The 53,732-nt window shown below is 61.8% G+C and carries 66 protein-coding genes (2 of these 66 only partly in view); 52 read left to right on the forward strand and 14 right to left on the reverse strand.

The genetic code is table 11. The features are described from left to right. From QTL96_RS19985 to QTL96_RS20075, 19 genes are all read left to right on the forward strand, one after another. Positions 1-442 carry the 3' portion of a DUF3164 family protein gene (locus QTL96_RS19985; protein ID WP_289728878.1) on the forward strand. The gene continues 197 nt to the left of window position 1, outside the view, so only the last 442 of its 639 coding nucleotides appear in the window; the start codon falls outside the window, past its left edge; the stop codon is at positions 440-442. 14 nt (positions 443-456) lie between these two features. Next, positions 457-897 carry a hypothetical protein gene (locus QTL96_RS19990; RefSeq protein ID WP_289728879.1) on the forward strand — a complete coding sequence of 147 codons (441 nt, stop codon included), beginning with the start codon at positions 457-459 and terminating at the stop codon, positions 895-897. Next, on the forward strand, positions 894-1,094 hold the full coding sequence (locus QTL96_RS19995) for a hypothetical protein (protein ID WP_289728880.1): 201 nt from the start codon (positions 894-896) through the stop codon (positions 1,092-1,094). Before QTL96_RS19990 ends, QTL96_RS19995 begins: the two co-directional genes overlap by 4 nt. After that, positions 1,091-1,744, forward strand: a complete 654-nt coding sequence (locus tag QTL96_RS20000) for a regulatory protein GemA (protein ID WP_289728881.1) — start codon at positions 1,091-1,093, stop codon at positions 1,742-1,744. Before QTL96_RS19995 ends, QTL96_RS20000 begins: the two co-directional genes overlap by 4 nt. Beyond that, positions 1,741-2,010, forward strand: coding sequence for a hypothetical protein (locus QTL96_RS20005; protein ID WP_289728882.1), 270 nt, complete (start codon positions 1,741-1,743; stop codon positions 2,008-2,010). Before QTL96_RS20000 ends, QTL96_RS20005 begins: the two co-directional genes overlap by 4 nt. Positions 2,011-2,013: 3 nt before the next feature. Next, positions 2,014-2,250, forward strand: a complete 237-nt coding sequence (locus tag QTL96_RS20010) for a hypothetical protein (RefSeq protein WP_289728883.1) — start codon at positions 2,014-2,016, stop codon at positions 2,248-2,250. Next, positions 2,243-2,440, forward strand: coding sequence for a hypothetical protein (locus QTL96_RS20015; protein WP_289728884.1), 198 nt, complete (start codon positions 2,243-2,245; stop codon positions 2,438-2,440). Before QTL96_RS20010 ends, QTL96_RS20015 begins: the two co-directional genes overlap by 8 nt. Continuing rightward, on the forward strand, positions 2,437-2,832 hold the full coding sequence (locus tag QTL96_RS20020) for a hypothetical protein (protein ID WP_289728885.1): 396 nt from the start codon (positions 2,437-2,439) through the stop codon (positions 2,830-2,832). The genes QTL96_RS20015 and QTL96_RS20020 overlap by 4 nt, the downstream gene beginning before the upstream one ends. A gap of 109 nt (positions 2,833-2,941) precedes the next feature. Further along, positions 2,942-3,664 (forward strand): TIGR02594 family protein, encoded by a 723-nt coding sequence (locus tag QTL96_RS20025; protein ID WP_289728886.1) that lies wholly within the window; start codon positions 2,942-2,944, stop codon positions 3,662-3,664. A 31-nt stretch (positions 3,665-3,695) separates the two neighbouring features. Then, on the forward strand, positions 3,696-3,962 hold the full coding sequence (locus QTL96_RS20030; RefSeq protein WP_289728887.1) for an NAD(P)+ transhydrogenase beta chain: 267 nt from the start codon (positions 3,696-3,698) through the stop codon (positions 3,960-3,962). Beyond that, the gene (locus QTL96_RS20035) at positions 3,962-4,321 is read left to right on the forward strand and encodes a hypothetical protein (RefSeq protein ID WP_289728888.1); all 360 of its coding nucleotides are present in this window, start codon (positions 3,962-3,964) and stop codon (positions 4,319-4,321) included. Before QTL96_RS20030 ends, QTL96_RS20035 begins: the two co-directional genes overlap by 1 nt. Positions 4,322-4,534: 213 nt before the next feature. After that, complete coding sequence (locus tag QTL96_RS20040) at positions 4,535-4,753, forward strand: TraR/DksA C4-type zinc finger protein (protein ID WP_289728889.1); 219 nt, start codon at positions 4,535-4,537, stop codon at positions 4,751-4,753. Between the two features lie 2 nt (positions 4,754-4,755). Next, the gene (locus QTL96_RS20045) at positions 4,756-5,115 is read left to right on the forward strand and encodes a hypothetical protein (protein WP_289728890.1); all 360 of its coding nucleotides are present in this window, start codon (positions 4,756-4,758) and stop codon (positions 5,113-5,115) included. Next, positions 5,112-5,414, forward strand: coding sequence for a hypothetical protein (locus tag QTL96_RS20050; RefSeq protein WP_289728891.1), 303 nt, complete (start codon positions 5,112-5,114; stop codon positions 5,412-5,414). Before QTL96_RS20045 ends, QTL96_RS20050 begins: the two co-directional genes overlap by 4 nt. Position 5,415: 1 nt before the next feature. After that, the gene (locus QTL96_RS20055; RefSeq protein WP_289728892.1) at positions 5,416-6,006 is read left to right on the forward strand and encodes a DUF3486 family protein; all 591 of its coding nucleotides are present in this window, start codon (positions 5,416-5,418) and stop codon (positions 6,004-6,006) included. Next, positions 6,003-7,616, forward strand: coding sequence for a hypothetical protein (locus tag QTL96_RS20060; RefSeq protein ID WP_289728893.1), 1,614 nt, complete (start codon positions 6,003-6,005; stop codon positions 7,614-7,616). The genes QTL96_RS20055 and QTL96_RS20060 overlap by 4 nt, the downstream gene beginning before the upstream one ends. Continuing rightward, positions 7,610-9,259, forward strand: a complete 1,650-nt coding sequence (locus tag QTL96_RS20065) for a DUF935 domain-containing protein (protein WP_289728894.1) — start codon at positions 7,610-7,612, stop codon at positions 9,257-9,259. Before QTL96_RS20060 ends, QTL96_RS20065 begins: the two co-directional genes overlap by 7 nt. Continuing rightward, entirely contained in the window at positions 9,259-10,482 is a 1,224-nt protein-coding gene (locus QTL96_RS20070) for a phage minor head protein (RefSeq protein ID WP_289728895.1), read from the forward strand. Before QTL96_RS20065 ends, QTL96_RS20070 begins: the two co-directional genes overlap by 1 nt. A gap of 85 nt (positions 10,483-10,567) precedes the next feature. Beyond that, positions 10,568-11,479, forward strand: a complete 912-nt coding sequence (locus QTL96_RS20075) for a hypothetical protein (protein ID WP_289728896.1) — start codon at positions 10,568-10,570, stop codon at positions 11,477-11,479. Positions 11,480-11,625: 146 nt separating this feature from the next. Here the strand turns inward: QTL96_RS20075 and QTL96_RS20080 are convergent, their stop codons facing one another. Beyond that, a complete protein-coding gene (locus QTL96_RS20080; RefSeq protein ID WP_289728897.1) occupies positions 11,626-11,940 on the reverse strand; it encodes a hypothetical protein in 315 nt (104 codons plus the stop codon). Next, positions 11,937-12,365 (reverse strand): hypothetical protein, encoded by a 429-nt coding sequence (locus QTL96_RS20085; protein ID WP_289728898.1) that lies wholly within the window; start codon positions 12,363-12,365, stop codon positions 11,937-11,939. Before QTL96_RS20085 ends, QTL96_RS20080 begins: the two co-directional genes overlap by 4 nt. A 247-nt stretch (positions 12,366-12,612) precedes the next feature. Between QTL96_RS20085 and QTL96_RS20090 the strand changes: the two genes are divergently transcribed. From QTL96_RS20090 to QTL96_RS20210, 25 genes are all read left to right on the forward strand, one after another. Further along, on the forward strand, positions 12,613-13,614 hold the full coding sequence (locus QTL96_RS20090; protein ID WP_289728899.1) for a phage protease: 1,002 nt from the start codon (positions 12,613-12,615) through the stop codon (positions 13,612-13,614). Between the two features lie 28 nt (positions 13,615-13,642). Continuing rightward, the gene (locus QTL96_RS20095; RefSeq protein ID WP_289728900.1) at positions 13,643-14,047 is read left to right on the forward strand and encodes a hypothetical protein; all 405 of its coding nucleotides are present in this window, start codon (positions 13,643-13,645) and stop codon (positions 14,045-14,047) included. A 26-nt stretch (positions 14,048-14,073) separates the two neighbouring features. After that, complete coding sequence (locus tag QTL96_RS20100; RefSeq protein ID WP_289728901.1) at positions 14,074-14,970, forward strand: Mu-like prophage major head subunit gpT family protein; 897 nt, start codon at positions 14,074-14,076, stop codon at positions 14,968-14,970. 76 nt (positions 14,971-15,046) lie between these two features. After that, complete coding sequence (locus QTL96_RS20105; RefSeq protein WP_289728902.1) at positions 15,047-15,298, forward strand: hypothetical protein; 252 nt, start codon at positions 15,047-15,049, stop codon at positions 15,296-15,298. Positions 15,299-15,439: 141 nt separating this feature from the next. After that, positions 15,440-15,703 (forward strand): hypothetical protein, encoded by a 264-nt coding sequence (locus QTL96_RS20110; RefSeq protein ID WP_289728903.1) that lies wholly within the window; start codon positions 15,440-15,442, stop codon positions 15,701-15,703. A 65-nt stretch (positions 15,704-15,768) separates the two neighbouring features. Then, a complete protein-coding gene (locus QTL96_RS20115; RefSeq protein WP_289728904.1) occupies positions 15,769-16,233 on the forward strand; it encodes a phage protein Gp36 family protein in 465 nt (154 codons plus the stop codon). After that, on the forward strand, positions 16,230-16,709 hold the full coding sequence (locus QTL96_RS20120; RefSeq protein WP_289728905.1) for a phage virion morphogenesis protein: 480 nt from the start codon (positions 16,230-16,232) through the stop codon (positions 16,707-16,709). Before QTL96_RS20115 ends, QTL96_RS20120 begins: the two co-directional genes overlap by 4 nt. Then, positions 16,706-16,921: a hypothetical protein gene (locus QTL96_RS20125; RefSeq protein ID WP_289728906.1), complete on the forward strand. Its 216-nt coding sequence runs from the start codon at positions 16,706-16,708 to the stop codon at positions 16,919-16,921. The genes QTL96_RS20120 and QTL96_RS20125 overlap by 4 nt, the downstream gene beginning before the upstream one ends. After that, positions 16,921-17,547 (forward strand): hypothetical protein, encoded by a 627-nt coding sequence (locus QTL96_RS20130; RefSeq protein ID WP_289728907.1) that lies wholly within the window; start codon positions 16,921-16,923, stop codon positions 17,545-17,547. Before QTL96_RS20125 ends, QTL96_RS20130 begins: the two co-directional genes overlap by 1 nt. Beyond that, positions 17,540-18,079 carry a phage baseplate protein gene (locus QTL96_RS20135; RefSeq protein WP_289728908.1) on the forward strand — a complete coding sequence of 180 codons (540 nt, stop codon included), beginning with the start codon at positions 17,540-17,542 and terminating at the stop codon, positions 18,077-18,079. Before QTL96_RS20130 ends, QTL96_RS20135 begins: the two co-directional genes overlap by 8 nt. 15 nt (positions 18,080-18,094) lie before the next feature. Next, the gene (locus QTL96_RS20140) at positions 18,095-18,301 is read left to right on the forward strand and encodes a hypothetical protein (protein WP_289728909.1); all 207 of its coding nucleotides are present in this window, start codon (positions 18,095-18,097) and stop codon (positions 18,299-18,301) included. A 26-nt stretch (positions 18,302-18,327) separates the two neighbouring features. Next, positions 18,328-18,732: a GPW/gp25 family protein gene (locus QTL96_RS20145; RefSeq protein ID WP_289728910.1), complete on the forward strand. Its 405-nt coding sequence runs from the start codon at positions 18,328-18,330 to the stop codon at positions 18,730-18,732. Then, a complete protein-coding gene (locus tag QTL96_RS20150) occupies positions 18,729-19,604 on the forward strand; it encodes a baseplate J/gp47 family protein (RefSeq protein ID WP_289728911.1) in 876 nt (291 codons plus the stop codon). The genes QTL96_RS20145 and QTL96_RS20150 overlap by 4 nt, the downstream gene beginning before the upstream one ends. Then, the gene (locus tag QTL96_RS20155) at positions 19,604-20,725 is read left to right on the forward strand and encodes a phage tail protein (protein ID WP_289728912.1); all 1,122 of its coding nucleotides are present in this window, start codon (positions 19,604-19,606) and stop codon (positions 20,723-20,725) included. Before QTL96_RS20150 ends, QTL96_RS20155 begins: the two co-directional genes overlap by 1 nt. Beyond that, on the forward strand, positions 20,725-23,958 hold the full coding sequence (locus QTL96_RS20160) for a DUF4815 domain-containing protein (RefSeq protein ID WP_289728913.1): 3,234 nt from the start codon (positions 20,725-20,727) through the stop codon (positions 23,956-23,958). Before QTL96_RS20155 ends, QTL96_RS20160 begins: the two co-directional genes overlap by 1 nt. Positions 23,959-23,969: 11 nt before the next feature. Next, positions 23,970-25,406 carry a hypothetical protein gene (locus QTL96_RS20165; protein ID WP_289728914.1) on the forward strand — a complete coding sequence of 479 codons (1,437 nt, stop codon included), beginning with the start codon at positions 23,970-23,972 and terminating at the stop codon, positions 25,404-25,406. Positions 25,407-25,409: 3 nt separating this feature from the next. Then, entirely contained in the window at positions 25,410-25,841 is a 432-nt protein-coding gene (locus tag QTL96_RS20170) for a hypothetical protein (RefSeq protein WP_289728915.1), read from the forward strand. Positions 25,842-25,979: 138 nt separating this feature from the next. Continuing rightward, on the forward strand, positions 25,980-27,236 hold the full coding sequence (locus QTL96_RS20175) for a phage tail sheath family protein (protein WP_289728916.1): 1,257 nt from the start codon (positions 25,980-25,982) through the stop codon (positions 27,234-27,236). 10 nt (positions 27,237-27,246) lie between these two features. Then, a complete protein-coding gene (locus QTL96_RS20180) occupies positions 27,247-27,792 on the forward strand; it encodes a phage major tail tube protein (RefSeq protein WP_289728917.1) in 546 nt (181 codons plus the stop codon). A gap of 91 nt (positions 27,793-27,883) precedes the next feature. Beyond that, complete coding sequence (locus QTL96_RS20185) at positions 27,884-28,369, forward strand: hypothetical protein (protein ID WP_289728918.1); 486 nt, start codon at positions 27,884-27,886, stop codon at positions 28,367-28,369. Between the two features lie 160 nt (positions 28,370-28,529). Continuing rightward, positions 28,530-30,575 carry a phage tail tape measure protein gene (locus QTL96_RS20190; RefSeq protein WP_289728919.1) on the forward strand — a complete coding sequence of 682 codons (2,046 nt, stop codon included), beginning with the start codon at positions 28,530-28,532 and terminating at the stop codon, positions 30,573-30,575. Then, a complete protein-coding gene (locus tag QTL96_RS20195) occupies positions 30,572-31,036 on the forward strand; it encodes a phage tail protein (protein ID WP_289728920.1) in 465 nt (154 codons plus the stop codon). Before QTL96_RS20190 ends, QTL96_RS20195 begins: the two co-directional genes overlap by 4 nt. Then, the gene (locus QTL96_RS20200) at positions 31,033-31,254 is read left to right on the forward strand and encodes a tail protein X (protein ID WP_289728921.1); all 222 of its coding nucleotides are present in this window, start codon (positions 31,033-31,035) and stop codon (positions 31,252-31,254) included. The genes QTL96_RS20195 and QTL96_RS20200 overlap by 4 nt, the downstream gene beginning before the upstream one ends. A 3-nt stretch (positions 31,255-31,257) precedes the next feature. Then, positions 31,258-32,286, forward strand: coding sequence for a contractile injection system protein, VgrG/Pvc8 family (locus tag QTL96_RS20205; RefSeq protein ID WP_289728922.1), 1,029 nt, complete (start codon positions 31,258-31,260; stop codon positions 32,284-32,286). A 141-nt stretch (positions 32,287-32,427) separates the two neighbouring features. Continuing rightward, positions 32,428-33,237: a DNA adenine methylase gene (locus tag QTL96_RS20210; RefSeq protein WP_289728923.1), complete on the forward strand. Its 810-nt coding sequence runs from the start codon at positions 32,428-32,430 to the stop codon at positions 33,235-33,237. Positions 33,238-33,556: 319 nt separating this feature from the next. On the opposite strand, the gene QTL96_RS20215 is transcribed toward QTL96_RS20210, so the two are convergent. Together QTL96_RS20215 and fdhA are read right to left on the reverse strand one after the other, a co-directional pair. Then, positions 33,557-34,009 (reverse strand): DUF6331 family protein, encoded by a 453-nt coding sequence (locus QTL96_RS20215; RefSeq protein ID WP_289728924.1) that lies wholly within the window; start codon positions 34,007-34,009, stop codon positions 33,557-33,559. An 805-nt stretch (positions 34,010-34,814) separates the two neighbouring features. After that, positions 34,815-36,005 carry a formaldehyde dehydrogenase, glutathione-independent gene (gene fdhA, locus QTL96_RS20220; RefSeq protein WP_283195180.1) on the reverse strand — a complete coding sequence of 397 codons (1,191 nt, stop codon included), beginning with the start codon at positions 36,003-36,005 and terminating at the stop codon, positions 34,815-34,817. 245 nt (positions 36,006-36,250) lie between these two features. Here fdhA and QTL96_RS20225 point away from each other — a divergent pair, with 245 nt between their 5' ends. Beyond that, on the forward strand, positions 36,251-36,559 hold the full coding sequence (locus QTL96_RS20225) for a Dabb family protein (RefSeq protein WP_113008693.1): 309 nt from the start codon (positions 36,251-36,253) through the stop codon (positions 36,557-36,559). 31 nt (positions 36,560-36,590) lie between these two features. On the opposite strand, the gene QTL96_RS20230 is transcribed toward QTL96_RS20225, so the two are convergent. The 5 genes from QTL96_RS20230 to QTL96_RS20250 all read right to left on the reverse strand — a co-directional run bounded on the left by QTL96_RS20230 (position 36,591) and on the right by QTL96_RS20250 (position 41,425). Then, entirely contained in the window at positions 36,591-37,490 is a 900-nt protein-coding gene (locus QTL96_RS20230) for a zinc ABC transporter substrate-binding protein (protein WP_289728925.1), read from the reverse strand. Positions 37,491-37,505: 15 nt separating this feature from the next. Beyond that, positions 37,506-38,378, reverse strand: coding sequence for a metal ABC transporter permease (locus QTL96_RS20235; protein WP_112945783.1), 873 nt, complete (start codon positions 38,376-38,378; stop codon positions 37,506-37,508). Continuing rightward, positions 38,375-39,115: an ABC transporter ATP-binding protein gene (locus QTL96_RS20240; protein ID WP_289729152.1), complete on the reverse strand. Its 741-nt coding sequence runs from the start codon at positions 39,113-39,115 to the stop codon at positions 38,375-38,377. Before QTL96_RS20240 ends, QTL96_RS20235 begins: the two co-directional genes overlap by 4 nt. A gap of 905 nt (positions 39,116-40,020) precedes the next feature. After that, entirely contained in the window at positions 40,021-40,506 is a 486-nt protein-coding gene (locus tag QTL96_RS20245) for a peroxiredoxin (protein WP_289728926.1), read from the reverse strand. Positions 40,507-40,588: 82 nt separating this feature from the next. Continuing rightward, positions 40,589-41,425 carry a protein-disulfide reductase DsbD domain-containing protein gene (locus tag QTL96_RS20250; protein WP_289728927.1) on the reverse strand — a complete coding sequence of 279 codons (837 nt, stop codon included), beginning with the start codon at positions 41,423-41,425 and terminating at the stop codon, positions 40,589-40,591. Positions 41,426-41,564: 139 nt separating this feature from the next. Here QTL96_RS20250 and QTL96_RS20255 point away from each other — a divergent pair, with 139 nt between their 5' ends. From QTL96_RS20255 to QTL96_RS20265, 3 genes are all read left to right on the forward strand, one after another. Beyond that, a complete protein-coding gene (locus QTL96_RS20255) occupies positions 41,565-42,170 on the forward strand; it encodes a YqgE/AlgH family protein (RefSeq protein WP_289728928.1) in 606 nt (201 codons plus the stop codon). A gap of 87 nt (positions 42,171-42,257) precedes the next feature. After that, positions 42,258-42,449, forward strand: a complete 192-nt coding sequence (locus QTL96_RS20260) for a CsbD family protein (protein WP_289728929.1) — start codon at positions 42,258-42,260, stop codon at positions 42,447-42,449. Positions 42,450-42,529: 80 nt separating this feature from the next. Continuing rightward, a complete protein-coding gene (locus tag QTL96_RS20265) occupies positions 42,530-43,615 on the forward strand; it encodes a putative zinc-binding metallopeptidase (RefSeq protein ID WP_289728930.1) in 1,086 nt (361 codons plus the stop codon). A 21-nt stretch (positions 43,616-43,636) separates the two neighbouring features. Here QTL96_RS20265 and QTL96_RS20270 read toward each other — a convergent pair whose 3' ends face one another. Genes QTL96_RS20270 through thrC form a run of 4 tightly spaced genes read right to left on the reverse strand, consistent with a single transcriptional unit; the run spans position 43,637 to position 49,916 of the window. Further along, positions 43,637-46,549 carry an EAL domain-containing protein gene (locus tag QTL96_RS20270; protein WP_289728931.1) on the reverse strand — a complete coding sequence of 971 codons (2,913 nt, stop codon included), beginning with the start codon at positions 46,547-46,549 and terminating at the stop codon, positions 43,637-43,639. Continuing rightward, positions 46,546-47,160 carry a GNAT family protein gene (locus QTL96_RS20275; RefSeq protein WP_018899059.1) on the reverse strand — a complete coding sequence of 205 codons (615 nt, stop codon included), beginning with the start codon at positions 47,158-47,160 and terminating at the stop codon, positions 46,546-46,548. The genes QTL96_RS20270 and QTL96_RS20275 overlap by 4 nt, the downstream gene beginning before the upstream one ends. Before the next feature lie 29 nt (positions 47,161-47,189). Next, entirely contained in the window at positions 47,190-48,488 is a 1,299-nt protein-coding gene (locus QTL96_RS20280; protein WP_026283105.1) for a pitrilysin family protein, read from the reverse strand. 27 nt (positions 48,489-48,515) lie between these two features. Then, positions 48,516-49,916 carry a threonine synthase gene (thrC, locus tag QTL96_RS20285; protein WP_289728932.1) on the reverse strand — a complete coding sequence of 467 codons (1,401 nt, stop codon included), beginning with the start codon at positions 49,914-49,916 and terminating at the stop codon, positions 48,516-48,518. A 232-nt stretch (positions 49,917-50,148) separates the two neighbouring features. Between thrC and QTL96_RS20290 the strand changes: the two genes are divergently transcribed. After that, complete coding sequence (locus QTL96_RS20290; protein WP_289729153.1) at positions 50,149-50,808, forward strand: hypothetical protein; 660 nt, start codon at positions 50,149-50,151, stop codon at positions 50,806-50,808. Between the two features lie 243 nt (positions 50,809-51,051). Here QTL96_RS20290 and QTL96_RS20295 read toward each other — a convergent pair whose 3' ends face one another. Then, a complete protein-coding gene (locus tag QTL96_RS20295) occupies positions 51,052-51,741 on the reverse strand; it encodes an HAD family hydrolase (protein WP_018899055.1) in 690 nt (229 codons plus the stop codon). A gap of 183 nt (positions 51,742-51,924) precedes the next feature. On the opposite strand from QTL96_RS20295, the gene QTL96_RS20300 reads away from it, so the two are divergent. From QTL96_RS20300 to QTL96_RS20310, 3 genes are all read left to right on the forward strand, one after another. Further along, entirely contained in the window at positions 51,925-52,596 is a 672-nt protein-coding gene (locus tag QTL96_RS20300; protein WP_112982180.1) for a GntR family transcriptional regulator, read from the forward strand. 200 nt (positions 52,597-52,796) lie between these two features. Then, the gene (locus QTL96_RS20305) at positions 52,797-53,375 is read left to right on the forward strand and encodes a biotin transporter BioY (protein WP_289728933.1); all 579 of its coding nucleotides are present in this window, start codon (positions 52,797-52,799) and stop codon (positions 53,373-53,375) included. 1 nt (position 53,376) lies between these two features. Further along, positions 53,377-53,732 carry the 5' portion of a DUF1284 domain-containing protein gene (locus QTL96_RS20310; protein WP_289728934.1) on the forward strand. Its footprint extends 70 nt past the window's final position, so the window shows 356 of its 426 coding nt (coding positions 1-356); the start codon lies at positions 53,377-53,379; its stop codon lies off the right edge, out of view.

The raw sequence follows: 53,732 nt of genomic DNA on the forward strand, positions 1-53,732 counted from the left end.
CCTCGCTGCTCTCGATGCGGTCCTCGCACAACAGTACGACACGAAGATCGGTGGGCAGAAGGGAAACCGGACCTATACGTCATATGATGGCCTGTTGAAAATCCAGGTGCAGGTTGCGGACAACATCACGTTCGGGCCGGAGCTTCAAATCGCGAAGAGCCTTATCGACACTTGCCTGGTTGAGTGGAGCGCCGATAGCCGCGAGGAAATTCAGTCTATCATCATGCGGGCCTTCAACACGGATAAGGAAGGCAAAGTGAACCGCTCGGACATCTTCATGTTGCTGAAGCTGGAAATCAAAGATCCGCGTTGGATCAACGCTATGAAAGCGATCCGCGACGCGATCAGGGTCACCGGCTCTAAGGAGTATGTTCGGTTCTACCGCCGCCGCACCCAACAAGAGGACTGGACCAGCGTCACCATCGACATGGCGAAGGCGTGAGGGAGACCGTAGCCATGACCCTTTACAAAAACCTGTTCGATGCCGAGGCCCGCGTCGCCGGGATCTATCCCATTGCGCTGATAGGCGACCCCGAGAACCCACCGGAATGGGTCAAGCAGTTTGCCGAGGACGTGGATTGCAACGACGTCGTCACGATCTTTCGCGGCATGCCTGAGATCGCGGGCCTTTGTGATCTCGACGCTTTCGCCAGCGCTGGGGAACATGCCGCAGCGATTGCCGAAGCTTGGGTTCACACGGGCCGCGAAGGCTTCATCGTGCGTACCGAGATCTGCCATCGTCGGTACGTCGGAAATGGGTCGAACGCGTATTACTCCGGCTGGGGAATTGTGAAGCTTGGCTGGATTTATGTCGAAACGATCGACGGTGTGGAGCCTGCCGTACTGGCAAAGGCTACCGCGATACATGACGTGGCGAAAGCGGAGACGGCATTATGAGCAGCCTCAACTCGAAAACAGCGGTCCAATACGAGGAGATGCTTGCCGACGTGGCTCGGCAAGAAGGTTTCAAGGTCAGGAACGTCGATGGTGCGTTGTACTTCGAGTTCTCGACCTGGACACCGGACGGTCAGGAGGTTGCTGCCCACGTCAACCTTTCGCGCTTTGCAAACGCAATGGCGAGGAGTCAGTCATGAGCAGCACCTCAATCGCAGCGATCCACGTCGCCAAGAAGCAGCTCGGACTCGATGACGACACCTACCGCGCTAAGCTTGCCCGGATCACGGGCAAGCATTCCGTCAAGGACATGGACGAGCCTGAGCGCCAGAAAGTCCTTTCCGTATTTCGCAATGAAGGCTTCACGCCAGCGCCGACGGCTCGTCGGTCGAGTGGCCGCCAGCAGCTTACAGGCAAGTTTGCCAAGAAGCTGCAGGCGCTCTGGATCGCCGCCTGGAACCTCGGCATTGTTCGCAATCGCGACGACGCTGCGCTGGTGGCGTTTGTCAAGCGCCAGACGGGCATCGATCACACGCGCTTCCTGGTCTACGCCGATGACGCCAACCGCGCGATCGAGGCGCTGAAAGGCTGGATGCGCCGCGAGGCCGGCGTCTCCTACGGCAGCAGCAACGGTTACGACTGGCTCGGCACCGATGGCGCCAAGGTAGCCTGGGCGCAGTGGCGTATGTTGGAGCCGAGCGCCGACCTGATGGTTCGCCGGGGCTTTGATGCGGAAGTCACCAAGCTAGCAGGCAAGCCGATGCTCCAGCAGCTCGAGCCAGGTGATTGGCAGAAGGTGATGAACGCGCTCGGCGATCGTATCCGAGCGCGGAAAGCCGACCGCCAATGAACACGGTCGTTTCCTTCCGCGACCCGAAGATGCCGCCCAAGCCTGTCGTCCTCGACAGCTTGGGCGAACCCATGTCGCTGTTCACCTTCAGCTTCGACCACGATGGCCGCGAGTTCTGTTTCGATCTCGCGGCTTACTCTTGGGGGGACGCCGAGCAGCGCCTCTCCTCTCTGTTGCAGTCGATCCGCCTGGACGGCGAGATCCACGCAACGGGAACCGTCGACTTCCTTCCGCCGAACATCTCGGTCAATTTCACAAGGGCATAATTGATGACTGAGCCCCTCCGCGTTTCCGATCATGCAGTGTTGCGTTACCTTGAGCATTCGCACGGCCTCGATGTCGAAGCCGTACGTCTTCACATCGCTGACCGCTGCGCGACCGGCGCGGAGCTGCGGGCGCTGGCCGTTGTCGTCGAGCGTGTGAAGTTCGTCCTTCAGCAGGGCGTCGTCGTCACCACGCTTCGACGCAATGGCATCGCTTTTCCGCGAGGTAGCCGCGATGGCTGACAATCTTCCCCTGTTCGAAAACAGCGAACTGACGCGCGTTCAAACTCGGTGTGAAGAGCTTGAAAAGAAGCTTCGAGCCGGTGGAAGGGACGCGCATTCGCGTATCCGCATGGAGCGCAAGCTGATCCTGGCGCGGGCCGAGCAGATCCGCATCGAGCTGAACCTCGGTTTCGGAAGGAGGCGCTCGTGAACAGCTCGCTTCCCGGTCTCCTTGGCGATATCGCCGCGATCACCGACGCCGAGACGGCACTCCTGATTGCGCAGAGCCACGGCGGCGTTCGGGTGTCGATCCCGCCGCGCGCCGAGGATGGCCATTGGCTCACCGAGCTGCTCGGCTTCGAGTTAGCCGATCGGATCTGCAGAGGACTATCCGTCCTTGATGGCGACGGCAAGCTCAAGGGCGTCCAGCGAGAGGTTATCCCGCTAGGCCCGGCCGCAGTCCTGAAGGCGGCCAGGCGCCGCGCCGCAGAAGCGCTCAGCGAAGGCAAGAGCGTGCGCGACACCGCACAAATATCGGGCTTGCATGAGCGCACGATATTTCGGATGAAGGCATCCGACAGCGACCAAGGCGAGCTTTTCTAGCCCTTGGTGAAAAGGGCTGACATCTGTCAGCCCGCCCGACTACACCTCCCGTTGCATAGTCCCAGCATCGAAGCGGCCATTCGGCCCGCTTGGTTTGGGGCACTTACAAATGACTTCTTTCGAGCTTTGGCTGAACACCCGGCTGCGCGTCCACGGCGCTTATGACGGTGTCGTCGACGGCGTCTACGGTCGCGCATCGATGGAGGCCTTGATCCGCTTCCAGAAAGCGGAAGGGCTTCCGGCGACAGGCCGAGCTGATACGGCCACTGTCGCAGCATTGCGGGTCGAGCCACGTGGTAGCGTCGTGAAGGTCGTGCCAGCGCCGGTCATCCCGGCCGAGCCTGTATGGATGCGGGAAGCTCGACGCTTTGTCGGCCTCCTCGAAATTCCAGGCCCCAAGTCGAACTCGACGATCATCGGTTGGGCGAAGGCGCTCGGCGGTTGGATCGCAACGTTCTTCACTAATGACGACACGCCCTGGTGCGGCCTCTTCATGGCGCATTGCTTCGGCTTCACGCTTCCCCAGGAGAAGCTTCCCGCCAACCCGCTCGGCGCTTTGGAGTGGAACAAGTTTGGCGCGCAGCTCACCAGTCCGGTCCTCGGCGCGGTCCTCGTCTTCAAGCGCCCTGGCGGCGGCCATGTCGGTCTCTACGTGGGCGAGGACGATCAGAACTACATCGTCCTTGGCGGCAATCAGTCCAACAGCGTGAAGCTCTCACTGGTCGAAAAGGCTCGCTGTGTCGGCATCCGTTGGCCGAAGACCGGCAGCTCGCCTATCGGCGGCATCATCCGTAGCACCCTGGAGGATGAGGTTTCGCGCAATGAAGCCTAATCGTCGGTCGCCAGGAAAGCCGTCTTATACAATGACGCGGCGATGGAACTGGATCAGCTTCGTACTGTCATGGTGCATCCTGATCGGGCTTGCCGTTGCTGCTTGCCGGGGTTCGACAGAGGCCGTCGCGCTGGCGCCATTCTACGTTCCGAGCCTCTGCGCAATGATTGCCGTGCTGATCGGCGTCCATCGAAGCTACGGATCGAAGGACTTCGAGGTGGCGAATTCTCCATACGGCATGACCCCTCCGTATGATGCGCGCGCCGAGCCTGGCGCGGGAAACGGCGAGGTGCGCTGATGGAGATGATCACCAAGCCAATCACCCTTGTGCTCATCGCCGGCGCGCTGCTCGTTGCAGCCGCCGGCCTCGGCTACCTCGGCCTGCGCGAGTTCCACTCTATGCTCGATGAGGCGGCTGAAAATGCAACGGCACTTGCCGACGCTAAGTGGATTGCCAAGCTCGAGGCCGCCGACGCGGATACCAACCGCAAGATCGCTGAGCAGATGAAAGCCACCCTCCAGATCCAGGCCAGCGCAAGCGAACAGGTGCGCCAGGCCGAACAACAGTTAGCCGACAGCGAGAAGCAGAATGAAGCACTACCAGGTGGGAACAGTTGTGGCCTTAGCGCTGCTCGCGTCCGGCTGCTCCCTGACTAACCCAGACCCGAAGCCTGATCCGATCGTCGTCACTCGTGTCGTGACGAGGGATCTGCCACCAGAGGTGAAGAAGCCCGTGCCCCCACTTTCAGAGAAGCCTGATCGCGACTTGCCCGAGCTGGAGGTCGGCAAGCTGTGGGCACACGACCGGACGTCCCGCAACATCGCGGTGACGCGTCTAAACGCATGCATCGCTTCCTCGGAGGCGACACCGTGAACGGCAACGCCCTTTTCGACCTTGCCGAGATCCGCGCCGAGGAAGAGCGCGAAGCGGAGATTAAGCGTGCCGGCGCCGCCTTGAAGCGAACAGGCAACACCGAGTGCGATGACTGCGGCGGAGAGATCGCCGAGACCCGGCGCCGTGCGCTGCCATCCGCTCGCCGTTGCATCCACTGCCAGGAGCACTTCGAGCTCCACGCGAAAGGCCGCTGACCATGGATTTCGAAACACTCAAGTCGTGGACCGGCTTTCTCGCGCTGCTGATCTCGGTCGCGACCTCCGTATGGCACATCATCTCGTCTGGCTCGAAGAAGACGGCGAGCGATCTCAACAAGTTCAAAGAACAGGACAGCGCGGAAAAGACACAGCTCATGGTGACCCTGCAAGCGCTGGAAAGGCGCACGCAGTCGCTGGAGAGCGACATCAAACACCTTCCGGACGCGGAGGCGGTCATGTCGATGCGGATCGCCATAGAGCGACTGGAGGGAAAGCTGGGGCGAGTGGAAGAGAGCCAGATGGGAATGGCGCGCACCGTGGCGCGCGTTGAAGATTTTCTGATGAAGGGTGCGGCATGACCGACTTCAATGATTTTGTCACGATCGATGCGCGCCTGGTCATCCTGCGCGCTCTGGCCGAGCAGCCGGACGGTCGGTTGAACGATAGCCTGGTCGCCGACGTTCTCGACAGCTATGGCCACCATCGGTCGCGCGACTGGATACGCCAGCAGCTCCGCTACCTGGCCGATATCGGCGCCGTTAAAAACACCGACGTCGGGAACGGGATCGTGGTCGCGATGATCACGCGCCTCGGTGTTGATCACGTCGAGCGCCGCACTCAGCTCGAGGGCGTCAAGCGCCCGTCGATCGGAGCCTGATATGGCGCAGGGTCGTGGTCGTCTCAACATCATCGAGCAGCTACCGGCGGAATGCGGTGAGATCGTTGCCTGGGCCGCCGAGGAACTGCAGAAGCGTGAGCGAACGCAGACCGAGATTTATTCGGAGTTTGTCAGCAAGCTCGACGGTCTGAAAGCGGAGTATCGTGGCGAGCTGGAGTTCGACATTCCGTCCTTTTCCTCCTTCAACCGATACAGCATCAAGCTGGCAACGTTGACTAAGCGCATGCAGGAAACCCGCGAGATCGCTTCGACGCTCGCCAAGAGCTGGGACATCGAGGCATCCGACAACCTCACGCTTATCGCGGCCGAGGCGGTCAAGACGTTGGTGTTCGAACTGCTCACTGGTGCCGGTGAAGCGGGCATCGACCCGAAGGGCGCCTTCGCGCTTGCGAACGCACTTCGATCTGCCGCCCAGGCGCAAGGTATCTCGACCGCCCGCCGTCAGAAGATCGAGGCCGACTTCGCGGATAACGCAAAGCAGGCAGTCGCCCAGGTGCAGAAGAGCAAGGGGCTTTCGGCCGACGCGGCCGAGGAGATCCTCTCGAAGATCCTCGGGGTTAAGGCAACATGACCGCGCCTATTACTGAGGAACAGTGGGCAGAGGCCCGGCGAACCGCCACTGAGGTTCTGCCGGGCCTTGTCAAAGAGCTGGGCCTTCCGAAGGCTCTGCTGTCGTATCAGTCGCGCGCGATCTCCATGCTGGAGAGCACCGCCTGCCGCGTCCTCTTCATCGAGAAGAGCCGCCGTATCGGCTTGACCTTTGGCTTCGCTGCCTATGCCGCCCTGCGAGCCGGCCGCGCCAAGAGCGCCGGCGGCATGGACGTGATGTATATCTCCTACTCGCAGGAGATGACCCGCGAGTTCATCGACGCCTGCGCCATGTGGGCTCGCGCCTATTCCGACGCGGCGATCGAGGTCGGGGAATTCCTGTTCGACGACAGCGACAAGGAAGGCGAGCGGTCCATCCAGGCGTTCCGCATTCGCTTCGCGTCCGGTTTCGAAATCCTGGCCTTGTCGTCGGCGCCGCGTACGCTTCGCGGTAAACAGGGCGTCGTCATGATCGACGAGGCAGCCTTCGTTGACAGCCTGCCCGAGCTGTTGAAGGCGGCACTGGCGTTCCTGATGTGGGGCGGCCAGGTCGTCGTCTGCTCGACCCATGACGGTACCGAGAACGAGTTCAACAAACAGATCCAGGCCATACTAGCGGGGCGGTCGAAGTACGACCATCTCCGGATCGATTTCGACCAGGCGCTGAAGGAAGGCCTCTACGAACGCATCTGCCTGGTGAACGGCCGAGAGTGGTCGCCGGAAGGCGAAGCGGCATGGCGCCAGGAGATCATCGATTTCTACGGCGATGGCGCCGACGAAGAGTTGTTCTGCATTCCGACGGCGGGCTCTGGCGCCTGGCTCGCGGGTCCTCTCGTCGAGGCGCGCATGTCGCTCGAAAAGCCGATCATCCGTCTTGAGCTGCCCGGCGACTTCCTGCACCGGAACCGCATCGAACGCGCGATCCTGATGGCGCCGGCGCTGCAGCAACTGAAAGAAGCACTGCAGCGTCTCGACAAGACCAGGCTTCATGCCCTCGGTTTCGACTTTGCCCGCGTCGCCGACTTGTCGGTCGCTACCCTCCTCTCGACCACACGCCTTTTGAAGCGCGAGGAGGAGCTGACGCTCGAGATGCGCAACGTACCTGGCGATGAGCAGAAGATGCTCATCCGTCTTATCCTTGAGAACGCACCTCGTCTGGTCGGCGCCGCCTTTGACGCCACCGGGATGGGCTGGACTGTCGCGGAAGACATGGGCCGCCTGTTCGGCTTCCGCACACCAGACAGCCCGGCTGGTCTGATCGACGCCATCAAGTTTTCGACCGACTGGTATCGCTTCAACATGCCACCGCTGAAGACGGCATTTGAGGACGACCAGATCGCGCTCTCGAAAGACGATGAACACCTGACCGACCTTCGCATCGTCAAGGTTATCGCAGGCGTCCCGAAGGTTCCGGATGTTCGCACGGGTGAAGGGGCAAAGAAGCGGCACGGCGACTTTGCCATCGCACTTGCCCTGGCGCACTTCGCCAGCCGTCACCAGTGGACCGAGTACGATTATCAATCCGTCGCCGCTCTCGCCGAAGGCATGGGCGATGAAGACGATGACAACGCATATGGGAGACGGCATTGGTAAGCAGCCGCACATCATCCATCCTCGGTCCCGACGGCCGGCCGATCGTCGTCCAGGTACTGGCCGAGGAGATTGCAACACCGACCGTCGCCGGCGTTCGCCGCACCCACGAGGAGCGCGTCGCAACCGGCATCACACCCGAGCGCCTCGGCACGATCCTTCGCGAAGCCGCCCAGGGCGACGCCCGAAGCTACCTCACACTCGCCGAGGAAATGGAGGAGCGATATCTGCATTATGCATCACAGCTTCAGACACGGCGCCTGGCCCTTGAAGGCATCGACGCGACGATCGAGGCGAACGACGCCGACGCCAAGATCGTCGACGCTGTTACCGAGTTGGTGCAGGATGATGGCTTCAAGAACGCGCTCGGCAATCTGACGGACGGGATCTCGAAAGGCTACGCCGTTGTCGAGATGATGTGGGAGTATAAGCGCAAGGCGCTGCGGCCGGTCGAGTACATCGAGCGAGATCCGCGGTTCTTTCAGCTCGACCGATTGACCCTGCGCGAGTTGCGCCTGGCGGTTGACGGCTCGATCGAGGGTGAGGAGCTGCCCGAGGCAAAGTTCCTTCGCCACATGCCACGCACCAAGATGGGCCTGCCGCTGCGACGCGGAATGGCACGTCCGGCGGCCTGGGCTTATCTAATACAGCAGTTCACGCTTCAGGATTGGGCGGCCTTCTCCGAGGTCTACGGCATGCCGCTGCGCGTCGGCAAGTACAACGCCAACGCCAGCGCCGGCGACAAGCGCACCTTGCTGAAGGCCGTCGCCTCGATCGCCAATGATGCGGCCGCCATCATTCCCCAGGGGATGGAGATCGAGTTCCACGAAGTCAGTGGCAATAACGGCGCCGCAGTTTTCGGCGGCCTCCTTGAGTATATCGACAAGCAGATCTCGAAGCTGGTCGTCGGCCAGACCATGACATCGGACGACGGTTCTTCGCTCGGCCAGGCTAAGATCCACAACGAGGTCCGTCTCGATATCTTGCGGGCCGATGCCAAGCAGCTTGCGTTCACGGCCAATCGTGACCTGATCAAGCCGTTCGTTGATCTCAACTTCGGGCCGCAAGAGAAGTATCCGGCCCTTCAGCTCCTGGTGCCCGATCCAGAGGACGTCGTGGCGCTGACCGACGCCGTTGCCAAGATGGTGCCCTTCGGCTTGCGCGTGAAGCAGTCCGAGATCCGCGAGAAGATCGGGCTATCCGATCCTGTCGATGGCGATGAATTGCTTATGCCGATCAATACAGCGCCGGCGGCTGAGCCTGCGGCGGTTATCGAGCCCAAGCCGATCGCGAAACCAGCACCGGCGAACGACGATCGCAGGTCGAAGACCGCTGCGCTATCTGCCATCGTCTTCGACCATCGCCGTGCTTGTCGCTGTGGAGCCTGCACGTCCTTGCTCGCGGCCGAAGCCGGCGAGCCCGACGCGCTTGACCAGGTGGATGCATTATTCACCTCGGCCGCCAACGACTGGGAGGCCATGTCTCGTCCGATCGTGCAGCCGATCGCCGAGATCCTGTCGACGGCATCGAGCTTCGAAGAGGCTTTGAAGCTCATTGAAACTGCAGGGCCGGACGCCTCGAAAATGGCGGAGCGCCTCGCTCGGTTGACGGCGATCGCGCGTGGCATCGGTGATGTAGTCGACTGATGGCCAGGATCCAGAAGACGTTCGCTGCGCCGCTCGAGGTCACCAGCTATTTTGAGGGCAAGACCCTGCGACCGGCCTTCTCATGGCAGGATGTGTGGGGCGAAGAACACGCCTATGCATTCACGGTCGCCAAGGCGACCGAGGCCGAGCTGCTGACCGGCTTTCGCGACAGCATCGCGGAGGCGATCAGGAGCGGCAAAGGTTTCGACACCTGGAAGCTCGACATCGAAGCGGAGTTGACACGGCAAGGATGGTGGGGCCCTCGCATGGTCGCGGACCCGGCCGGCGACCAGCCCGATCGGATGGTGGACTTCTCCAGCACCAGGCGACTGAAGACCATCTTCTGGTCAAATATGAACTCGGCCCGCGCGGCCGGCCAGTGGGAGCGAGCCCAGCGAAGCAAGCGCGCGCTGCCTTACATCCTCTATGTTCGCACCTCGTCGGCCGATCCTCGCGCCGAGCATCTCGGGTGGGTCGGCATCATCCTGCCTGTCGATCATCCTTTCTGGCGAACCCACTGGCCGCCGAACGGCTGGGGCTGCAAATGCCAGGTGCGGCAAATATCAGCCCGCGAGGCCGCTGCCTTGCTCGGCCGCGAGCCGACGGAAGGAGGCATCGTTTATCGCGACAGTCTTCCGGACTTTGGCCCGGACATAGAGCATCGCAATCGCCGCACCGGCGAGGTCACCATGGTTCCCCCTGGTATTGATCCAGGCTGGCAGACAAACCCTGGCCTGGCGCGCGCCTCGACCCTGATCCAGAACCTTGAAGCGAAGCTGGCGGCGGCGCCGGCGGCCGATGCGACAGCGATGCTAACCGGCCTCTGGAGCGATCCCTATTTGCAGCTGGCGCCGCGCCTTGAGCCGAAGGTGTGGTTGCCCGCCGGCGTTTCACGGGAGCTTGCCGAACAGCTCGGCGCCAAGTCTCCCGTTGTTTCGATTACCGGCGAGGCCATCGCCGATCGGATCGAACGTCACAAAATGTCGATCGACGATTTCACCGCGCTGCCGAAGATCATTGCCGGCTCCGAGATCGCTGCCGATCGCAAGGGCAACGAGCACGGCCGGACCCTATATCGAAAGATCGGGAAGATTTTCTGGCGCGCGTTCGTGAGTGTCTCATCGAACGGCTATCTACGGCTAAACTCGCTGCACCAAAAGAATGCAAAAGAAGTCAAAGCGGAGTTCAAACGGATCGGACGAGATTGGCCCTTTCACGATTAACCGTCTTCAGATCGATTTTCTCTTGCCGAGTTGCAAGCCTGAGTTTCCTTGCTAGACATAATCCACCGGTGAAAAGGGGGACTGCATGGCAAAGAAGACTGAAAGCAAAAAGCTCTGCTTCATTGTTGGGCCGATCGGTGACGATAGCAGTGAGGATCGCATGCATGCAGACTGGTTACTGGAGGAAATTATCGAACCGGTTTTTGCCAAAGATTTTCCAGACTTCGAAATCAAGCGGGCAGACAAAATCTCAGATCCAGGCCGCATCGACTCTCAAGTGATCACAGCGCTTTTGGACGCTGACCTTGTGATCGCAGACCTTACGACGTTGAACCCGAATGCGTTCTATGAGATCGGCATCCGTCATACAGTGCAGAAACCGATCATTCATATGCACTTGGAAGGTCAGAGGATCCCGTTCGACATTGCGTCGTTTCGCTCGATCAAATTCGATCGAAAGTGGCCGCGCGATTTAAAGAATGCTCGGATCGCGTTGCATTCATCCATTACAGCGGTTCTCGCTGATGGCTATGAGGTGGACAATCCTGTCACCTTCAGTCGCGGGAAGGTCGAGTTCGACCGAAAAGCGACGCCGACGGAGAAGGTCCTGCAAGATCAAGTCTATAAACTGAGTGAACGCCTAAGGCAGATAGAAAGTCTGCCGCCCAATCAAACCCAATCGGAGCGAGTGCGGGCTCTAGCTGATGCAAATTTCAGATTTCCTTCGAAACTGACTGAAGACATTGCAAAGGCGCTGGTCGCAAGGCCGGCCACCAAAACTTTGATGATCCACGCTGCCGCAGACGCACCAGTTCAATTGTTTTGGGAATTTGTGAATGGCGTTGTTGAACGCATGGAGAATGCTCAAGCAACCTTGGTGGGGGCCAACACGGTTGAGGTGCGCTTTAAAGACACCTTTGAGAATGCCAACGTAATTCATGAGCTTGGAGAACTCGTGAAAACGTCAAAAATCGCACTGACTTACTATCTTCCATAATGGAGAACTCGCGCGACAGGGAGGGACCGCTTCCCGGCCTGTCCGGGCTCCCTCCAGTGGGCATCGAGGCCACCGGACTTCACTGTCGCGCTGACATAATTATAGCGCGACCGGGCCGCGACGGCAACGGTAGTCACGGAGAACGTCTAGCCGCCGCTATCCTTGCTGCCGCGAAGACCGTTGTGACGCATGAGGCGATGATAGTAGTCCTCGACCTTTCTGGCGGCTTCGCGGGCGGTGGCACAGTAACCCTGGTGAGGAAGAAGCCGCTGCCTGACATGGGGCCCTTGCCCGTTCCACTGCCATTGGCCATTCAGCTTTCCGCCCTCCTCGAGGCGGATGACGCCGATGTTCACATCGCCATCCAAACCAACGAAATTCTGTAGCGGTTTTCCGTCCAGGCCAGTCTCGCCGGGGTAGGTTGGCCGCCAGGGATAGAGCGGCGTGTATTCCTCACTCACCGACCGAGTAGCTTCAGCAGTTGCTTTGACTGTGCGGCGGCAGCCTGGCGGCCCGCATCATCGAGTAGCTCCGGGCCGCAGAAATGCTTCTGGTTCGACGTGTCGGTAATGTCGGTCTCAAGATGTCCGGACTGGATGATCACGATGCGCCAGGCGCAGCCGAGAACCGGGTTGATCCTGATGGCTTCGTTGCAGCCAGTGCTGAGGCAGAACGAAACATTGCGCTGGCCCTGATATTCGCCCTTCACCGCTTTCTGATAATTCTTCGACCAGGTCGCCTTCGCATACTCGCAACCAGCCTTGTCGCTCGCGGCCTGGCAGTCGTTGATGCTGTTGAGGTAATCGTCGGCTGGTGGCCAGCCTGCAGCTTGGGCCAGACCGGCCGCCAAGATGGCGATGATTGCGACGCTACCCAACTTCAACATTCTTCCCTCCGAGCCAAGTTTTCAGGCGACCATAGAAATCGCCACAGACGCGCGCAAGGGGGCTTGGAGGGGCGGATACTCGCACCTGACCCCAAAAGCGCGCGTACGGGCTTTGAAAATGGTTTGATTTTGACGCGCTTCGAGTATGATGGGGGAAGTTGCCGGCGGTTGCCCGATCTGGGCTTTGATCTGATGGCTGACACATGTCAGCCCCGCCTTCGCTGTTTGATCTGGCAGATATTGCCTCATGATCAAGCACGCAGCAACCACCCTCCTGATTTCCTGCCTTTCGGCTTCCATCGAGGCTGACGCCCTGGCCATGACCAGCGTCACCGCGATCGACGTGTTTGCCGCCGAACCCAACGCTACGACCCAAGCCGGCCCGGCTTGGATCAAGTTGACGCCGCGTGGTGCCTTCACCAGCCGTGACGGCCGCGATTTCATCGTCGAGCCGGAAGTCCTCGTCGAGCGTTTCAACGCCGACAAGGTGTCGGTCCCGCTCGATCTCGATCATGCCACGGTCAAGAAGGCGATGTTCGGCGAGGCTGCGCCGGCGGTCGCTTGGATCGAGGAGCTGCAGGCGCGCGCCGATGGCCTCTACGGTCGGGTGGCCTGGCTCGCGACAGGTCTCGAAGTCCTGACCGCAAAGTCCCATCGCTACATCTCGCCGTCGCTCAAGACCGACGACAAGGGTCGCGCCACCTGGCTGCATTCCGCCGCCCTGGTCGCGGCCCCCGGAATTTCCATGCCGGCCGTCGCGTCGGCATCCGCCACAACCTCAAAGGAGACTTCCATGCTGAAGGCAATCGCCATGGCCCTCAATCTCGCACCTGAAGCCAACGAGGCGTCTTGCCTCTCGGCGATCGGCGATCTGTTCAAGCGGATCGATCCCGCCATTCATCAGCAGACGCTCGCCTCTCTAGCCGCCGCAAACACCGAACTCGTGGCGATCAAGGACGCGGGCCGCAAGGCTGAGGTCGATACGCTGCTCGAAGGCGCTCTGACCGCCAAGAAGATCACGCCGGCACAGCGCCCGCAGTTCGAAGCGCTGTGCGCCACCGACGACGGCCTGGCGCAGGTCAAGACGTTGATCGAGACGCTCGGCGCCGGCCTTCAGAACAGCAACCTCGACAAGCGAGACGCGGTCACCGTGGTGCAGACACTGTCGGCCGAAGACCGCGACATCATGAAGATGATGGGCCTGTCCGAGGAAGACTACCGCAAGGCCAATGGCCTGACGGCCTCTTAACCCACACCAACCGCCGGAGACCCACCACATGACGGCAATGTCGCAGGCCCGTCCCGTCGTTCAGACGGAAGGCAAGTTTTCCATCGCTCCCGTCAAGGGCGCAACCACCATTCTCCAGGGCGCGATCGTCGTCATGGATGCCGGCCTGGCTGTTCCTGGCAAGACCGCAGTCGGCCTCGTCGTCCTCGGCGTGGCCGATCAGGGCGTCAACAACGCCGGCGCAGACGGTGCCAAGAAGGTCACGACCGAGCGCGGCGTCTTCAAAGTCTTCAACTTGCCCGCCGACCCGATCCTCGCCGGCGACGTGGGTAAGGACGCCTACCTGGTCGACGATCAGACCGTCGCCAAGACCAACGGCGGCAACACCCGCTCGGTCGCCGGCAAAATCATCAACGTTGATGCGGACGGCGTCTTCGTGCGCCTCGGCTACTGACGTCAGTTTCAACCAAGGGAATTTCAATGACCCGAGTTATCACACCTGAACTGCTGGCCGCCGCGCAGCGTGGCTTTAGGACGTCCTTCCAGGCGGGCTTCGCCGGCGTCAAGGCGATGTACGAAAGCGTCGCCACCGTCGTCCAGTCGAACTCCTCCGAGGAGATCTACGGCTGGCTCGGTGATATTCCGAAGCTTCGCGAATGGATCGGCGACCGCCATGTCAAGGCGCTTGAGTCCAAGGGCTACTCAATCTCCAACCGCAAGTTCGAAGCGACGATCGGAGTCAAGCGCGACGACATCGAGGACGACAAGCTCGGCCTTTATGCCAAGCGTTTCGAGATGCTGGGCAACTCCGCCGCCTCGCACCCGGACGAGATCACCTTCGAGCTGGTGAACGGCGCGTTCTCCATGACTTGCTACGATGGCCAGAACTTCTTCGACACGGATCATCCGGTCGGCAAGCCGGGAAGCACTCAGTCGGTTTCCAACTCGCAGGGTGGCTCGGGTACTCCTTGGATCCTGGCCGACCTGTCTCGGCCTCTGAAGCCGTTCATCTTCCAGAAGCGCCGCGACTACAGCTTCGTCGCAAAGGAAGATGGCAAGACCTCCGATCACGTCTTCATGCGTGACGAGTATCTCTACGGCACCGACGCCCGTGTCGCCGCCGGCTTCGGCTTCTGGCAGATGGCGTTTGGCTCGAAGGAAGATCTCGACAAGCAGAGCTTGAAGGACGCCTATACGGCCCTGGCCAGCTTCACCGATGATGAAGGTCGCAAGCTCGGCATCAAGCCGACGCACCTGATCGTGCCCACGACCTACCTGTTTGCGGCCCGCGAGCTTCTCCTCGCCGCCCAGATCGACGGCACGACGAACACGATGGCCAACCTCGTCCAGATCATCGAAGCCCCGCTTCTTCAGTAACCGGAAGGCGGCCGGCGACGGCCGCTTCCACCACCCGCAGTGCATGCCCTTCCGTCAACAACCGAAAGATGGCCCGATGTCTCGTTCCTCCCTATTTTTCTCCCGCGCCGTTCTGTTCCTCGGCGGCCTGTTTCGCTCGATCGAGTACGCGGGCGTCGCGGTGCTGCTGTTTGTCGTCGAGACAGTCCCGGCTGCGGGCGCGTTCGCCTGGCGCCTGGTCGTATCGATCGGCCTCGCGGCATTCCGCGTCATTGGCCAGCTCAAGCCGGTCTACCGGGAAAGCTATGACACGCACGGCCTTAGCCTGTTTCGCCTTCGTCCTTCCTGACGCGGCAGCTTAATTGCACCGGTGCTCATCTCCTCCCGAGCGCTGGTGACTACGCCGGCGGCGTCCTCTCCTCCCAGCCGCCGGCGGTTTTCCGACAAGGAGCACGGCGCTCCTTTTCCGAGAACCGCCAAGGAGACAAACATGGCAACTGCAAAAACCACCAAGGCCGCGACCGAGGGCAAAACCAAGACGGTCATCAAGGTCGTTGTCACCGCACCTGCTGGGCCGCGCCGACGTGCCGGCTACAGCTTCGGGCCGATCGAAACCGCGCTAACGAAAGAAGAGCTCGGGGAGAAGGCCGAGCAGCTGATCGAGGCCTGGCGCGCTGATCCGATGTTGAAGGTTGACGCCCGCGAGTTTGAAGAGCCCGACACCGACCCGGACGCCGAACAGGCAGCAGAATAACCCGCAGCGAAGACCAACCGGCGGGGCGGCAATAGGGCCGCCCCGCTCTGTGCCTCGGAGATCCCATGGCCGCGTTTGCTACCATTCTCGATGTCGAACGTCGGTTCCCGAACGAGCTAGCGCTGGTCGCGGCCGACGAACAGACCGGCGAGCGCGACGACATCCGCATCCAGCTCGGCCTCGACGACGCGACGACGGAAGTGCGCGGCATCCTCGCAGCTCGTTACAGCGCTGCGGATCTCGCCGCCCTCGACCAGTCGTCACTCGATGTCGTCAAGGTCTACACGATCGACATCGCCTTCTACCGGATCGCATTGGCATTCACGCGTTCCACCGACAACATCAAGGAGCGTTACGAGAAGGCGATCAAGCGGCTTGAGGCGATCGCGACCGGCAAGGGCGCGCTTACGACCACCAACACGGGCGGCGGCACGGCGCCGGTCGAAGAGGTCGGTGACATCGGCCAGAACGAAGTTGTCCTGGTCGCGCCCGAGCGCGTCTTCACCCGCGAACGTCTGGGTCGGATATGAGCGGCATCAGCATCATCGTCGATGCAGACGACTTCGATGTCGCCTTCAAGGTGCTGAAGCCGTTTTTCGAATTTGATGCTGGCGAGCTGATGACCACGATCGGCGCGCTGGGCGAAAGCCAGACACGCCGGCGGATTTCGGAAGAGAAAACATCGCCTGATGGCGAGGCATGGAAGCCGAACACGGAAGGCACGTCGATCCTGGTTGATACCGGCCAACATCTGCTGGCGTCGATCGCCTGGACGGCGTCGGCGGAAGAAGCGAGCTGGGGCTCGACCTGGGAGTTCGCCCACGTTCACCAGGACGGGCTGGTCATCAAGCCGCGCAATGGCCAGGCGCTCGTCTTTACGCTCGGCGGAAAGACAGTTCGCGCCAAGCAAGTCACCATTCCCGCGCGCCCTTTCGTCGGCATTTCAGAAGACAATCGCTCGGAGATCATCGACGTGGTCACCGATCATTTCGGAGGACTTCAGTGAGCCGCATCGTGATCTACTTCGTTTGCCTTTTGGTCCTCTCCGTTACCGGGCTGGTCACCGCGTTCTTCCTCGCTGCGCTGATGCTCAATGGCAGCGCCATCGCCATGGGCGTCTCTCCGTTCACGGTTTGCGTCTTCGTCGCTGTTGCCCTGGCACTTGTGTTCGCCTGCTTCGCCACCGTTGAATTTGCCCACCGTAGGAAACGCGCCTGATGCAGCCCGCTACCCTCGCACAGATCATCGCGGCGGATCCGATCGCCGATATGCAGGCCGCGATCGTCGCGACTCTTTCACGCTTGCTTCCTGGCGTCACCATCGTCGGTCATCCTGGCAAGGCTGACGTCTCCGAGCTGGTCAGCAAGTCGATCGTCAAGTCGCCTGGCGTTGGCGTCGGCTGGTCGCGCATCCGCGAGACCGCGATCGCTGACGGCTCTTACAATGCACTCGTCGAGTGGGTTGCCTACATTGTGGCCGAGCCGACGATCGTCGCCAACAAGCGCGTCGAGATGGAGCGCATCGGCTACGCGATTGGCGGCCAGCTTCTGAAGATCCTTTCGGACATCACCGTCTCGACCTGGGGACGTCCTGGTGTGGGCCCGGTCGAGACAGTTTCTCCGTCGCCGGAGCTGAAGCCGCTCTTCACCGTGAAGGACCAGGACAAGGGCACGGTCTATTACACTGTGAGCTGGTTGCAGCCGATCTTCGATATCGGTCGCAGTGAGTTTCCGGCGCCGATCGGCCGCGCCGATCCTGAGGCCGGCACAATCGAGTATGCGGAGGGCGCATCAATCCAGGATATGGCGCCTTGGTTGCCGGGCGAGATCACCAACGATGCGTGACCTGGCCGCCACCGAATTTCGCCGGCAACTGATCCGGCAAGATCGCGCCGAGCGCCGCATCGCTCTCAGCCACCTTACAGGGAAGGTAAAGGAGGTCGATCCGCAGACTCGTCGCCTGCGCCTGATCATTGGCACGAGCAGCTCTGGCGCCGAAGTCTTGAGCCCGTGGGTCCGCTGGCAGGAAGCCGGCGCCGGCGGTCTCTTCATCCACTCGGAGCCGGCGATCGGCGCGCAGATGACGCTGATGAGCAGCTCTGGTTCGGTCGGCGACGTCTCGATCGCGGTGTCCGCCACCTATGACCGCGATCACAAGGCGCCCTCGCAATCGTCCGACACGGCAGTGTTTGAGCGAGAGGCTGCACGGCTCGAACTCGGTCCCGACGGCTTCCTGCTGCAGGGGCCAGTCAAGATCAAGGGCGACGTCGATATCACAGGCTTCAGGCTCACCCACAACGAGCGGAACGTCGGCAGCGACCACAAGCACACGGAAGTGCTGAAGGGCGGCGACATTTCCGGGCCGCCGCAAGAGTAACCAAAGGAGACCAACATGGCGAAGAAAACAACCACCCTCCCGATCGCGATCGATCCCAGCGCCGTCGCCCTCTACACGATCACCGAAACCGCGCCGCCGCGCATTGCCGGCCGCCGCCTCGAGGTGGACCAGAAGACGATCGAGCTGACCGAGAGCCAGGCGCGCGCCGAGCTGCTTGCAGGCCACATCGTGCCGGCCGCCCCGGCTTCGAACGACGCTTAAGGCTGGCTCGAAGGACATTTGAAAGCATGACGGGCGCTGTTCGATACAGAAACGGTTTCAACCCAATGACAGGTGGGCGGCTTCGCGGCGCGGCTCACCTGGCGCAGTCCCTAGGCAAAATCTGGGGCACCCGGTTGGAAGAGCGCGTCATGCTGCTCGCCTTCGGTTCCGACCTCCGGAGCCTGCTCTCCGAGGATCTGACGCCGTCGATCGCTCTCCTGATCTACAACGAGCTGGTCGCCTCGGCCGCTCGCTGGGAGCCGGAATACGCGATCACCGAGCTGCAGCTCGTTTCGCTCAGCGAGGGTGGCGTCCTCGGCCTGCGGCATGGCGGCATCTATTATCCCGAAGGCCGGTTCGGAAACTACGACATCGCGGCGGCACTCACCTTGCCGCCCGTTCCCCTTCAGACGACGGGAGCATCGTCATGATCGACCTTTCATCCTTGCCGCCGCCAGCCATCATCGAGACGCTGGACCACTCCGCGATCGCCGCCACCTACAAGGCGAAGTTCGTCTCGGTGTGGGAAGCCGTTCGGGCAGCGAACCCGGCGCTGAACTTGCCGGCATATGACGTAGAGATGCTGGAAACGGATCTTGCGATGATCGCTGGCGAGACCGAGAGCTTCCGCGATGTCGTCATCCGGGCCCGCATTAACGATGCGATCAAGGCAAACCTGCTCGCCTTCGCGCGTGGCAGCGACCTCGATCACCTGGCTGCCTTTTATGATGTCTCCCGATTGGCCGGCGAGGACGACGATCGCCTGGTCGAACGCGTGGTGCTTGCCATCCAGGGACGGTCAACCGGCGGAACGGAGCCACGCTACAAGTTCATCGCCATGTCGGCCTCGATCGAAGTCGCGGATGCAAAGCCCTACCGCGTCGGCAAGAGCCCGGTAATCTACGTCGCAATCTTTTCGACCGCGCCTGATGGCGTCGCGAGCGCGCAACTGCTCGCGACCGTCAACGCGGCACTGCAGGCTTCAGACGTGCGGATGATGAACGACACGATCGTCGTTAGCTCGGCTGTTCGCACGGTCAACGACATCGTTGCCGACGTGTGGCTTTTGCCTGATGCCGACGATGCCACGCTCGCCCGCGCCGAGGCGGCGTTGCGCTCGGCCTGGTCGGCGGCGCAATCCCTCGGTCGCGATTTCGTTCAGTCCTGGTGGGTTTCCAAGCTGATGATCGACGGCCTCCAGCGCGTCGAGCCAATTGCGCCGAGCCGCTCGATCACGGTGCCGCCGACCGAGGCCTTCTCGATCGGGACGGTCACGCTGAACGCGAGAGGCCGCGATTACTAATGGCATCGCTCCTCCCGAACAGCTCAGGTCTTTTCGAGCGCGCGTTGGAAAAGTCCTACGCCGATCGGTGGGACGCATACGCGGGCGCGGTCGCGGCGATCAGGACGGCGAAGCTGGTTTCTCCGCCGCCGTCCTTTCTTCCGTATCTCGTCTTCGAATACGGCTTGGGCGAGCTGACACCTTACGTCCCCAACCTCTATACCCTGATCACAGACAAGGAAGGTGTGCGCTGGCAGCGTGTTCGCGGGACACCCGCTGCGGTCAGTAGAGGCCTCGCGTGGCTGGACTATACCGCCACTCTTGAGGAGGCTTGGCATGGCCGCGCTTACTGGAACTCTTTCCAGCTGCGCTTTCCATCTCTTCCTCTCGCCGATCATCCCGATCTCGAGCGGATCGAAGGTGTCACAACTCTGTCGGTTCCGATGCGTTCGCAGCTTCGTCGCGGCGTGTTTCAGTACGACGCCACCGCCCTGGTTGGTGATAACTCGCGCCTCGACGACAGCATGCTCGAGCGCGAGAGCGGCGTCGCCGTCACCCAACAGGGAACGCTCTGGTCTTTCGGCCGCACAACCGAGATCGACCACGTCCTCACCGAGGCCGAGGGCACAGCGATCGGCAATTGGATCGAGGTTCCGGAGGACGCCGGCCTGAAATGGGCAGACATGAAGTACCCATGGACGACGGCGACGTTCCCCTGGGGCGCCAACGCAGCCACCCAGCGCCGCGCCCTTATGGCGGCGTGGTTCGCAACCAGGACCTTCTACGCGACGCTTCGAGACGACGCCGGCAATGCAATCGGCCACCGTCGTTGCCGTGCGATCCATCCAGTCGTCCAGCAGTTCGGCGGCAACTATTCGGTCGGCGGTACCGGCTACCAGGCAATCACCGGCGGCACCCGCGTCTACATCGAGGCGATGACCGACTTCGAGAATGCCGACGCCGTCACGGCCACCTCGGTGGAGCTGACCGTTGGCGCGGCGCGCGTCGGGGGCATCAAGCCGGGCAAGCTCTGGCTTCAGCCAGGCGAGCTCCTCGGCGGCCAAGCGATCGCGGTCACCCCTGTTTCCCTTCCGCTGCGCGCTACCGTCCGCGAGCAGCTCAAATTCCTCATGAGGTTTTAATGGCCAACGAACACAAGAGCGGTCTCGCCTTTGCCATCGATCGCGCTACCGGCAAGCGTGAGCAACAGTCCGTCGTCTTCTATGGCGAGCGTCCCTTCATACAGTCAGCCGAGTTGATCGAGCTGCAGACGATCATGCGCGAACGTGCGGCGCGTGGCATGAAGCTGGTCGCCAACGACGGGAACCGCGTCTCACGCGCCGACGCGGTCGTGAACATCGAGGCGGCCACCGTCACCTTGACCGACGGCGAGATCTTCGTCGCCGGTGATGTCTTCCCGGTCGAGGCTGCGGTTCTCTCAGCGGTACCGATGACTGGCCGCACCGAGATCGGCGTCCGTCTCACCACCACCTGGTTGACAAGCGAAGATGATCCGACGCTGCTCGGCCAAGTGCCCGGCCTGGCTGAAGGCGAGCCTGGCGCGGCTCGTGAAGTGGCAGCGATCGCCTGGGCGCACATCGACGACGGCGGGGCCGGTGATTTTTACACCGTCTACACTCTTCAGGACGGCACGATCCTCGATCAGACCGGCCCTTCGATCCTTGAGCCCGCTATGCAGGCGCTTGCCGCGTATGATCGCCCGAACGGCAACTATATTGTGTCTGGATGCCGCGTGACCGCACTCGGTGCTGACGCCGGCGCGCAGCAGTTCTCGATCGAGCAGGGCGAGGCCAACATAAACGGCTACAAACGAACCCGCCTGGCCGCTCTCCGATATGCTGAACCCGAGGCCTGGGACGAACTGGCGATCCCAGGCGAGACGCACATCTACGCCGGCGGCGCGTCCTTCACCTTTGCCGTGGATCAGGCGCCGATCGCCGACATCAACTCGATCCTGCTCACGAAGGAGCGCACATACACCTTGACGCGCGGCGCGATCGCCAACGGCGCGGACCAGCTTCCGGACACGAGCATCCTCTCAGTATCCCTGGTCAAGAAGGGCTCGACGACTTACGCTTCCCCTGCCGACTTCAAGCTTGAAGGCCGCACGATCGACTGGTCGGCCGCCGGCAGTGAACCTGCCGCTGGCGAGACCTACCAGGTCACCTATCGCTATCGCGCCAGCGTGTCGGCCGATGCATCCACCGCGACGACGATCACGGTCTCCGGAGGCGTCGCCGGCGGCGAGATTATCGTGGCGTATACGCAGAAGCTGCCGCGCGTTGATCGGCTTTGCCTTCTGCAGGACGGCTCGCCTCTTTATATCAAGGGCCTCCCAGCCAGGCAGAACCCTTTGCCGCCAGGCGCGCCGTCCGACGCTCTGAAACTCTGCCAGATCTCCTACGACTGGATGTCAACGCCCGTCATCACCTCCGACGGCATCAACGACGGCGTGCGCTTCGTATCGGCCGCCGAGCAGGCCAGGTTCAACAACATGCTTCTCGACCTCGGCCGCCTGGTCCAGCTCGAGCGACTTAAGAGCGGCATCGATGCCCGCGAGCCTGTCGCCAAGAAGAACATGTTCGTCGATCCGTTTGCCGATGACACCTACCGCGACGGCGGCACACCTCAGAGCGGCGCGATCTCGGACGGCATGCTGATGCTGGCGATCACGCCGACGTTCTACTCGGCGCCGATCGACAAGGCCGTCACGCTCGATTTCGTCGAGGAGGTCATCATCAGCCAAGAGCTGAAGACGTTCTGCGAGCTGATCAACCCGTACCAGAATTTCACCCTTCTGCCCGGATCGCTGAAGCTCACCCCGGCGGTGGACTTCTGGACCGAGAGCCGGGAGGAATGGCTCTCCGCGCAAACCGTGCAGTTCAACCAGGGCACCCGATCGGATGGCGGCCCGCTGCAGACGACATCGACGACAACTCAGCTTGTCGATCAACGCATCGAGCAGCTGGAGTTTCTGCGGCAGATCCAGGTGGCCTTCGAGATTTCCGGCTTTGGCCCTGGCGAGATATTGAAGACGCTTACCTTCGACGACATCGATGTGAAGCCGGCCGGCGTTCAGACCGCCAACGCCCAGGGCAAGATCAGCGGCACCTTTATCATTCCCGCCAACGTGACGGCCGGCAGCAAGGTCATGGCGGCCGAGGGCATGGGCGGCATCGAGGCCACGACGATCTTCACGGGCCAGGGCACGATCGAGATCGACGTCATGCGCCGTGTCACCACCGTCAACAATTGGACGCGGGCGCAGGTCACGAGATCGATTTCGACGAACTGGAACAGTGGCAACAACTCCAACGGCGGTCGGGGCGGTGCGTCCTCGAGCGATCCGCAGGCGCAACTGTTCGCCGTCTCCGAGCCGCGCCAAATCCTCGGTGTCGATTTCCATCTCTGCAAGATCGGCGACACGGCCAAGCACCTGCTTGTCGATCAGGTGTCGATCGACAACGGTTATCCGACGGCCGACATCGCGGCCGAGGCGGTCGTGTCAATGATCGGCGCCGGTATCGGCTGGAAGTCGGCGCGCTACAATTTGCCGCTCACCACGCTCGCCGATCGGAGCCACGCCTTCGTCATCAAGACTGACGACAATCTGCATTCGGTCTCCGGCGCCAAGCTCGGGGGTTTCGACGCGGAGCTGCAGAAGTACGTCACCGTGCATCCCTATGTCACCGGGCCGCGCTTCTCGTCGGTCAACGCCCAGACTTGGACAGCGCACCAGGACGAGGCACTGTCCTTCCGTGTCGTGGCGGCCAAGTATCCGGTGAAGACAAAGACCGTGGATCTTGGCACCTACAATCTGGTCGCCTGCTCTGACCTTCAGGTGCGCGCCGCTGTCGAGCTGCCATCGGCCGGCTGCACTGTGATCTTTGAGGTCGAGCGCCCGAACGGTACGATCTATAAGCTTCTCCCATTCCAGGTGCTGAGCCTCACTGAGTTCATCACCGAGACTGTTCATCTGCGCGCTGTTCTCACCGGTACCGAAAAGCTTTCGCCAATTCTCTACGCGCCGATCGAGCTTATAGCCGGCAAGATTGCGACCGAGCTGACTTATGTGACGCGTGCGTTCACGCTCGGCGAGGCCGTCCGTGTCGCCAACTACTTCAAGGCCTACCTGCCGGGCGGCGCCACGATCGCCATGAGCTATTCGGTCGACGGCGGCGCCTTCGTCAACGTCCCGGTGACCTCGATTGAAGCGCTGGCCTATCCACTCTGGAGCGAGCGCAAGCACGAAAAGACCGGACTGAACGGCACCAACATCCGGCTGAAGCTCACAGGCACCGGCGGGCCGGACGCACGTCTCATCATCGGCGACTTCGGCGCCGGCATTCTCTAAGGGGCATCATAATGACGACCACGCAGAACTATGGCCTAGAACTTCCAGATCCCGCTAACGACGTGGATGAAGAGTTCTATCGGCTTCAGCAGACGCTGGCTCAGCTCGACGCCATCATCTTCGCGTTGAAGCAGCTTGTCGACCAGAAGGCGGCTTCTCAGCACGGCCATGCCCAGGCCGATATCATCGGTCTCGTCGATGCGCTGGCCGCTAAAATGAACGCAGACAAGACGTTCAGTTTAGACGACCTCACGGATGTCGATGGAGCCGCCGCCGCTGCGGTCAATTACCTGCTTGTCAGGGGTGCGGATGGACAGTGGCGCCCGTCGTCGGCAGCCGCTGCGATCGGCGCGCATCAGCACCAGACCGGTGACATCGTCGGTCTTTCCACGTTGATCACGAACACGATCGTCGCAGCCTTCGGCGGCGACCCCGATTTCGCGGTGCACGTACTCGCAGACCTATCCGCGCGGCTCCCTAAAGCCGGCGGCTCGATGACCGGCGACATCGACATGGCAGGGAAGAAGCTTCTCAATCTTTCCAGCATTAACGGCGGAGCAACGTCTCCATATCGCAACAAGCTGCGTAACGGTGGCTTCGATATTTGGCAGCGCGGGTTCAACTTTGCAAACCCCGGCAACGGGGCATACACGGCTGATGGCTGGAAGGTGCTTTATGACGTGGCAGGTACCTTCACGGTGTCGGCGGTCGGTGCTTCGAACGAAGCCATAAATCCGCAAACCTGGCGTTACCTTCGTTGGCAGCAGACCGTTGCCGCTGTTGCGACGACACGCAACCTGATTTCGCCTATGGAGAATGTTCGCACGCTTGCTGGCCAAACGGTTACCGTCACCTTCGAGGCGTGGGCCGCCGCTGCGGCAAATCTAGGTGTATGGCTCCGGCAGAACTTTGGTACAGGCGGAAGCCCAAGCCCATCGGTAGCCACGGCTGTCACCACGTTGGCCCTTACCACAGTCCCGCAGAAGTTTTCTGTGACCTTCTCGCTCGCCGATGTGAAAAACAAAACCGTTGGCACCAACGTGAACGATTGTCTGGAGTTGATCTTCAATATGCCTCTGACGGGCACATTTGATATCAAGATTTCCCGCGTTTCCGTCGTGGCCGGCGACGCCACCCAAGAGGCGGACCCCTTTTCACCAAGGTCCATTCAACAGGATTTATCGTTCTGCCAACGGTACTACGAGAAGACGTTCCGCTTCACCGGACAACAGGTGAAAAATGCAGGGAACAACTGGTACCTGGGCCATCCATGGATTGTGCAGAAACGAGTGACCCCAGGCATCGGGCTAATTTTCACTTCAAACGTCAATACAAGCGTGCCCAGTTTTGCTGCCAATGAGTTTGGTTATCAGGTTTCTTCGACAAAAGACGGGGCTAACGGCGAAGCCTCGATTTCATGGGAAATATATGGCGAAGCGGAGTTGTAGGATATGAACGTTTTTGGTTTCACCGATGAGCAGAGGTCCACCATCAAAATCGAGCTTGATGGCCAAGTGATCTTTGTCCCGGACGACATGAGAAATCGACACCGCCAAACGGTCGCTGACTGGGAGGAGGAAGGGAATGTCATTCCTCCATATGTAAATACGACGTCACCGTACGGGCCGCTTCTCCCCGTCGATTTCAAGCTCGGGATGCTGACCCTCAACGTTACTCCGGACATGGTCGATGCCGCGATTGCGCAGCTCGATGAACCGGACCGCACACGCGCATCTATCTACTGGACTTCGGCAAACATGTTCTACCGGGACGACGCTTGGTTGGCCCTCATCGCTGCCTTCTTCGGCAAGACTGACGACCAGATCAATGAGGCGTGGGACTACGCAATGTCCCTCTCGCCGACCGTGGTTGCCAACGCTTAATTTCTGTGCCTTTTATGAGGCCTCAAACGCGATTTGAAGGTGGCTGACAGGTGTCAGCCCCTCCAGCCCAGGGACCGAAGGTAGGTTCAGCTGCAGACAAAAGCAGCTGAATTCTCGCCCTTTAGGAGATCCCATGTAATGGCTGGCACTACCGATTTCGTCGGCGTTCGCGTCTTCTCCGACCTCACCTCCACCGTTGCCAAAATCGACACCCGCGACAGCACCGTTCTCGGCGTTGCGCTTCCCGCGCCGGCCGCCGACGATGCCGCTTTTCCGATCGGCGAACTGACGCGGCTTTCCACCGACGATCCTGTCCAGGTCGCCAAGTTGGGCGCCGGCCTCGCGCTCGATACTGTCAATCAGATCGCGGCCGAGGGCATCGTTACCGATATCGCCTTTTACCGCGCGCAGCACTCGGTTCTCACGGACCCGACGGCAAAGCTGGAGGCAGAGCTGAACTCCATCGTCGGCTCGGCGGGCACTAAGACTGGCGTCTACGCCTTCCTCAATGCCAAGGCGGAGCTCGGCCTGGAACCTGGCGCTCTCATCGCGCCTGGTTACACCTCGCAGCGCGTCGGCAACGCCAAGAACGCTGTCGTCGCCGCCATGTCCACCGTTGCCGGCAAGATCATCGACTGCATGGTGTTCGCCGACACGCCCAGCAACACGCGCGAAGCGGCGATCGCGTATGCCGAGGACTTTGCCACGGCGCTGAACGTCGTCGCCTGCTATCCGATGGGCATCATGAACCTTGGTAGCGGGAACGTCACCCGGCCGCTCTCCCCAAATGTCGCCGGTGCCATGATCCGTCGCGACAAGCAGACGGGCGGCCCTTACAAGGCGTTCTGGAACCGGCCGCTGCAGGGCGTCCTCGCGCCTTCGGTTCCCGTCGGCTACACCGATGGCGAGATCAGCTCCGACGCCAACATCCTCAACCAGGCCGGCGTCGGCACCATCATCGAAGGCAACCTGCTCTGGGCCCCTTTCACCACGGCCAGCGATCCGACCGTTTCGAGCTGGCGCTCGATTAAGCGCATCCGCACGCGTCGCGCTGTCGAGAAGGCTGTTCTTCGGCCGCTCCGCCAGTACGTCTCCGAAGACATGACGCCGCACATGGTGTCGCTGATCTACCGTTCGCTCGATCAGTTCCTCGGCGACCTGAAGACGCTCGGGGCGATCATCGATTACGAGCTGCTCTGGTCTTCGTCGATGAACCCTGCATCCATCCTCGAAGCCGGTGCGCTGCGCGTGAAGATGCGCTTTGCCGAAACCCCCGACCTGGTCGACCTACAGGTTTACAGCGAACCGCAGCCCGAGGCGTTCGACGTTCTCCAGGCGGCGATCGCGGCCTCCCTTTCGCAGCTCGGCCTCAACAACGTCCGCGTGACGGCATAAGGAGACAATCATGGACCGCATCATTCACGGTTCGAACTGGTACTGCGGCGAGATCAATCAGCGCCTTCGCGTTGATGAAACCACCTTGCCGGCCTTGAGCCGCGACATGCAGTCGTTTGTTCTCGGCGGCGGTTACTTCGCGATGGAGCTGCCCGGCGAGATCCAGGCGCTCTCGGCCGAGATGACTGTCAACGGTGCGCACGAAGATCTGCGCACCCGCTTCGGCCGCGAGCCTGGCGACTGGACGACGGTGACCTATTACGAGAGCTTGCTCGATGTCTTCCCGGCCAGCTCGGATGGCAGCGTCGAAACCGCCGGCGCTCCAAAGTTGAACGGCCGCGTTGTCTTTCTGAAGGGGCTGCTCAACGAATACACGCCGCCGGGCGTAAAGGGGCTCAAGGCTTCGGGCGCTACCCGTCTGCGCTTCTCGTCGATCGTCCTCTACCACGACATCTTCAACGGCAAGACGATCCACAAGTTCGACGTTCAGAACAACATTCTGATTATCGACGGGGTCAACTACACGGCCGAGCACAACAGGCTGATCGCGGCCTGATGAATACCAGGAGCGCGCCAGCGAGAGGCGCGCGAGGCGAAGGCCGGCCGTCGTAATGGGCGGCCGGTCATCTCTTTGAGTGAGGGGAACCATGAACGACCAGCCAATCAGGGCGAAAATCGAGACGCCCATGTCCATCAATAATCCGCTCGAGGTAAAGCAGGAAAGCATTCCGCTGCCGCCGAGGGAGATGTGGGCCGACCTGGACAACACCGGCGGCTCGAAGGATGAAGCGCCTGCCGCGGAGACCGGCGTTGTGGCGGTGCCGTCGGTTCCGGTTCGCTACTTCGGCAACATCTCGCGGACGGAAGTTCCCCTGGAGCACTCCTACGTCATGCCGGATGGCAGCTTGCTCACCAGCGTCACCGTGCGCCGCTTGACGCTCGGCGAGGTGCAGGACCTCCTGCACCGCACGGCCGGCCAGACGCTGCCGCTCATCGAAATCTACGCCGAGATGACGGGCTTGCCAGCCGACGCCATACGCGGCCTGGACGATGACGATGGCATCACGGTGACAGGGGCGGCCTACGATTTTTTGCCCCGCAGGTTCAAGGACGACGCCTCGTCGGAGACTTGAACCAATGGCGGAGCTATTCCGCCCGCATCAGTGCCTACCTGCACAAACCAGTGGAGACAGACATGTTCTGGGATGAGCTTCTACTTTGGCACGATGAGGCGAAGCAGGTGCATGCTGAAACCTTCGGGCTGTTCGGTATGATATTTGCCGGGGCCAGCTCATGAGCGATATCAACGTCGCGCTTCGACTGCGGCTGAAGAACGATCTCTCGAAGGAAGCCCCTCGAGCGGAGCGCGATCTCAAGAAGGTAAAGCAGGCGGCCGATGCGCTCGGCCGAGCAGGCGGATCCAACAAGCTCGGCAAGGAACTCGGCGATGTCCGGCGCGAAGCCGGTCGCAGCGAGAAAGCCGTGCGCAATCTCGATCGAGAGGCGCGCAAACTTAACAATGTGAATACCAACGCGGCCGAGCGAGAGATGAAGGCTCTCGGCACGGCGGCGAAGACGGCCCAGCGCGATGTCCGCAACTTGGAGAGAGATGCACGTCGGATGCGCGGTGTCGATCCCGCCAAGATGGAGCGCCTTCAGAAGCCGGCAGGCGCCCTCAACACAACGATGGGCAAGCTCACCAGCAGCGCGGGCAACGCCTTCGGTGCTCTCTTGGCGTTTGCGTCCGTCGACAGCATTGTGCGCGGAATGGAGCGTCTCAGCGACCAGGCTCGCAAGCTGGATCGCGACGTTGCGTCCGTCGCCGTCACGGCGGAGATGCGGACGCCCGAGGCGATCGAACGCATTGGTAAATCGAATAGCAAGCTTTCAGTGCGGTACGGTATTGAGCAGCCTCAGGTCAACGAGGCGCGCAAGACCTTCGCTGCGGCCGGCTTCGGTCTTGATCAGCAGGAGGCCATCCTCGACCCCACGCTGAAATCCGTCAAGGCCGGTGACAGTACCGGCTCGACGATGGCCGCAGCCGTCATTGCGTCGCAGCAGGCCCTTGGCGTTAAGAATGAGGAGGTTCCGGCCGCCCTCGACATGATGGCCAAAGGCGCGAAGCTCGGAAGCTTCGAAGTCGATGCCATGGCGAAGAACTTTCCCGCGCTCGCAACCATGTACGGCGGCACCGGCCGCAGCGGTTTGGATGGATGGGCGGAGCTGATCGCGGCGGCCCAGGTTGTCCGCATGGGCGCCGGAAGCCAGGACACGGCCGCGACCAACCTCGAAAACATTATCGCTAAGCTTTCGTCGCCGGACACCGTCAAGAATTTCAAGGAAAAGGGCGTCGATCTCGAAAGGCTGAAGAAGAAGTCGATCAAGAACGGCACGCCCTACATGATGGACGTCGTCGATAAGGTCATGCAGATCTCGAAGGGCAACGAGTTCGTCATCGGCGAACTTTTCGGAGACATGCAGGCCAAGCAAGCTCTGTCGCCGCTGATCAACAATCGCGACACCTATAACAGCTTCCTGAAGCAGATTAAGGACGACAGCCGGGGCACGGTCGATAGTGACTATGACTTTCTGCAGGACACCTCGCAGGAGCGGGCCGACCGTCGTGGCGCCGCGCTATCAGACACCGGGGACAAAGCCGGCCGTACTTGGGACAAGCTATCGTCGCCTTTGAAGGAGTTCGTGGTTCGAAACTATTTGAACCGCGATTACGGCGCCCAGGAATACTCCAGGGAGGAGCGCCAAAGGTTGAAGGGGGTCGACCTCAACGATATCCGTTCGCAGATCGGCGACAGGGAAAAGCAGCTCTCCAACATCCCGCAATCGAAATTCGATGTCGATCTATTCGCTGCGCAGCGCCAGACAATCACGCAAGAAATCGATCGCCTTCGAGGAGAGCTGAAGGCCGCATCGAGCGTCCAGGGCGTTGGCGGCGGTGTTGAACAGAACCTCGGGAAGGATATGTCCGGCGCGGCGCAAAGCTCGATGGAGGGGTACAATAGCACCTTGAGCGCCGAAGGCGACAAGGCGGTCGGCATTGCCCGCGATAAGGCTGCGGCAATCCGCGACAGCCTCAATTTCACCGCGACACCGACGATCGCGCCGAATTTCATTCCACCGACCCCAGCCGCTCGCCCGCAGGCGCTGCCCAAGGATGAGCATTCGTCACTGATGATGCCGAGCAGTAGCGTGAAGGTCGCCAACTACTTCCCAGGCGGCAATGCGAGGCTTGCCGCGATGCGCGCGCAGAGAGAGCAGAACCGCTCAATCCGTATGGCGACCGCCCGTTCACTGTCTGACACCGGAGGGAAACTCGCATGAGCGTGTTCAAGCCCGTGGACGCGCTTATCTCGATCGGTGGCGCGATCCTTTACACGGTCGGCGGTCTCAATCCGCAGCGCCTGGCGTTCTCCAGTGAAGCTCGCTTTCCGTCCCACGCAACACCGCGCGGGCTGCACTATCAGGCGACCGGCCTTGGTGAGCGCAGCCTCTCGATAGAGGCCAAAACCTTTCCGCATGTCATGGGCGGCCTGGACGCTTACGCGCTTCTGACTGCCATTCACCAAAGCCAGGCTGTTGTTCCGCTTGTCCGGCTGAAGGGCAACTACCTCGGCTTGGTCTCCGGTCTTTGCGTCATCCAATCGCTGGAGGCTGACGAGGAGCGCCTGCACCCGTTCGACGGTGTTGGTCGCCAGGTCGATGTCACGATTGGCATCTTGATGATGCCGGCGGGCATCACCAATGGCAGCGACGTGTTCAGCCTTGGAGGGTTACTCGGTTGACGACTTACACCGTGGCATTCGGCGGCGAGCGCCTGGACCGCATCGCAAAGAAAACGCTGCAGACCGAACTCTCTGGCGCGGTCGAAGCCTTGTTGAGTGCCAATCCAGACTTGGGCGATGCGGCGGCCTCTGGCTTCGTGCCGGGCGGTACCATCATCGTGATCCCATCGGCCTTTTCCATCGCGCCCAAAGCCGCGCGAACCCTCGCCTGGGAGTAGGACATGCGCAAGCCCTTCGTCCAGGTCATTGGCCAGAGCGGTGCGGACCTCGTGCCCGGTTGGGCAGGTGCTTTCGTGTCGGCCGAATATACCGACAACGATGGCGGCGAAGCGGACGAGGTCAGCTTCACCTTCGCCGTCAAGCCACCATTTCCGGACAGTCCAGCAGAGGGCACCAAGTACCGTTTCCTTTATGGCTGGGCGGATGGCGACATGCGGGATGCCGGGCTGTTCACCTACCAGTCTGACAGCCTCGGAGGCGATGCCGAGAGCGGCTACATGATGACCATCACGGCCCGCTCAAGCGACTATATCGACGCCGACAAGGCGGCCGATAGTGAGCACTTCGAAGACACGACGGTGGGAGAAATCCTCGACAAACTCGCGGCCCGTGCCGGCAAGACTGCAGTTGTTGACGCATCGATTGCCTCGATCAAGATCCCATACAGGCTTCGCTATAACCAGTCGCTAACTGGCTTCGCGAACGAGTTGGCCGAGGAGTTTGGCGGGACGTTGAAATACGCCGGCGGAAAGATGCTGGTGCCGGCTAGATCGTCAGGCATGACGGCAAGTGGAAAGACCATGCCGACGATCTTGGCGCCCTTTGTCGAGGGCACCGGCTTCGAAATCTCTACCGAGGGAAAGACGCGCTACGCCGAGGTCGGCAACAGCTACTTCGATCCCGACGAGGGCATCCAGAAACTGGCCGAGGCCGCGTCGATTGGAACGTCCTCACGATACCTGTCTATGCACCCGGCGCGAAGCAAGTCCGAGGCGGAGCATTCGGCCAAAGCGCAGGGCGCGGAACACGCGCGAAATAGCGTCACGGGAAGCGTCGAAGCCGAGGGCGATATCGACGCGATGGCCGGCGCCCGAGTGAAGCTTTCGGGCTACGGCAGAAGTCGCGACGCGGCCGACCTTGTGGCTGCATCAATCCATCACAGCTTCACCTTCGACGAGGGCGGCGGCTGGCTGATGTCGATCGAACTCGGCAACCGAAAAACCAGCAAGGAGACCACCGGGACTGAGTAGCGAATGCCGGGCGTTAATTCGCCCGAGGATGGGATCAAGTTTGCCGACCGAACCCATCCGACAGCCTGATTGCACAACCGTCGCACTCGGCGCCCAAAGAGAGGCGCGGGAGATGCCTGACTGAGTCGTGAGATATTTGAAATGGTGAATTTTGATGCGTGGCGGGATGTCCCCAACACACAGCCGCCGGCGGCTTGGATCGGAGGTAAACGCGCGCTTGCCGCGCGTTTGGTCGCGATGATCCAGGCGACAAACCACACTCTCTATGCCGAGCCATTCGTTGGCATGGGCGGTGTCTTTTTCCGCCGGGTGCGGGTGCCGCGAGGCGAGGTCGTGAATGATCGAAATGGGGACGTCGTGAACCTATTTCGCATCCTTCAGCGGCACTATCCGCAGTTCATGGATACCCTCAAATTCCAGATCACCAGCCGGCGCGAATTCGATCGTCTGAAGGCCTGTGATCCCGCCACGCTGACCGATCTAGAGCGGGCCGCGCGCTTCATCTATCTTCAGAAGCTGTCGTTCGGCGGAAAGGTCTCCGGGCAGAACTTCGGCGTCCAGCGCGAGGGCTCCGCTCGGTTCAATCTCACCCGCCTGGCGCCGCTCCTCGAGGACGTCCATGAGCGCCTGGCCGGCGTCATCATCGAGAACCTGGATTGGTCGGATTTCATCGATCGCTATGACCGGCCGGGCACGCTGTTCTACCTCGACCCGCCTTACTTCGGCAGCGAGGGCGACTACGGCAAGGCGTTGTTTGGGCGGGAGCAATTCGGCCTAATGGCGGAGCGCCTGGCGAAGCTGAAGGGGCGCTTCATCCTGTCGATCAACGACGTGCCGGACATCCGCTCAATCTTTTCACGCTTCACCTTCGACGAGGCGGAGCTGAACTACACCATATCGTCCAACACACAGACGAAGGCCAGGGAGTTGATCATCACCGGCGGGGCTTGAGCATCCGCCAAGGCCGGGCCAGTAGCGGCGGATCAGGACGCCACCGTGAAAGCCCGGCCGTTGAATTTGAAGCTTCTTCGAAGAGGCTTTGAGATGGGGGCTGGCGGCCGGGTTCTAAAACTGCACAGCTGCAAAACCCGCTGTCAAAAATGCAAATTTTCGCGTCCGGCTACATCGGGAGAAGGGACTCGTGGCGCGCGCCTCTTGCTCCCCCTCTCCCCTCGGGGAGAGGGTAGGGTGAGGGGGCCACACGTTAGAACCGACGATCAGTGGACTGGGCCGATGTCGAAAGAGTTTGATCGCTTCGCGCGAGAAGCGGTCACTTAGGTGTTTCGATGATCCGTAGGAAATTCTGATATCTCTCGTCGACACGATCCTCTTGACTGGCATAGATGGCACAGCCTTCCGAGAGGGCGGAATCAATCTCACCAACCAGAGCAATCATCTGCTCTGCAGTCATGATCGCGTTGAACTCCGATATAACCACCTTTTCGACGCGGCGAACCGCCCCCCGAAGATTCGTTAGGAGTTCAGCTAGTCCAGAACGGATTTCGGCAACATCGCTATCCATGATGCATGCGTCCACCTTGGTAAGATGGTAGATTACGTTGAACGGAGAAAAGCTGAATGCGCTGATGCCGCAGCATTCCTTCTCACAGATAGTTTCGCAACTTTTACAAAGAGCCGCAACGGATGGTGGCAACGTAATATCGATAATGCCCTGCACATTGCACAGACCTTCGAAAGTCCGCAATGGGCCGAGTGCGGTCATCAACGCCGATCACGCGACGCCTTTAGCGGCGCTTCTCACCCTCCACACCCCGCAATATCAACCGCTTACACCACACATTTTCCCCGCGCTCACCGCCTGCGCCAAACTCACCCCGTCCCGTCTTCGGATACACCGGTTGCGTTACCGGCGAGGCGGGACCGGCGCTTTCGGGAAGCCCCTGACGCAGGGTGAAACGAGGGGCGTCGCGGAATGGTCCCGCCAGTGAAGAGCTGGTGTGCGGGTGCATAGGTCGGTTCGCCGATACCACGCGCCTATGCACATAAGGGACGGCGACTGGCCGACCGTGAAGTCCGGAAGGGTTTTGCGGAACGGCGCCGGGGTGCTGCGGGCGACAGGTCCGTGGAGGCCCACCCGGCGTCGATCAAGACGGCCCTTCGGGATGCCCGGGGAGCGAAAGCCTCAAGAATAAGAACAACCCCGCGAGCATATCTCTGAAAAGATGCCGATCACCCGGTAAAGGAACCAGGACACGATTGCAGACCGCCGAACGGGGCGCCGGAAGGTGTCAATAAAACTAAACTATTTACGAGGCAGCTTTTGGCGCCCCGTCCGATCAGATGCCGTATCAGCCGGGGGTGAAACCTGCCGGGGTAGAGGCATGTGTGTGGTGTAAAAGATGGCTAACGTCAGCGCCCGCGGCCCCCTCATCCGACCCTTCGGGCCACCTTCTCCCCGCGGGGGAGAAGGGAAAAGCGGCACCCTCTGTGCCATCTTCTCCTCTCCCCAGCGGGGAGAGGGTAGGGTGAGGGGGCCACACGCTAAAACGCTGGCCACCCCATATCCCTCAAGCCGCCTTCGCCACATCCCCATGCGGGTCGAGCACGAATTTCGTCGCGGCCCCGTGGTCGAAGCTCTCATAGCCCTGAACGGCCTCTTCGAGCGGGATCACCTTGGCGTTGACGATATCGGCGATCGGCAGGCGGTCGTGCAGGATCGCCTGCATCAGCTGCCGGTTATACTTCAGCACCGGCGTCTGGCCGGTGTGGAAGGATTGGGCCTTGGCCCAGCCAAGGCCGAAGCGCAGCGACAGGTTGCCTGATTTGGCGGCGCTGTCGACGGCGCCGGGGTCCTCGGTCACGTAGAGGCCGGGAATGCCGATCGAGCCGGCGGCGCGGGTGATGTCCATCATCTGGTTCAAGACGATCGCCGGCTGCTCACCGCCCGAATGGCCGCGCGCTTCGAAGCCGACGGCGTCGATCGCGCTGTCCACTTCGTTACTCCCGGTCACCTGCGCGATCATGTCGCCGAGACGGTCGCTCTTGGAAAGATCGATCGGCTCGAAGCCGACTTTGGCGGCATGCGCCAGGCGATCCTTGTTGAAGTCGCCGATCATCACCACAGCGGCACCGAGGATGCGGGCGGAAGCGGCAGCCGCAAGCCCGACCGGGCCGGCGCCTGCGACATAGACGGTCGAGCCGACGCCGACGCCGGCGCGCACCGCGCCATGGAAGCCGGTCGGAAGGATGTCTGAGAGCATGGTGAGATCGCGGATCTTCTCCATCGCCCGGTCGCGATCCGGAATTTTCAGGAGGTTGAAGTCGGCATAGGGGATAGTGACGTAGCGGGCCTGGCCGCCGATCCAGCCGCCCATGTCGACATAGCCATAGGCGCCGCCGGCGCGCGACGGGTTGACGGTGAGGCAGACGCCGGTGTCCTGCGACTTGCAGCAGCGGCAGCGGCCGCAGGCGACGTTGAACGGCACGGAGACGATGTCGCCGACCTCGAGCATCTCGACGTCGATGCCCTTTTCGATGATCTGGCCGGTGATTTCATGGCCGAGAACCAGCCCCGGCATCGCCGTGGTGCGGCCGCGCACCATATGCTGGTCCGATCCGCAGATATTGGTCGAGATCACCTTCAGGATCACGCCATGCTCGATGCGCCGCCCATCGGGTGCCTCGAGCTTCGGATCATCGATGTCATGGATTTCGACAACGCCGGGCCGCATGTAGACGACGCCACGGTTCTTGCTCATTTTCATCTCCTCCGTTGAAAATGCTGCGGTCCGCGCGGGCTCCTCTCCCTCGCGGTTATCGTCGCAGCTTAGAGGAGAATGTCGCCCACGTCGTCCCGTTTACGACGGTTTATCCGCCGGAAACGGTCGCTGACGAAGAAGTGAGGAGAGGAGCGCGCGCATCGGGGAGGGCTAATCTTTGCATCTTGCCCACGGCCGCATTCCCACTATGCTCTAGCGATAACAACATGTCGGGAGGCGACCATATGATCCTGCACTCAGTGCTGATGCGGCTGAAATCGGCCATCACGGGCGAAGAGAAGCAGTCCCTGTTTGAATCTATCGTCGCGCTGAAGCAGGTCATTCCGGGTATTCTGGATATCAAATACGGCCCGAACGTCTCGCCCGAGGGCCTGCATGCCGGCTTCGTCGATGGCTTTGCCGTCACCTTCGAAAGCCCGGAGGCGCGCGACGCCTATCTCGTCCATCCCGAGCATGTCGCCGTCGGCGAGCGCATCGTCTCATCGCTGGATGGCGGCCTCGGCGGCCTGATCGTCTTCGACCTGCAGGTCTGATCCCGCAGGTCGAAAGTCTCGGTTGCTATCGTCAGCTGCCCTTGCGCATCGCGGCGGAGATCTGGTCGACATTGTAGCGGAACATCTTCTCGTAGGTGGATGCCGGGCCCTTGGCATCCGACAGCGATTCCACATAGAGCTCGCCGCCAGGCTCTGCCCCCGTTGCCTTGGCGATCTGCTTGACGAGGCGCGGATCGTTGGAGTTCTCGAAGAAATAGGTCTTCACGTGCTCGGCCTTGATCTGCTCGATCAGCTTGGCAACTTCAGCCGCCGACGCCTCGCTTTCGGTCGAAACGCCGAGCGGCGCCAGGAAGCTCACATGATACTCCCGGCCGAAATAGCCGAAGGCGTCGTGGCTGGTCAGCACCTTGCGATGGTCCTCGGGGATATCCTTGAACTTCGCCTTGGCATAGGCATCCATCTCGTCGAGTTTCTTCGAATAGGCCTCGGCATTGGCCTTGAACGCCGCCGCATCGGCAGGATCGGCCGATGACAGCGCCTTCTCGATGTTGGCGACCCAGACCTTGACACTGACCGGGCTGTTCCACACATGCGGATCGGTCACGGTCTTGCCGTCCTCTTCCATGGTGCGCGTCTTCACGCCCTCGGAAACGGTCACCGGCGTGCCCTTGTAGCCCGATGCCGCAATCAGCCGATCCATCCAGCCTTCCAGCCCTTCGCCGCTGACGAAGGTGACCTTCGCGGCCTTCAGGTTCTTGGCGTCGGTGGGCGAGGGCTCGAATTCGTGGGGGTCGCCGTTCGGCCCGACAAGGCTCTTCACCTCGACATGGTCGCCGCCGACTTGGCTGACGACATCTGCCAGCACGGTGAAGGAGGCCACGACATGAAGCGTTTCGGCCGAAGCCGGCATGGCCGAGACGGCCATCAGCGCGGGAAGCGAGGCGGCAAGAAGCAATCTTCTATGGGGCATAGAAGGATCCTTTGGTTAGCCCTTGAGATGGGCGCGGGGGAAAAGACGCCGGGCAAGGCCCGACGGTGCGAAGAAGATGGAAAAGCCGTAGATCGCCGCCGCCGTCATGATGATCGTCGGCCCGGAGGCGAGCTCGAAATGGTAGGAGGCGATCAGCCCGAAATAGCCGGATGCCGCGGCACTCGCCGCCGCCACCAGCATCATCGACGGCAGGCTGCGTGACCAGAGCTGCGCGATCGCGGCCGGAAGCATCATCAGCCCCACCGCCATCAGCGTGCCGAGCGCCTGGAAGCTGGCGACGAGGTTGAGCACGACGAGCAGCAGGAACAGGAAGTGGTAGACCGGACCACGCCCGCCGATCGCCCTCAAGAAACTCGGGTCGAAGCATTCGGCGATCAGCGGCCGGTAGATCGCGGCGAGCACGATCAGCGTCAGCGTCGTGATCGCGCCGATCTGGTAAAGCGCCGGGGGATCGATAGCGAGGATGGTGCCGAACAGCACATGCAGCAGGTCGATATTCGAGCCCCTCAGCGAGACGATCAGCACGCCGAGCGCCAGCGACGCCAGATAGAAGCTGGCAAAGCTCGCATCCTCCTGCAGCACCGTCACCCGGCTGACCGCACCTGATAAAAGCGCCACCGCGAGCCCCGCCACCAGTCCACCGATCCCCATCGCCGTCAGCGACAGCGATCCGGCGACGAGATAGCCGATCGCCGCCCCTGGCAGGATCGCATGGCTCATCGCATCGCCCATCAGGCTCATGCGCCGCAGCATCAAGAACACGCCGATCGGCCCGGAGCCGAGCCCGAGGCACAGGCACGCGACCAGCGCCCGACGCATGAAGCCGTAATCGACGAAGGGCGCGAAGAACAGATCGTAGATGGTCATGCGGCGGGCGCGCAGGCGTCTGCGTCCTCATCCCAGCGCTCGGCCATCGCCCGCGCCTTCAACAGGTTCTCGGCCGACATCGCGGTCGCCGTCGGCCCCCAATCGATCATCTCGCGGGCGAGAAGCAGCGTCTGCGGGAAATGCGCACGGATCTGCTCGAAGTCGTGCAGCACCGCCAAGATGGTGCGCCCGTCGCCATGCCATCGCCGGATCATCTCGATCAGGTCGCGGGTGGTGCGGGCATCGATCGCGGTAAACGGCTCGTCGAGCAGGATCACCTTGGCGTCCTGCAACAACAGCCGCGCGAACAGCACGCGCTGCAATTGGCCCGACGACAACGACCCGATCTGCCGCCGCTCGAAGCCCTCCAGCCCGACCGCCGAAATCGCCTCGCGTGCTTTCACCATCTCCGCACCCGACACACGTGAGAACGCCCCGGCCTGCCGCCATGCGCCAAGCAGCACGGTATCGAGCACCGAAATCGGAAACCGCCTGTTGATATCCGCCGCCTGCGGCAGGTAGCCGAAATCGGTGCGCTGCAGCCGATGCTCGACGCGCCCTTCGCTCGGCCTGAGCTCGCCCATGATCGCCTTCAACAGCGTCGACTTCCCCGCCCCATTCGGCCCGGCAATCGCAGTCAGGCTGCCGGCCGTAATCGCGCCGGAGACATGGTGCACGGCCGGATGCCGGTTATAGGCGACGGTGAGATTGGAAAGCCGGATCAGCTCTTCGCTCATGGCAGCACGACCGCCCATGCTATGGCGGTCCAGAGCAGGGCGGCCAGGATGACGACCGCAATCACCCGGTGGATGGCGGATGCTCCGATCAGACCGGTATGCTTCATCGTGGCCTCAAATGTAATAACGTAACGGTTATGTTATGTTGTAACAATTGCGGCAAAAATGTGACGATTGCGCGTGGGGCGTTGCTCCGTGGTGCCGAATGGTTCCGATAATCGTCTTGAAAGTGTTCCCGATGATGACCAACGGATGAAGCGGTTGCCCGGAATTGGGAGGCCACCACAGGTCGGGAAACTAAATATTAGTCATGGGAAAGAAAATCAGGGCGTGCATTAATCTTAGAAAAAAATCGCAGGAACAACGTCTAGGTTGTGGATTTTTCCTAAAACGAGGTACGAAAACCCGAAAGGAAAAATCATGAAGATGTGTTTTTCGTTCTGCGTCATACCTTTCGTGATCATCGCAAGTGGTTGCGTGGCAACGGATGAGTATACGTCTAGCGTGTGTGAAAACACGCCTCGCACCATGTCCAAAATGCCCCATGATTGGCAGCAGCGGCATCGTGAGCGGTGCGGCAGCGACACGGCTCGCAGCAATGCGGATGGCGACCATTGGGGCTCTTCGTCGGTCTATCGCAGGACGGCGATTTCGGGGCCTGATCCCCGGCCGACAAGCGCACCGGCGGCCGCGGCTCCGGTGGCGCCGACGCCTCCAACCCCGCCCGCTCCACCAGCTCCACCGGCTCCGCCGACACCCCCGGATATAGAGGTGTTCTGACGGCTTGGGATCGGAGCGGCTGCAATCGCTTGCGATACGGCCGATGCAAAAACGCAAGCGGCCGTCCTCGGCCGCTTGCGTCCGTTTTCACGCTCGACGGTGATACTTGCCGAGCAGGCAAATCTTCAAAGCTGCTCGATCATCGTCGCGGCGCTCGAAACCGTCGCCTGACCCGGATTGTCCTCGACGTTGAGCGACTTCACGACGCCGTCCTCGACCAGCATCGAGTACCGCTTGGAGCGCACGCCGAGGCCGCCGCCGGAGAGGTCGGCGTCGAGGCCGATGGCCTTGGTGAAGGAGGCGTCCCAGTCGGGGAGGAAATGGATCTTGCCCATGCCGCCCGAGGATTGCGCCCAGGCGCCCATGACGTGCCAGTCGTTGACGGCGATGACCGCAATGTCGTCGACGCCCTTGCCGAGAATGGTGTCGCGGTTTTCGAGATAGCCGGGCAGGTGGTTGAGCGAGCAGGTCGGCGTGAAGGCGCCGGGGACGGCGAAGAGCACCACGCGCTTGCCCTTGAACAATGCGTCGGTCGTGGTCTCGACCGGACCGTCAGCCGTCTTTTCCTTGAAGGTCGCCGAAGGCAGTGTCTCGCCGATTGCAATGGTCATGACTATCTCCTGGTTGTTGTTTGGCAGGCGCCGTGGGGCGCAGACGTTGGGATCAAGGGCAGGTGTGAATGATAGGATCGGCCTATTTGAAAGCAAGCGGGCTTTCGATTGCGCGCGCCCCATCGATCACAAGCGCGCTCCAGCTTTTGCCCGATATGTCGTAATTCTTGGGCAGCTTGCCGATCGCAACTGTCGTCGTCAGCGAAGCGCCATCGCGCTTGCTCATCAGCTGCTTGGTGAACACATAGCCGCTCGGGCCGGCAATGACCACGTCGGGCGTCGTGTCGCCGATGTCGGGGAGCGTGATATTGAGCGTCAGCTCCTTCTGGTCGGCCGACAGCGTGTGCTTGGTTACCTTGAACTTCGAGGAGGGCGCCTCCGGCAGCCGCGCGTCGGCCGTGTCAAGAATGGCCTTTTCCTCCGGCTGCGATTGCCCCGCGGACGAAAGCGCGAGCGTGAAGTCGGCCTGGAAGGGCACGCAGATATCCTTGCAGATGCCGATGAAAGCCTGGGCTCTGATCTCCGTTGCGTCGCGCTTTGCCGACAGGGTCAGCGGCAGCGTCACCGGCGCGTCGTAGCCGATGTCGTCGAGCCTGTCGTCCTTGATGTGCTTTGGAATGGGGTAGCCGATCTTGTCGAGCGTCACCCCCGTCTCGGGTGCGATCGTGATCTGCGGGGGGATGCCGCTATTGCCCGGTTCGCGCCAATAGGTGATCCATCCGGCGTTCGGTTCGATCTGCAGCCCGGCGCGGATCTTGCCGTGTTCATCGGGTGAAAGCGCCACCAGCCGCATCCGCCCGCCGGCATTGTCGACCCAGGCGCTGGTCCCGGCGTTCACCGAGGACAGGGTCGGCAGGGAGAGGCCAGCGGCCGTGGCGAGGATCAGGACGAGGCGTCGTGTGTATGGGGCAAAGGTCATGCGGCAATGGTTATTCAAATCCGCTGCCCTTCGCCAGCAGCCGCATCCGATTTAATTTTCATTTTCAGTTGATTGAAACAGGACATTGGCCCATGTTTCTCTTGTCGGCGCCTCGAGCGGTCTGGCATCAGGAGGTATTATGTCCCTGTCGACCCTGAAAAACAGACGTGAACGCGGCTTCTTCGACGGCCAGTTCCTGATCGCCATGCCCGGCGTATCGGACAGCAATTTCGCCCGCACGGTGATTTACATCTGCGCCCATTCCGATGCCGGCGCCATGGGTTTCATCATCAATCGCTCTCAGGAGCTTTCGTTCACCGACGTGCTGATGCATCTCGACATGATCAAGAGTGACGAGGCGATCCTCATGCCGCCGCCATCTGGCGACCTGTCGATCCAGACCGGCGGGCCGGTCGAAAGCGGCCGCGGCTTCGTCTTGCATTCCGATGATTATCTCTGCGATTCAAGCATTCCTGTTAGCGATGATATCTGCATGACGGCGACGCTCGACATCATCCGCGCCATTGCCAAGGGCGAGGGGCCGAAGCGCGCCACCATGCTGCTCGGCTATGCCGGCTGGGGCGCCGGCCAGCTTGAGGCGGAGATCGCGAGCAATGGCTGGCTGAATTGCCCGGCCAACGACGCCCTCATTTTCGATCCCAATCTCGACGACAAATACGAGCGTGCACTGGCCGGCATGGGCATTTCGGCGGCCATGCTCTCCACCGAAGCCGGCCACGCCTGAAGCTGAAAAAATTCGCGGAACGAATAGCTGCGAACCACGTTCTCTTTTCGCACCGGGCACGAGGCCCGTTCCAAAAGGAGACATCAGATGGGTAGCACCAGCGACAAGATTTCCGGCAAGGCCAACGAAATCGCCGGCAAGGCGAAGCAGGCTGTCGGCAAGGCGACCGGCGACAATTCGACCCGCGCCAAGGGCGCCGTCCAGGAAGCCAAGGGCAAGGCCCAGACCGCCAAGGGCGATGCCAAAGGCAAGATTAAGGATGTCGTCGATCGCATGTGATCGAAAGCATCCCCGCAATGGCCCGTCGCGCATCCGCGCTGCGGGTCGTTTTGTATCAACACCACGCTATGGGGCGTTCCATGCGGCTTTTCGCCTGCGATAACTGCGATCAGGTCGTGCACTTCGACAACCGGCAATGCGTCCGCTGCAACCATCGCCTCGGCTTCTTAGCTGACGATCTCTCGATGCGAGCGCTCGAGCCGCGCGACGAGACGCTGTGGCAGTTGACGTCGGACCCTCAGCGCGGGGTGCGCTTCTGCGCCAATGCCGGTCTCGACATCTGCAACTGGCTGGTCAATGCGGATGACGAAAATCCGTTCTGCATGGCCTGCCGCTACAATCGCCTGGTGCCGAACACCCATACGCAGGAGGGGATCGATCGCTGGCGCCGCATCAGCCAGGCGCAGCGCCATCTCTTCTATTCGCTGCTGCGCTGGCGCCTGCCGCCGCCTGACCGTATCGAGGATCCGCAAGGCGGCTTGGTATTCGATTTCCTCGAGGATGAAGTGCAGGTCGACGGCAACATCATCCCGGCCATGACGGGCCACGACGAAGGCGTCATCGCCATCCGCGCCGCCGAGGCCGACGACATCACCCGCGAACTAGCCCGCGCCTCGATGAACGAACCCTATAGAACGCTTCTCGGCCATTTCCGCCACGAGATCGGACACTTCGTCTGGAACCGCCTGGTCCGCGACCGCGATGCCTTCGACGGCTTCCGCGCCGTTTTCGGCGATGAGCGCCAGGATTATGGCCAGGCGCTGCAGAACCATTACCAGAACGGCGCGCCTCTCGGCTGGCAGCAGAGCTTCATCAGCGCTTATGCGGCGGCCCATCCCTGGGAGGATTTTGCCGAGTGTTTCGCGCATTATCTGCACATCGTCGATACGCTGGAGACGGCGCGCGGCTTCGGCATCGCGATCGATCCGCGCGGTCATGAGGAAATGGCGTCCGAGGTGGATTTCAACCCTTATCGGGCGGCGAGCGCCGAGCAACTGGTCAGCGCCTGGGTGCCGCTATCAGTGGCGATCAATGCCATCCAGCGCAGCATGGGCCAGCCGGATTCCTACCCCTTCGTGCTGTCGAACGCTGTCGTCGAAAAGCTCGAATATCTACACCGGCTGATCCAGGATCGCGTCGCCGAGCCACGGCAAGTCGCGGCCTGAACTTCAGCGGCCTGAGAGACCTCAGGCGCGCTTGGTCAGCGGAAAGCGTTCCTTCAGCAGCCGCAGCACAGATTCCGACGCCATCGGCGGACCGAAGAGGTAGCTCTGGCCGTAGGTGCAGCCCATCTTCGCCAGCTCGATCGCATCCTCGTTGGACTCGATCCCCTCGGCGACGACCTTCATTTCGAGCTCCCGCGCCATGGAGATCACCGAGCGCAGCACGGTCGACTTCCGGTCGCTGGTGTCGCAGACCAGCGTCTTGTCGAGCTTGATCGTGTCGAACGGGAAGCGGGTGAGGTAGGAGAGCGAGGAATAGCCGGTGCCGAAATCGTCGAGCGCCAGCCCAAGGCCGATCTCGCGCAGCTTGCCCAGCACTAGGCGCGCCTGTTCCGGGTTTTCCATCACCATCGTCTCGGTCAGCTCCAGCTTCAGCCGGGTCGGATCGCAATGGGTCTTGGCGAGAACCGAGCGCACGTCGTCATAGAGATCGTTGTTGAGGAGCTGGGCGCTGGAGAGATTGATCGACACGAAGATCGGCAGCTCGCCGGTCTGGCTCTCCCAGGCCATCAGGTCGTTGGTCGCCTGTTCGAGCGCGAAGACGCCGAGCATATTGATGATGTCGGAAGCTTCCGCAATCGGGATGAATTCGGACGGCGGGATGTTGCCGCGCTTCGGATGCTCCCAGCGCATAAGTGCCTCGAAACCGGCGATCTCGACATCTTCCAGGCCGGCGATCGGCTGGTAGACCATCGACAGTTCCTTGCGCTCCAGCGCACGGCGGAGATCCGATTCCAGTTGCAGCCGATCGGCGCCGAAGTCGCGGAAGGCGGGTTGGAACGGCTCGACGCGATTGCCGCCGGCGCGTTTGGCCCGGTACATGGCAAGCTCGGAATCGCTCAGCATGCCCGTCGCGTTTTCCTGCTGGTCGACGAAGGAGGCAAGCCCGATCGACGCCGTCAGAATGATCTCGCGGTTGGCGAAGTTGATCGGCACCATGATCGCCTTGCTGATCGCATCGGCGAAGTCGGCGATCTTGGCGGGATCGCGTTCGGAAACGAGGATAAGGCCGAACTGATCGCCGGAGAGACGCGCCAGCGTGTCCTGCGGCTTCAAGAGCCGGCGAAGACGGCGGGTAAGCGCGATCAGGATGTTGTCGCCGGCGGCTACGCCAAGTGCGTCGTTGACCAGCTTGTAGCGGTCGATATCGATCACCATCACGGTCGGCCTGAGCGTATCGCCACCCGGCGCCAGCGCCAGCACGCCCTGCAGGCGGTCGAGGAACAGCTGGCGGTTGGGAAGGCCGGTCAGGTTGTCGTGCAGCGCGTCCTGCAGCAGCCGGTCGATCGAGTTCTTCTGCTCGGTCACGTCGATTACGGTGCCGACGCAGCGGATCACTTCGCCGTTGGAATCGAGCACCGGCCGGGCGCGGATCAGCAGCCAGTGGAAATGCCCGTCCTCGGCGCGAATGCGGAACTCGTGGTTCAGCCGGCCGCGGCGATGTTCGAGCAGCACGTCGAGCGTAGCGCGGAAACGGTCGCGATCGTCGGGGTGCAGGCGCGGCAGCCAGTTGCGGGCGGCACCATGCATCGTGCCGGGCGAAAGGCCGAGCTTGACGGAAACGTCAGGGATGGTGACGACGCGGTCGCGCGCCACGTCCCAGTCCCACACCATGTCGCCGGAGCCGGTCAGCGCCAATGATTGCCGTTCGAGATCGGAGAACAGCCCCTGCTGGAACGTGCCGCCGGCAAAGGCGTGCTGCATGACGGTGAAGCCGATCAGAAGCACGATCAGCACGAGACCACCGCCGAGCGCCGGCTGGATGATGTCGTTGTCGAGCTGGCCGGTGATCGTCAGCCAGCCGCCGAACAGCCAGACCAGGATCAGCGCCCAGGCGGGCACCAAGAGAATGGCGCGGTCGTAGCGGTTGAGGCCGAGATAGATGATCAGCAGCAAGCCCAGCGTCGCGGTGAGCGCGAAGGACAGGCGGGCGATGCCGGCGGCGATGGCAGGGTCGTAGATCGCCACGCCGAAGAGCAGCGCCAGACCCAGCACCCACGCCAGCGTCACGTAGCCGAGATGCGTATGCCACCGGTTGAGGTTGAGATAGGTGAAGAGGAAGATGACTAAACTCGATGCCAGCGCCACTTCCGCGCAGGCGCGCCATATTCGCTGGTCCGCCGAAGCGATGCTAACGAGCTTGCCGAGAAAGCCGAAATCGACGCAGATATAGCCGAGCACCGCCCAGGCGAGTGCGGCCGTCGCCGGCAGCATCGAGGTGCCCTTGACGACGAAAAGGATGGTGAGGAACACCGCCAGCAGGCCGGCGATCCCGAGCACGATGCCGCGATAGAGCGTGAACGCGTTGATCGTGTCCTTGTAGGCGTCGGGCTCCCACAAATAGATCTGCGGCAGTTCCGGCGTCGAAAGCTCGGCGACGAAGGTGATGACGGAGCCCGGGTTGAGCGTGATGCGGAAGACGTCGGAATCGTCACTCGGCTGCCGGTCGAGCGCGAAGCCCTCGCTCGGCGTGATGGCGATGATGCGCTGCGAGCCGAGGTCGGGCCAGAACAGCTTGGAATTCACCAGACGGAAATGCGGTGCGACGATGACGCGCTCCAGCTGTTCGTCGGAAACGTTGGCAAGCGCGAAGACCGCCCAGTCGCCCTGGTGGTTGCCCGAGCTCGAGCGCACCTCGATGCGCCGGCGAATGCCGTCGGCGCCGGCCGCGGTCGAAACCTGAAAGGCCTCGCCCTGGTTGGCGTAGATCTCGGTGGTCTTGGTCAGATCGAGCGCGGTGTCGTCGCGGGAAATCTTTACCGGTTCGGCCGCCTGCGCGACCCCTGCCATCAGCGCCAAAGCCGACAGGAAAAGCGCTGCGATCACCGCGACGAAACGTCCATATGGTGATAGGTGCAGCATGCGTTTGTTGGTCATCGGCTGTCGGTTATCCTGCCTTTATCCGTATCGGTGGCGAGCAGTGAAAACATCACGTGATCATGCCACTGACCGTTGATCTTCAAGTATCCGCGCAGATAGCCTTCCCGCTGAAACCCGGCTTTTTCAAGCAGGCGGATGCTCCGAGCATTGTCTGGAATACAGGCTGCTTCGATACGGTGCAACTCAAGGCCTGCGAAGATGTAGGGTATAACCAATTGAAGTGCGGCGAACATATGGCCCTGGCCGGCATGCGCTTCGCCCATCCAGTAGCCGATCATGCAGCTCTGTGCCGCCCCGCGCCTGATGTAGCCGATGGTGATGCCGCCGAGCAGCGTCATGTTTTCACGGTGGAAAAGCAGCAGCGGAACGGCTTGTCCCGACGCGTATTCCTGCTTGCCGCGAATGACGCGCGCCCGGTACGAGCCCTCCGTCAGCTCGTCGCGGCGCCAGGTCGGCTCCCAGCGCTCGAGAAAGCCGCGGCTTGCCGACCGCAGCTTGTGCCACTGGTTGAAATCCTGGTAGCGCGGCAGCCGCAGCACATAATTGGCGTCTTCGATTTCAACTGCTTCCGGCTGCCGAGACAGGAACCGAAACACCGATTTTGGCATCGATCACTCCCGGCAACGCGAATGCAGGTTCAAAGTACGGCTTGCTTGCCCTGTGGGGCAGGCGAGGTGAGCGACGCGGCGATGTCTTCCATCGGCGCCAGGTGCTCAAGCGGGCCGATCGCCGACAGCGTCGGCACGGTGTCGAAGAACAGCCGGCCCGCAAGGTCGGTCAGCCTTTCGATGGTGATGCCTTCGAGCCGCTCCATCATTTCAGGATTGGAGATCGGCCGGCCGTAGAGCATCATCTGCCGCGCCACCTGGCCGGCGCGCGCTGCTGGGCTTTCCTGGCCCATCAGAAGCTGCGCGCGGATCTGTGCGCGGGCACGCTCGATTTCCTTCTGGTCGATCGAGGTCGCCGACTTGTGCAGCTCGTCGATGATGACGGGCACCAGTTCCGGCAGGTTCTCGCCGCCGGTCGCGGCATGAATGCCGAAGATGCCGGTGTCGGAAAAGCCCCAGTGGAATGCATAGATCGAATAGCAGAGTCCGCGGATTTCGCGCACTTCCTGGAACAGGCGGGACGACATGCCGCCGCCGAGGATGTTGGCGAGGATCTGCGAACAGTAGAAGTCGCGCGCGTGATAGGCCTTGCCCTCGAAGCCCAGCAGGATCTGGGCGTCCATCAGGTCGCGCGTCTCGCGGATGTTGCCGCCGATATACTTGGCGGGGTCCATGACCGGCGTGGCGCTCGGCGCCGTCGGCAGCGACGCGAATCGCTCCTCGACCATGCGCACGAACTCGTCATGCTGCACGGCGCCGGCGGCGACCACGAACATGCGGTCGGTCGTGTAGTTGCGGCTGAGATAGCCGCGGATCTGCTGCGGCGTGAACGAGACCACCGTCTGCGGGGTGCCGAGAATGGCGCGGCCGAGCGTCTGGTCGCGATAGGCGACTTCGGAAAACCGGTCGAACACCACATCATCGGGCGTGTCGTTGGCGGCGTTGATTTCCTGCAGGATGACCTGCTTCTCACGCTCCAGCTCTTCCTCTTCGAAAGCGGATTCGGTGAGAATGTCAGCCAGGATATCGACGGCGAGCGGCACGTGGTCTTTCAGGACGCGCGCGTAGTAGGAGGTCGTTTCGGTCGAGGTGGCGGCGTTTACTTCGCCACCGACATCCTCGATCTGTTCGGCGATCTCGCGGGCGCTGCGGCGCGCGGTTCCCTTGAAGGCCATGTGTTCGAGCAGGTGGGCAATCCCGTGCTCGTCTGTCGTCTCGTTGCGCGAACCTGATTTGATCCAGACCCCGAGCGCTGCACTTTCGAGATGCGGCATGGTCTGTGTCACTACTGTCAGCCCGGATTTGAGCCGGGTGCACTCAACTGTCATTGGCTATCTTTCTGCGCCTTCTGCCGATTAGGCCCGGGAATGCTCGTCGATAAATGTTTCTACCTCTTTGAGCTCGGGCTTAACGATCTGAAAGCGCTCCTCCTTGTCCATCAAATCAGCAAGCCACGTCGGAAGCGCGGGGTCAATACCGGATGCGGATTTTACGGCGGCGGGGAACTTAGCCGGATGCGCGGTGGCAAGCGTTACCATCGGCGAATTGGCCTTTTCGTGCTTGTCGGCAATGAAAACGCCGATCGCCGAATGCGGATCGAGCAGATAGCCGGTCTTTTCGAGCGTGGTCTTGATCGTCTCGGCCACCTGCTTTTCGCTGGCGCGGCCGGCGCGGAAATCCTTCTTGATGAAGGACATGGCATCGGCCGAAATATCGAAGCCGTTCGACTGTTTCAGGCTGTCCATGGCGGCGCGAACCTTCGAGGCATCGCGGCCATAGGCCTCAAACAGCAGTCGTTCGAAATTCGAGGAGATCTGGATATCCATCGACGGCGAGGTCGTCGCCTTGACGTCCTTCATCTCGTAGCGGCCGGTCTTGATGGTGCGCGCCATGATGTCGTTTTCGTTGGTGGCGACGACCAGCTTGCCGATCGGCAGGCCCATGCGCTTGGCGCAGTAACCGGCGAAGATATCGCCGAAATTGCCCGTCGGCACGGTGAACGAGACCTTGCGGTCCGGTGCGCCCAGCGTGATCGCCGTCGTGAAATAGTAGACGATCTGCGCCATGATGCGCGCCCAGTTGATCGAGTTGACGCCCGAGAGCTTCACCTTGTCGCGGAAGGCGCCGTCGTTGAACATCGCCTTCACGAGGTTCTGGCAATCGTCGAAATTGCCCTCGACTGCGAGCGCATGCACGTTCGACGCCGTCGATGTCGTCATCTGCCGCTGCTGCACCGGCGAAACCTTGCCATGCGGGAAGAGAATGAAGATGTCGGTGCGCTCGCGGCCTGCGAATGCGTCGATTGCAGCCCCGCCCGTGTCGCCCGAGGTGGCGCCGACGATGGTGGCGCGCTCGCCGCGCTTTTCCAGCGCATAGTCCATCAGCCGCGCCAGAAGCTGCATCGCCACATCCTTGAAAGCGAGCGTCGTGCCGTGGAAGAGCTCCATGACGAAGCTGTTCGGGCCGGTCTGCACCAGGGGTGCGATCGCCGGATGGCGGAAGGTGCCGTAGGCTTCGTCGATCATTGCCCGAAACGTGTCGGCTGGAATTTCACCGTTGGTGAACGGCGACAGGATGGTGAAGGCGATATCCTGGTAGCTCTTGCCGCGCAGCGCCCGGATTTCCTTCTTGGAGAATTGCGGCCATTCGCGCGGCACATAGAGGCCACCGTCACGCGCCAGACCCGCCAGCAATGCATCGCAGAAACCGAGAGCAGGGGCTTTGCCGCGGGTCGAGATATATTCCACTGTCGTCATCCTTGATGTGCCGGCCTAGATAAAATCCGGATTGAAGAGAAAACCTGTGTCGCGCCGCCCTTTGGCCGCAGCTCTGGCCTTCGCCGGCTGCAATCCCGAAATGTGCATCAAAACAGTGCTTACCCAATCGATTTTTGTTTGCGCCGCTGATATAGACCATCGCAAACTGTCACGAAAGGCCCTGTTTTCACTCAGCAGGCCTGGCAAAAAACTTTGTGAAGAGGGTGGAATAATCGTGCTCGGCAAGGTCTCTCGTCTTATCGCTTCCGTATCCTTCGCGGCTGTTCTGGTCGGCTGCAACTCGCTCGGGATGGGCGGTGGAGAAACGAAGACGGCGGAAACGGCACCCGCTGGCGCCACCGGCCAGATCATGCCGCTGTCGCCCGCCAACCCGTCCTCCAACGACCCGTCGATCGGCACCGCCACGACAGCATCCGGCAATACGGCGCGCGTCGTCCAGGGCGCTTGCCCGACTATCTACATGAAGGACGCCGACGCGATCCTCTACCGCTACGCCGGCGGCGCCAAGACCGGCGCGCCCGACAAGCTCTCCTTCCAGGCCTCGATCGGCAACTACACGCGCCAGTGCACGCTGAACGACCAGAACCTCGTGATGACCGTCGTGGCACAGGTCCGCGTCGTCGCGGGCCCGGCCGGCACCGGTGGCAACGTCACGCTGCCGATCCGCATCTCCGTCTTCGACGGCGAAGACGCGCTCTATTCCGAAGTCACCAACTTCCCCGCCCAGATCGACCCGACCGGCGCCACCCAGGTCCTGTTCCGCAAAGACGACATCAAGCTGCCCGTCGGCTCCGGCGCACTGGTCCGCGTCAACGTCGGCTTCGACCAGGGCGCGCCCGCCAAGGGCAAGGGCAAGAAGAAGTCCAACTAAGGTTTGGGGTAGGGGGACCGCGGCTGCCGAGGTATCGCGATTTCAAAGTTTGAGGGCGTGCCGTGAGGCCCCCTCATCCGCCTGCCGGCACCTTCTCCCCGCTGGGGAGAAGAGACTCGGAGCCGGCCGCTCGCTCCATCTTCCCTTCTCCCCCAGGGGGAGAAGGTGGCCCGAAGGGTCGGATGAGGGGGCCTCACGGCACAACGCCAACCACGTAACCCCTCAACACCCCTCAATCCAAACTCAAGCCACGCCTTCCCACTCCGCCAGGGCCGCAACCACACCCGGCAGATCCACCATCCGCGAGATCACCGTCTCGGCACCCGCATCCGTCAATCGGTCTGCGTGCGAGGGATAGGTATGCGAGGCGCCGGTGAAGCCGATCACACGCATGCCGGCGGCGCGCGCCGCGTGGACGCCGTGCACGGAATCCTCGACCACCACGCAGCGCGACGGCGAAGCGCCCATCTGCTTGGCGCCATGCAGGAAGATGTCGGGCTTCGGCTTGACGCGGTCGGCGCCGAGATCCTTGGCCGAGAAGATGTTCGGCGCGAAAAACTGGCTGAGCCCCACCTTGGAGAGCATCATGGTCAGCCGCGCGCTCGACGAGTTCGAGCAGATGCAGCGCTTGAGATCGATGCGCTTGATGGCCGCCTCGACGCCCGCGATCGCCTGCACGTCGGACGCAAGCCGCATGTCGAGCAGCTTCTCGGACTTGTCGAGCAGCGAGGCCGAGAGCGGGATGCTGGCGTCGCGCTCCACTTCCATGAGGATGTTCTGCCAGGTCATGCCGGAGAAGCGCTCGCCCATCTCCTCGATGCTGATTGGGTAGCCGGCCTCCGTCAGAAGCTTGGACTCGACGTCCGCCGCGATGATTTCGGAATCGACCAGAACACCGTCGCAGTCGAAAAGGATGAGGTCGAAGCCGTTCATGTAATTCTCAAGCCTTGTTGGGGATGCTGCGGCTTTACACGATGCCTCGCCCGATCTCAACCGGCCAGGCGTCATGGCTGGCCTGCGGGTGCTGGATGGCTAGAGTTGCGCTCAATTGAAATGCCTGCGGATGCAGGCGCTTGCCGCCTCGACAAGCCACGGCTCGCCCTCTAATGGATGAATATGGCCAAGGAACCGGAAGACACAATCGCAAGCCGCATCAGCCGCGTGCTCGCCGACCGCATCGTTCGCGGCGAACTGCCGGCCGGCTTCCGTCTGCGCCAGGACCATATCGCCGAGGAGTTCGGCGCCAGCCACGTGCCCGTGCGCGAAGCCTTCCGCCGCCTGGAGGCCCAGGGCTTGGCGATCAGCGAGCCGCGCCGCGGCGTGCGCGTCGCCTCCTTCGACATCAAGGAGGTCCGCGAGGTGGCCGAGATGCGCGCCGCACTCGAGGTGCTGGCGCTGCGCCACGCCGCCAAGCACCTGACGCCTGCGATCCTCGACGCCGCCGAAGAGGCGACCCGCGAGGGCGATGCGGCGGCCGACGTTCACGCCTGGGAAGAGGCCAACCGCCGCTTCCACCGCCTGATCCTGACGCCCTGCAACATGAGCCGTCTGCTCGCCTCGATCGACGATCTCCACGCCGCCAGCGCTCGCTTTCTGTTTTCCGCCTGGCGTTCCGGTTGGGAAAAACGCACCGACCACGACCACCGCGCCATCCTCGTGGCCTTGCGCCAGGGCAGGGCGGAAGAGGCGGCCGGCATCCTTGAGCGACACGTCCAATGGATCGGCCGCGCGCCGAAATCCACCAACAAGGCCGGCGAAAACGGCGAAGCCTTCGCCATCGTCGGCTGATCTCCAAAAATTATAGATAATTTATTGTCGGTGTGAATCGCCCATAAATGCGCGCACCTGCACTATTTTCGTCGCCGATCCTGCGTGTGATACCCTTTGTCCACCGCGCAATCGCATCGTGGCCGCTTGCCATCGCGAAAAATCTCTCTCATAAAATAGATGGGAATCAAAAATTATCTATAGTTTGAGAAGGAGAGTTCATGTCCCTGTTCGATCAATCCCAGGAGTTCCGTTTCGACCCGCTGCGTCTGGCTGCCCGCCCGGCCGCCATCAAGGCCGTCTTCGTGCTGGCGGGCACGCTTATCCTGGCGCTCGCCTCGCACATCTCGGTGCCGATGGTGCCGGTGCCGATCACCATGCAAACCTTCGCGGTGACGATGATCGGTGCGCTCTATGGCTGGCGTCTCGGCGCGGCGACGGTTCTCGCCTGGCTCGCTGAAGCAGCCATGGGCTTCCCGGTTCTGGCTGGCGGCGCCGGTGGTCTCGCCCCCTTCGCCGGCCCGACGGCGGGCTATCTCGCGTCCTTCCCTGTTGTCGCGGCCCTTGCCGGCTGGCTTGCCGCGCGCGGCTGGACCGGCGACGCGGTGATCCGAAGCTTCGCCGCCCACTTCGCCGCCAATATCCTGTGCCTTGTGATCGGCGGCCTGTGGCTCGCAAACCTGCTCGGCATGGAAAAGGCCTGGCTGCTCGGCGTCGCTCCCTTCATCCTCGGCGCGGTGCTGAAGTCGGCGCTGGCGGCAGCCGTGCTTAAGGGTATCCGGATCTACACCGGCCGCTGAAGTGACCGTTCGCCTGCGCGCCCACCACCTGCTCTGCATGCTGACCTTCGTCGGTGAAGGCTACACGCCCGCCTTCACCGAGAATTACATCCAAATCGCCCGGCGCCTGTCGTCGGGCGAGGAGATCGAGCTGGTCGATGGCCCCGACGACATCTGCGCGCCGCTGCTCTCAGGAGCGGCGGCGCATTGCCACAACGACAGCGTCGTGGCGCGGGACAGGGCGGCGGCGCAAGCCGTCGGCCGTCTGTTGGGGATCGCGGTCTGGAAGGGCACCCGCATCTATCCCGACGCGGCGCTGCTGAAACGCCTGCGCCGCAATTTCGCTCTCGGCACGATCCGCAAGGCTTGCGACGAGTG

Origin of the sequence: Rhizobium sp. S163 (genome assembly GCF_030380805.1) — a bacterium.
Taxonomy (GTDB): domain Bacteria; phylum Pseudomonadota; class Alphaproteobacteria; order Rhizobiales; family Rhizobiaceae; genus Rhizobium.

Excerpts from the sequence above, each read along its gene's own strand:
- QTL96_RS19990 (WP_289728879.1), top strand. The coding sequence starts at position 457 with ATGACCCTTTACAAAAACCTGTTCGATGCCGAGGCCCGCGTCGCCGGG.
- QTL96_RS19995 (WP_289728880.1), top strand. The coding sequence starts at position 894 with ATGAGCAGCCTCAACTCGAAAACAGCGGTCCAATACGAGGAGATGCTT.
- QTL96_RS20000 (WP_289728881.1), top strand. The coding sequence starts at position 1,091 with ATGAGCAGCACCTCAATCGCAGCGATCCACGTCGCCAAGAAGCAGCTC.
- QTL96_RS20005 (WP_289728882.1), top strand. The coding sequence starts at position 1,741 with ATGAACACGGTCGTTTCCTTCCGCGACCCGAAGATGCCGCCCAAGCCT.
- QTL96_RS20010 (WP_289728883.1), top strand. The coding sequence starts at position 2,014 with ATGACTGAGCCCCTCCGCGTTTCCGATCATGCAGTGTTGCGTTACCTT.
- QTL96_RS20015 (WP_289728884.1), top strand. The coding sequence starts at position 2,243 with ATGGCTGACAATCTTCCCCTGTTCGAAAACAGCGAACTGACGCGCGTT.
- QTL96_RS20025 (WP_289728886.1), top strand. The coding sequence starts at position 2,942 with ATGACTTCTTTCGAGCTTTGGCTGAACACCCGGCTGCGCGTCCACGGC.
- QTL96_RS20030 (WP_289728887.1), top strand. The coding sequence starts at position 3,696 with ATGACGCGGCGATGGAACTGGATCAGCTTCGTACTGTCATGGTGCATC.
- QTL96_RS20035 (WP_289728888.1), top strand. The coding sequence starts at position 3,962 with ATGGAGATGATCACCAAGCCAATCACCCTTGTGCTCATCGCCGGCGCG.
- QTL96_RS20045 (WP_289728890.1), top strand. The coding sequence starts at position 4,756 with ATGGATTTCGAAACACTCAAGTCGTGGACCGGCTTTCTCGCGCTGCTG.
- QTL96_RS20050 (WP_289728891.1), top strand. The coding sequence starts at position 5,112 with ATGACCGACTTCAATGATTTTGTCACGATCGATGCGCGCCTGGTCATC.
- QTL96_RS20055 (WP_289728892.1), top strand. The coding sequence starts at position 5,416 with ATGGCGCAGGGTCGTGGTCGTCTCAACATCATCGAGCAGCTACCGGCG.
- QTL96_RS20060 (WP_289728893.1), top strand. The coding sequence starts at position 6,003 with ATGACCGCGCCTATTACTGAGGAACAGTGGGCAGAGGCCCGGCGAACC.
- QTL96_RS20070 (WP_289728895.1), top strand. The coding sequence starts at position 9,259 with ATGGCCAGGATCCAGAAGACGTTCGCTGCGCCGCTCGAGGTCACCAGC.
- QTL96_RS20075 (WP_289728896.1), top strand. The coding sequence starts at position 10,568 with ATGGCAAAGAAGACTGAAAGCAAAAAGCTCTGCTTCATTGTTGGGCCG.
- QTL96_RS20085 (WP_289728898.1), bottom strand. The coding sequence starts at position 12,365 with ATGTTGAAGTTGGGTAGCGTCGCAATCATCGCCATCTTGGCGGCCGGT.
- QTL96_RS20090 (WP_289728899.1), top strand. The coding sequence starts at position 12,613 with ATGATCAAGCACGCAGCAACCACCCTCCTGATTTCCTGCCTTTCGGCT.
- QTL96_RS20095 (WP_289728900.1), top strand. The coding sequence starts at position 13,643 with ATGACGGCAATGTCGCAGGCCCGTCCCGTCGTTCAGACGGAAGGCAAG.
- QTL96_RS20100 (WP_289728901.1), top strand. The coding sequence starts at position 14,074 with ATGACCCGAGTTATCACACCTGAACTGCTGGCCGCCGCGCAGCGTGGC.
- QTL96_RS20105 (WP_289728902.1), top strand. The coding sequence starts at position 15,047 with ATGTCTCGTTCCTCCCTATTTTTCTCCCGCGCCGTTCTGTTCCTCGGC.
- QTL96_RS20110 (WP_289728903.1), top strand. The coding sequence starts at position 15,440 with ATGGCAACTGCAAAAACCACCAAGGCCGCGACCGAGGGCAAAACCAAG.
- QTL96_RS20115 (WP_289728904.1), top strand. The coding sequence starts at position 15,769 with ATGGCCGCGTTTGCTACCATTCTCGATGTCGAACGTCGGTTCCCGAAC.
- QTL96_RS20120 (WP_289728905.1), top strand. The coding sequence starts at position 16,230 with ATGAGCGGCATCAGCATCATCGTCGATGCAGACGACTTCGATGTCGCC.
- QTL96_RS20130 (WP_289728907.1), top strand. The coding sequence starts at position 16,921 with ATGCAGCCCGCTACCCTCGCACAGATCATCGCGGCGGATCCGATCGCC.
- QTL96_RS20135 (WP_289728908.1), top strand. The coding sequence starts at position 17,540 with ATGCGTGACCTGGCCGCCACCGAATTTCGCCGGCAACTGATCCGGCAA.
- QTL96_RS20140 (WP_289728909.1), top strand. The coding sequence starts at position 18,095 with ATGGCGAAGAAAACAACCACCCTCCCGATCGCGATCGATCCCAGCGCC.
- QTL96_RS20145 (WP_289728910.1), top strand. The coding sequence starts at position 18,328 with ATGACGGGCGCTGTTCGATACAGAAACGGTTTCAACCCAATGACAGGT.
- QTL96_RS20150 (WP_289728911.1), top strand. The coding sequence starts at position 18,729 with ATGATCGACCTTTCATCCTTGCCGCCGCCAGCCATCATCGAGACGCTG.
- QTL96_RS20155 (WP_289728912.1), top strand. The coding sequence starts at position 19,604 with ATGGCATCGCTCCTCCCGAACAGCTCAGGTCTTTTCGAGCGCGCGTTG.
- QTL96_RS20160 (WP_289728913.1), top strand. The coding sequence starts at position 20,725 with ATGGCCAACGAACACAAGAGCGGTCTCGCCTTTGCCATCGATCGCGCT.
- QTL96_RS20165 (WP_289728914.1), top strand. The coding sequence starts at position 23,970 with ATGACGACCACGCAGAACTATGGCCTAGAACTTCCAGATCCCGCTAAC.
- QTL96_RS20170 (WP_289728915.1), top strand. The coding sequence starts at position 25,410 with ATGAACGTTTTTGGTTTCACCGATGAGCAGAGGTCCACCATCAAAATC.
- QTL96_RS20175 (WP_289728916.1), top strand. The coding sequence starts at position 25,980 with ATGGCTGGCACTACCGATTTCGTCGGCGTTCGCGTCTTCTCCGACCTC.
- QTL96_RS20180 (WP_289728917.1), top strand. The coding sequence starts at position 27,247 with ATGGACCGCATCATTCACGGTTCGAACTGGTACTGCGGCGAGATCAAT.
- QTL96_RS20185 (WP_289728918.1), top strand. The coding sequence starts at position 27,884 with ATGAACGACCAGCCAATCAGGGCGAAAATCGAGACGCCCATGTCCATC.
- QTL96_RS20190 (WP_289728919.1), top strand. The coding sequence starts at position 28,530 with ATGAGCGATATCAACGTCGCGCTTCGACTGCGGCTGAAGAACGATCTC.
- QTL96_RS20195 (WP_289728920.1), top strand. The coding sequence starts at position 30,572 with ATGAGCGTGTTCAAGCCCGTGGACGCGCTTATCTCGATCGGTGGCGCG.
- QTL96_RS20205 (WP_289728922.1), top strand. The coding sequence starts at position 31,258 with ATGCGCAAGCCCTTCGTCCAGGTCATTGGCCAGAGCGGTGCGGACCTC.
- QTL96_RS20210 (WP_289728923.1), top strand. The coding sequence starts at position 32,428 with ATGGTGAATTTTGATGCGTGGCGGGATGTCCCCAACACACAGCCGCCG.
- QTL96_RS20215 (WP_289728924.1), bottom strand. The coding sequence starts at position 34,009 with ATGACCGCACTCGGCCCATTGCGGACTTTCGAAGGTCTGTGCAATGTG.
- fdhA (WP_283195180.1), bottom strand. The coding sequence starts at position 36,005 with ATGAGCAAGAACCGTGGCGTCGTCTACATGCGGCCCGGCGTTGTCGAA.
- QTL96_RS20225 (WP_113008693.1), top strand. The coding sequence starts at position 36,251 with ATGATCCTGCACTCAGTGCTGATGCGGCTGAAATCGGCCATCACGGGC.
- QTL96_RS20230 (WP_289728925.1), bottom strand. The coding sequence starts at position 37,490 with ATGCCCCATAGAAGATTGCTTCTTGCCGCCTCGCTTCCCGCGCTGATG.
- QTL96_RS20235 (WP_112945783.1), bottom strand. The coding sequence starts at position 38,378 with ATGACCATCTACGATCTGTTCTTCGCGCCCTTCGTCGATTACGGCTTC.
- QTL96_RS20240 (WP_289729152.1), bottom strand. The coding sequence starts at position 39,115 with ATGAGCGAAGAGCTGATCCGGCTTTCCAATCTCACCGTCGCCTATAAC.
- QTL96_RS20245 (WP_289728926.1), bottom strand. The coding sequence starts at position 40,506 with ATGACCATTGCAATCGGCGAGACACTGCCTTCGGCGACCTTCAAGGAA.
- QTL96_RS20250 (WP_289728927.1), bottom strand. The coding sequence starts at position 41,425 with ATGACCTTTGCCCCATACACACGACGCCTCGTCCTGATCCTCGCCACG.
- QTL96_RS20255 (WP_289728928.1), top strand. The coding sequence starts at position 41,565 with ATGTCCCTGTCGACCCTGAAAAACAGACGTGAACGCGGCTTCTTCGAC.
- QTL96_RS20260 (WP_289728929.1), top strand. The coding sequence starts at position 42,258 with ATGGGTAGCACCAGCGACAAGATTTCCGGCAAGGCCAACGAAATCGCC.
- QTL96_RS20265 (WP_289728930.1), top strand. The coding sequence starts at position 42,530 with ATGCGGCTTTTCGCCTGCGATAACTGCGATCAGGTCGTGCACTTCGAC.
- QTL96_RS20270 (WP_289728931.1), bottom strand. The coding sequence starts at position 46,549 with ATGACCAACAAACGCATGCTGCACCTATCACCATATGGACGTTTCGTC.
- QTL96_RS20275 (WP_018899059.1), bottom strand. The coding sequence starts at position 47,160 with ATGCCAAAATCGGTGTTTCGGTTCCTGTCTCGGCAGCCGGAAGCAGTT.
- QTL96_RS20280 (WP_026283105.1), bottom strand. The coding sequence starts at position 48,488 with ATGACAGTTGAGTGCACCCGGCTCAAATCCGGGCTGACAGTAGTGACA.
- thrC (WP_289728932.1), bottom strand. The coding sequence starts at position 49,916 with ATGACGACAGTGGAATATATCTCGACCCGCGGCAAAGCCCCTGCTCTC.
- QTL96_RS20295 (WP_018899055.1), bottom strand. The coding sequence starts at position 51,741 with ATGAACGGCTTCGACCTCATCCTTTTCGACTGCGACGGTGTTCTGGTC.
- QTL96_RS20300 (WP_112982180.1), top strand. The coding sequence starts at position 51,925 with ATGGCCAAGGAACCGGAAGACACAATCGCAAGCCGCATCAGCCGCGTG.
- QTL96_RS20305 (WP_289728933.1), top strand. The coding sequence starts at position 52,797 with ATGTCCCTGTTCGATCAATCCCAGGAGTTCCGTTTCGACCCGCTGCGT.